General features: G+C 60.4%; 47 protein-coding genes (2 of these 47 running past the window's edge). 27 read left to right on the top strand and 20 right to left on the bottom strand.

The genetic code is table 11. The features are described 5' to 3' along the window. The 4 genes from ACIGDJ_RS02390 to ACIGDJ_RS02375 all read right to left on the bottom strand — a co-directional run. Positions 1–734: the 5' portion of an ATP-binding protein gene (locus ACIGDJ_RS02390; RefSeq protein ID WP_397478246.1), read on the bottom strand. Its footprint begins 460 nt before the window's first position; the window shows 734 of its 1,194 coding nt (coding positions 1–734); its start codon is at positions 732–734; its stop codon lies beyond the left edge, outside the window. Positions 735–860: 126 nt separating this feature from the next. Then, a complete protein-coding gene (locus tag ACIGDJ_RS02385; RefSeq protein ID WP_397478245.1) occupies positions 861–3,029 on the bottom strand; it encodes a TonB-dependent siderophore receptor in 2,169 nt (722 codons plus the stop codon). Positions 3,030–3,315: 286 nt separating this feature from the next. After that, positions 3,316–4,155: a glutathione-dependent disulfide-bond oxidoreductase gene (gene yghU, locus ACIGDJ_RS02380; protein WP_397478244.1), complete on the bottom strand. Its 840-nt coding sequence runs from the start codon at positions 4,153–4,155 to the stop codon at positions 3,316–3,318. Between the two features lie 102 nt (positions 4,156–4,257). Next, positions 4,258–4,758, bottom strand: a complete 501-nt coding sequence (locus ACIGDJ_RS02375) for a cupin domain-containing protein (protein ID WP_397478243.1) — start codon at positions 4,756–4,758, stop codon at positions 4,258–4,260. A gap of 180 nt (positions 4,759–4,938) precedes the next feature. On the opposite strand from ACIGDJ_RS02375, the gene ACIGDJ_RS02370 reads away from it, so the two are divergent. From ACIGDJ_RS02370 to ACIGDJ_RS02280, 19 genes are all read left to right on the top strand, one after another. Continuing rightward, positions 4,939–6,726, top strand: a complete 1,788-nt coding sequence (locus ACIGDJ_RS02370) for a thiamine pyrophosphate-requiring protein (protein WP_397478242.1) — start codon at positions 4,939–4,941, stop codon at positions 6,724–6,726. 10 nt (positions 6,727–6,736) lie between these two features. Next, positions 6,737–7,474 carry a DUF72 domain-containing protein gene (locus tag ACIGDJ_RS02365; protein ID WP_178081240.1) on the top strand — a complete coding sequence of 246 codons (738 nt, stop codon included), beginning with the start codon at positions 6,737–6,739 and terminating at the stop codon, positions 7,472–7,474. 74 nt (positions 7,475–7,548) lie between these two features. After that, positions 7,549–8,436, top strand: coding sequence for a Dyp-type peroxidase (locus ACIGDJ_RS02360; RefSeq protein ID WP_312998875.1), 888 nt, complete (start codon positions 7,549–7,551; stop codon positions 8,434–8,436). Between the two features lie 9 nt (positions 8,437–8,445). Next, positions 8,446–9,411 carry a Gfo/Idh/MocA family protein gene (locus tag ACIGDJ_RS02355; protein WP_397478241.1) on the top strand — a complete coding sequence of 322 codons (966 nt, stop codon included), beginning with the start codon at positions 8,446–8,448 and terminating at the stop codon, positions 9,409–9,411. 185 nt (positions 9,412–9,596) lie between these two features. Continuing rightward, positions 9,597–10,349, top strand: coding sequence for a GntR family transcriptional regulator (locus tag ACIGDJ_RS02350; RefSeq protein ID WP_101162288.1), 753 nt, complete (start codon positions 9,597–9,599; stop codon positions 10,347–10,349). Continuing rightward, positions 10,346–12,076, top strand: coding sequence for a fumarate reductase/succinate dehydrogenase flavoprotein subunit (locus tag ACIGDJ_RS02345; RefSeq protein WP_397478240.1), 1,731 nt, complete (start codon positions 10,346–10,348; stop codon positions 12,074–12,076). The genes ACIGDJ_RS02350 and ACIGDJ_RS02345 overlap by 4 nt, the downstream gene beginning before the upstream one ends. A 28-nt stretch (positions 12,077–12,104) precedes the next feature. Beyond that, entirely contained in the window at positions 12,105–12,350 is a 246-nt protein-coding gene (locus ACIGDJ_RS02340; RefSeq protein ID WP_003225615.1) for a ferredoxin family protein, read from the top strand. Positions 12,351–12,570: 220 nt separating this feature from the next. Beyond that, entirely contained in the window at positions 12,571–13,974 is a 1,404-nt protein-coding gene (locus tag ACIGDJ_RS02335) for an ABC transporter substrate-binding protein (protein WP_397478239.1), read from the top strand. Positions 13,975–14,110: 136 nt separating this feature from the next. After that, positions 14,111–14,893, top strand: a complete 783-nt coding sequence (locus ACIGDJ_RS02330) for an ABC transporter permease (RefSeq protein ID WP_101162282.1) — start codon at positions 14,111–14,113, stop codon at positions 14,891–14,893. Beyond that, on the top strand, positions 14,893–15,741 hold the full coding sequence (locus tag ACIGDJ_RS02325; protein WP_397478238.1) for an ABC transporter ATP-binding protein: 849 nt from the start codon (positions 14,893–14,895) through the stop codon (positions 15,739–15,741). Before ACIGDJ_RS02330 ends, ACIGDJ_RS02325 begins: the two co-directional genes overlap by 1 nt. Next, positions 15,738–16,700 carry a HEAT repeat domain-containing protein gene (locus ACIGDJ_RS02320; RefSeq protein ID WP_397478237.1) on the top strand — a complete coding sequence of 321 codons (963 nt, stop codon included), beginning with the start codon at positions 15,738–15,740 and terminating at the stop codon, positions 16,698–16,700. The genes ACIGDJ_RS02325 and ACIGDJ_RS02320 overlap by 4 nt, the downstream gene beginning before the upstream one ends. Beyond that, entirely contained in the window at positions 16,697–16,975 is a 279-nt protein-coding gene (locus ACIGDJ_RS02315; protein ID WP_101162278.1) for a DUF971 domain-containing protein, read from the top strand. The genes ACIGDJ_RS02320 and ACIGDJ_RS02315 overlap by 4 nt, the downstream gene beginning before the upstream one ends. A gap of 121 nt (positions 16,976–17,096) precedes the next feature. Then, positions 17,097–17,714, top strand: coding sequence for a transcriptional repressor LexA (gene lexA, locus ACIGDJ_RS02310; RefSeq protein ID WP_101162276.1), 618 nt, complete (start codon positions 17,097–17,099; stop codon positions 17,712–17,714). After that, positions 17,714–18,331, top strand: a complete 618-nt coding sequence (gene imuA / locus ACIGDJ_RS02305) for a translesion DNA synthesis-associated protein ImuA (RefSeq protein WP_101162274.1) — start codon at positions 17,714–17,716, stop codon at positions 18,329–18,331. The genes lexA and imuA overlap by 1 nt, the downstream gene beginning before the upstream one ends. Positions 18,332–18,336: 5 nt before the next feature. Continuing rightward, positions 18,337–19,752: a DNA polymerase Y family protein gene (locus ACIGDJ_RS02300; protein WP_101162272.1), complete on the top strand. Its 1,416-nt coding sequence runs from the start codon at positions 18,337–18,339 to the stop codon at positions 19,750–19,752. Beyond that, entirely contained in the window at positions 19,728–22,826 is a 3,099-nt protein-coding gene (locus ACIGDJ_RS02295; RefSeq protein ID WP_397478236.1) for an error-prone DNA polymerase, read from the top strand. Before ACIGDJ_RS02300 ends, ACIGDJ_RS02295 begins: the two co-directional genes overlap by 25 nt. A 317-nt stretch (positions 22,827–23,143) precedes the next feature. Further along, the gene (locus ACIGDJ_RS02290; RefSeq protein ID WP_076563214.1) at positions 23,144–23,833 is read left to right on the top strand and encodes a GntR family transcriptional regulator; all 690 of its coding nucleotides are present in this window, start codon (positions 23,144–23,146) and stop codon (positions 23,831–23,833) included. A 135-nt stretch (positions 23,834–23,968) separates the two neighbouring features. Next, positions 23,969–26,080 carry an ATP-binding protein gene (locus ACIGDJ_RS02285; protein WP_397478235.1) on the top strand — a complete coding sequence of 704 codons (2,112 nt, stop codon included), beginning with the start codon at positions 23,969–23,971 and terminating at the stop codon, positions 26,078–26,080. A 39-nt stretch (positions 26,081–26,119) separates the two neighbouring features. Then, positions 26,120–28,753: an excinuclease ABC subunit A gene (locus ACIGDJ_RS02280; RefSeq protein ID WP_397478234.1), complete on the top strand. Its 2,634-nt coding sequence runs from the start codon at positions 26,120–26,122 to the stop codon at positions 28,751–28,753. Positions 28,754–28,876: 123 nt separating this feature from the next. Here the strand turns inward: ACIGDJ_RS02280 and ACIGDJ_RS02275 are convergent, their stop codons facing one another. From ACIGDJ_RS02275 to ACIGDJ_RS02250, 6 genes are read right to left on the bottom strand one after another with little or no spacing between them, the layout of a single operon-like run. Further along, on the bottom strand, positions 28,877–30,820 hold the full coding sequence (locus ACIGDJ_RS02275) for a response regulator (protein ID WP_397478233.1): 1,944 nt from the start codon (positions 30,818–30,820) through the stop codon (positions 28,877–28,879). Continuing rightward, on the bottom strand, positions 30,810–31,685 hold the full coding sequence (locus tag ACIGDJ_RS02270; RefSeq protein WP_101159392.1) for a sensor histidine kinase KdpD: 876 nt from the start codon (positions 31,683–31,685) through the stop codon (positions 30,810–30,812). Before ACIGDJ_RS02270 ends, ACIGDJ_RS02275 begins: the two co-directional genes overlap by 11 nt. Beyond that, positions 31,678–32,691, bottom strand: a complete 1,014-nt coding sequence (locus ACIGDJ_RS02265; RefSeq protein WP_101159604.1) for an ATP-binding protein — start codon at positions 32,689–32,691, stop codon at positions 31,678–31,680. Before ACIGDJ_RS02265 ends, ACIGDJ_RS02270 begins: the two co-directional genes overlap by 8 nt. Beyond that, entirely contained in the window at positions 32,688–33,092 is a 405-nt protein-coding gene (locus tag ACIGDJ_RS02260) for an anti-sigma regulatory factor (protein ID WP_101159393.1), read from the bottom strand. Before ACIGDJ_RS02260 ends, ACIGDJ_RS02265 begins: the two co-directional genes overlap by 4 nt. Beyond that, positions 33,089–33,451 carry an STAS domain-containing protein gene (locus ACIGDJ_RS02255; protein ID WP_016774466.1) on the bottom strand — a complete coding sequence of 121 codons (363 nt, stop codon included), beginning with the start codon at positions 33,449–33,451 and terminating at the stop codon, positions 33,089–33,091. Before ACIGDJ_RS02255 ends, ACIGDJ_RS02260 begins: the two co-directional genes overlap by 4 nt. Before the next feature lie 4 nt (positions 33,452–33,455). After that, a complete protein-coding gene (locus ACIGDJ_RS02250; RefSeq protein WP_101159394.1) occupies positions 33,456–34,307 on the bottom strand; it encodes an STAS domain-containing protein in 852 nt (283 codons plus the stop codon). A 258-nt stretch (positions 34,308–34,565) separates the two neighbouring features. Here ACIGDJ_RS02250 and ACIGDJ_RS02245 point away from each other — a divergent pair, with 258 nt between their 5' ends. Continuing rightward, positions 34,566–34,829 (top strand): hypothetical protein, encoded by a 264-nt coding sequence (locus ACIGDJ_RS02245; protein ID WP_397478232.1) that lies wholly within the window; start codon positions 34,566–34,568, stop codon positions 34,827–34,829. A 56-nt stretch (positions 34,830–34,885) separates the two neighbouring features. On the opposite strand, the gene ACIGDJ_RS02240 is transcribed toward ACIGDJ_RS02245, so the two are convergent. After that, positions 34,886–35,407, bottom strand: a complete 522-nt coding sequence (locus ACIGDJ_RS02240; protein ID WP_039758662.1) for a DUF4142 domain-containing protein — start codon at positions 35,405–35,407, stop codon at positions 34,886–34,888. Positions 35,408–35,611: 204 nt separating this feature from the next. On the opposite strand from ACIGDJ_RS02240, the gene ACIGDJ_RS02235 reads away from it, so the two are divergent. Next, entirely contained in the window at positions 35,612–35,866 is a 255-nt protein-coding gene (locus ACIGDJ_RS02235) for a DUF465 domain-containing protein (protein ID WP_041478686.1), read from the top strand. Between the two features lie 98 nt (positions 35,867–35,964). Then, positions 35,965–36,129 (top strand): hypothetical protein, encoded by a 165-nt coding sequence (locus ACIGDJ_RS02230; RefSeq protein ID WP_178081204.1) that lies wholly within the window; start codon positions 35,965–35,967, stop codon positions 36,127–36,129. A 63-nt stretch (positions 36,130–36,192) separates the two neighbouring features. Here ACIGDJ_RS02230 and ACIGDJ_RS02225 read toward each other — a convergent pair whose 3' ends face one another. From ACIGDJ_RS02225 to ACIGDJ_RS02215, 3 genes are all read right to left on the bottom strand, one after another. Next, positions 36,193–37,269: an SMP-30/gluconolactonase/LRE family protein gene (locus tag ACIGDJ_RS02225; RefSeq protein ID WP_397478231.1), complete on the bottom strand. Its 1,077-nt coding sequence runs from the start codon at positions 37,267–37,269 to the stop codon at positions 36,193–36,195. After that, positions 37,266–38,411 carry an SRPBCC family protein gene (locus ACIGDJ_RS02220; protein ID WP_397478368.1) on the bottom strand — a complete coding sequence of 382 codons (1,146 nt, stop codon included), beginning with the start codon at positions 38,409–38,411 and terminating at the stop codon, positions 37,266–37,268. The genes ACIGDJ_RS02225 and ACIGDJ_RS02220 overlap by 4 nt, the downstream gene beginning before the upstream one ends. Positions 38,412–38,523: 112 nt before the next feature. Next, on the bottom strand, positions 38,524–39,387 hold the full coding sequence (locus ACIGDJ_RS02215; RefSeq protein WP_024012724.1) for a LysR family transcriptional regulator: 864 nt from the start codon (positions 39,385–39,387) through the stop codon (positions 38,524–38,526). A gap of 524 nt (positions 39,388–39,911) precedes the next feature. On the opposite strand from ACIGDJ_RS02215, the gene ACIGDJ_RS02210 reads away from it, so the two are divergent. The 3 genes from ACIGDJ_RS02210 (at position 39,912) to ACIGDJ_RS02200 (ending at position 42,091) form a co-directional block, all read left to right on the top strand. Beyond that, complete coding sequence (locus tag ACIGDJ_RS02210) at positions 39,912–40,439, top strand: PAAR domain-containing protein (RefSeq protein WP_101159397.1); 528 nt, start codon at positions 39,912–39,914, stop codon at positions 40,437–40,439. Between the two features lie 12 nt (positions 40,440–40,451). Then, the gene (locus ACIGDJ_RS02205) at positions 40,452–41,489 is read left to right on the top strand and encodes a hypothetical protein (protein ID WP_312998950.1); all 1,038 of its coding nucleotides are present in this window, start codon (positions 40,452–40,454) and stop codon (positions 41,487–41,489) included. Between the two features lie 95 nt (positions 41,490–41,584). Next, a complete protein-coding gene (locus ACIGDJ_RS02200) occupies positions 41,585–42,091 on the top strand; it encodes a hypothetical protein (protein WP_397478230.1) in 507 nt (168 codons plus the stop codon). Between the two features lie 78 nt (positions 42,092–42,169). Here ACIGDJ_RS02200 and ACIGDJ_RS02195 read toward each other — a convergent pair whose 3' ends face one another. Beyond that, positions 42,170–42,487, bottom strand: a complete 318-nt coding sequence (locus ACIGDJ_RS02195) for an SCP2 sterol-binding domain-containing protein (RefSeq protein ID WP_016774477.1) — start codon at positions 42,485–42,487, stop codon at positions 42,170–42,172. A gap of 63 nt (positions 42,488–42,550) precedes the next feature. Beyond that, entirely contained in the window at positions 42,551–43,261 is a 711-nt protein-coding gene (locus ACIGDJ_RS02190) for a histidine phosphatase family protein (protein WP_397478229.1), read from the bottom strand. Positions 43,262–43,465: 204 nt separating this feature from the next. Here ACIGDJ_RS02190 and sohB point away from each other — a divergent pair, with 204 nt between their 5' ends. Then, positions 43,466–44,497: a protease SohB gene (gene sohB / locus ACIGDJ_RS02185; RefSeq protein WP_312998957.1), complete on the top strand. Its 1,032-nt coding sequence runs from the start codon at positions 43,466–43,468 to the stop codon at positions 44,495–44,497. 67 nt (positions 44,498–44,564) lie between these two features. On the opposite strand, the gene ACIGDJ_RS02180 is transcribed toward sohB, so the two are convergent. The 3 genes from ACIGDJ_RS02180 to ACIGDJ_RS02170 form a co-directional block, all read right to left on the bottom strand. After that, complete coding sequence (locus ACIGDJ_RS02180; protein WP_397478228.1) at positions 44,565–45,059, bottom strand: DUF934 domain-containing protein; 495 nt, start codon at positions 45,057–45,059, stop codon at positions 44,565–44,567. Further along, the gene (locus ACIGDJ_RS02175; protein ID WP_397504509.1) at positions 45,043–46,701 is read right to left on the bottom strand and encodes a nitrite/sulfite reductase; all 1,659 of its coding nucleotides are present in this window, start codon (positions 46,699–46,701) and stop codon (positions 45,043–45,045) included. The genes ACIGDJ_RS02180 and ACIGDJ_RS02175 overlap by 17 nt, the downstream gene beginning before the upstream one ends. Before the next feature lie 477 nt (positions 46,702–47,178). Further along, a complete protein-coding gene (locus tag ACIGDJ_RS02170) occupies positions 47,179–47,397 on the bottom strand; it encodes a DUF2970 domain-containing protein (protein WP_101159404.1) in 219 nt (72 codons plus the stop codon). 212 nt (positions 47,398–47,609) lie between these two features. Between ACIGDJ_RS02170 and ACIGDJ_RS02165 the strand changes: the two genes are divergently transcribed. Beyond that, on the top strand, positions 47,610–54,935 hold the full coding sequence (locus ACIGDJ_RS02165; RefSeq protein ID WP_397478227.1) for an NEL-type E3 ubiquitin ligase domain-containing protein: 7,326 nt from the start codon (positions 47,610–47,612) through the stop codon (positions 54,933–54,935). Between the two features lie 51 nt (positions 54,936–54,986). On the opposite strand, the gene metH is transcribed toward ACIGDJ_RS02165, so the two are convergent. Further along, positions 54,987–57,671: the 3' portion of a methionine synthase gene (gene metH / locus ACIGDJ_RS02160; RefSeq protein ID WP_397478226.1), read on the bottom strand. It continues 1,026 nt past the right edge of the window; only the last 2,685 of its 3,711 coding nucleotides appear in the window; the start codon falls outside the window, past its right edge; its stop codon occupies positions 54,987–54,989.

Raw genomic sequence — 57,671 nt, 5'->3', positions numbered from 1 at the left:
TGCACCGGAATGCCACTGCCAAGACGACCCCGGGCGAAGTCGAGGATGTTTTCGATCAGCACGCCCATGCGCACCGAGCTGGTGCGGATCGCCGATAGCAGCGTGCGCGAGCGCTTGTCCTCGGCTTTGCTTTGCAGCAGGTCGGCGCTCATGCGAATGGCGCTGAGTGGCGTGCGCAAGTCGTGGCCCAGTACGGCGATGAATTGCTCGCGCAGGCGACCCATTTCATTGGCGTCGGCCAACGCGGTTTTGGTTGCGTGCAAATGGCCCTGGGTATCCAGACTCATCGCAATCAACTGGGCGAAAAGGGTGAGGGTCTTTTCGATGGCTGAGTCATCGAGATTGGCCGGCACCGAATCGATGGCGCACAGCGTGCCGAAGAATTCGCCGTTGGCCTTGATGATGGGAATCGAGATGTAGCTTTCCAGCCCGTAGGTTTTCGGCGTGTGGTGCGAGGAGAACACCGGATGCTGGCTCGCGTGGCCGAAGATCACTGGTTGATGATGCTGGCGGATTTCATGACAAATCGTCGACTCAAGCACCAGTTCTCCGCCGGGCAACAGCCCGAAGTCGATCGAGTCATCCACGGCGCAGGCGATCCACTTGCTCTCGGTGACCCGCGCGACGGCGGCGAAGCGCATGCCGGTCATGTGCTTGACCATGCTCAGAATCACCGGCACAGCGTCAATGCTGCCGATGGCTTGGAGGTCGGAGGAAAAATCTGTCTGGGGCATGGCCGGCGCTTCGCGAAAGTGTCGACAAAGACTATCGGTAATTGCCGGTCGTGCCTAATGAACATGCAAAAAAAGGCGCCGGGAAAACTCCCGGCGCCCTGTGTGTCAAGCGCTGATCGTTATCGATCAGAACTTGTACTTGGCCGTCATCATGTAGCTGCGCGGCGTGCCGTAGTTGTCGGTCGAGCCCCACGTCACATCGCTTCCGATGGAGGAGTAGTACGTGCGATCGAAAATGTTGTTGGCGTTGACCTGCAGGTCGAGGTGCTTGTTGACCTCATAACCGGCCATCAGGTCGGTAACCGCGTAGCCGCCCTGTTCGAGCCGGTAGCTGCCGCCGTTGGCCAGGGCGATGTCGTTGTACATCCGGCTCTGCCAGTAGACGTTGCCGCCCACGCGCAGTTTTTCCAGCGGGCCTTTGAAGCGGTATACGGTGGAAACCTTGAACAGATGCTCCGGCATGTCGGTGTCGAACTTCTGATTATTGTTGGCCGGGTTTTCGTCCTTGATGTAGTGGGCGCGGGTGTAGGTGTAGCCGGCGCCGACTTGCCATTGCTCGGTCAGCGCACCTTGCAGTTCCATGTCCACGCCTTGGGCGCGGACCTTGCCGGAGGTTTCGTAGCAGGTCAGTTCCGGGCAGCCAAGCTGGGTCGCTGCCTGGGTGGCGCGGTTGGTCTGGTCCATCTGGAACACCGCGAGGCTGCCATTCAGCGCACCGTTGAAATACTCGCCCTTGATGCCGACTTCATAGTTTTCACCGACGATCGGCTCGAGCACTTTGCCGCCGAGGTCTTTCTGGGTCTGCGGGGTAAAGATGTCGGTGTAGCTGGCGTAGACCGAGTGATGGTCATCGAGTTTGTAGATAAGGCCAGCGTAACGGGTCAGGTTGCGTGTGACTTTGAAGTCACCGTCGGCACTGCGATCGTCGTAGTCATACCAGTCCAGACGACCGCCGAGGATCAGCGTCAGCGGGTCGGCGAGGCTCAAGCGGGTGGTCAGGTAAACCGCGTCCTGAGTGGTGACGTTGCGCGACTTGCCACTGCGCACGAAGTCAGGCTTGGGCGCGGCGATCGGCAGGCCGGTGTCGTAGGGCGAGTATTCCTTGGTGGTGGCGTCGTGCACGCGATTGCTCGCGCCGACCACCAATTCGTGGGTGCGGCCGAAGGCTTCGAACGGGCCGCTGGCGAAACCGTCAAAGGCGCGTTGCTTGTCGGTGTGATGCGACTGGTAGGCGGTGGTTTCCAGCGGGCCGTCGTAACGTGACAGGTACGTGCCGGAGAATTCACCCTCGAGTGTCGACGTCGAGCCACCGAGGTGCAGTTTCCAGTCGTTGTCGAAACGGTGTTCGACTTCACCGAACACGGTGTCGACCTGCAGCTTGCGGTTTTCCCAATCGGTGCCCGGGTAAGTGGAGCGGGGCAGGTCGAGGTGGTGGCCGTTTTCGCCGATCGGCAGGCCGCCCCAGAAATAGTTGGTCTGATCGTTCTGCCGGGAGAAGCCGAGGGTCGCGGTGGTGCTGTCGCTCAGGTCGGCTTCACCGATGGCGTAGAACAAGCCGTGATCGTTTTCTTCCTTGTCGCGGAAGCTGTCGGCGCCTTGATACGAAGTCACCACGCGGCCACGCAGCGTGCCGCTGTCATTGAGCGGGCTCGAGGCGTCGACTTCACCACGGTAGTCATCCCAACTGCCGGCGGCGCCGGTGAGCGTCACGCGCTGGTCGGCGGTCGGGCGCTTGCGCACCATGTTGATCGCCGCCGACGGGTTGCCGGCACCGGTGACCAGACCGGTCGCACCCCGCACGATTTCCACCCGGTCGAACATCGCCAGGTTCGGTTGCACGGCCAGAGTGAACGGCGAATACGAGCTGGGCAGGCCGTCGTACATGATGTTGTCGATGTCGAAACCGCGCGCCTTGTAAGTCTGTCGGCCCGGACCGCTGGCCTCGCTGAGGAACAGCCCCGGCGTGCCACGCACCACGTCGTTGACGCTGGTCATGTTCTGGTCGTCCATGCGCTGACGGGTGATAACCGTCACCGCCTGCGGCGTTTCGCGCATGGTCAGCGACAGCTTGGTGGCGGTCTGCATCGGCCCGGTGGTGTAGGACTGTGTGTCTTCGGTGGTGCTGCTCATCTGCGTGGCGCCGATTTCGGTCGCCTGCAGTTCAAGCGGGCCGTTCGCGGGTGCAGTGGAGGCAGCTTCCTCGGCCAGCACAGGTGCGATGCTCGCCATGCCGATGGCGATCGCGAGCAGGTTAGGTGAAAGATTTGAACGGCGGTGGAGGGTGTGAAACGACATCTATCTGCTTCCCCAAAATTACCCAAACGAAACTGATGCGAGTGCATGTAAGAATTATTCGCATTAGTATGTAGGAAGTTTCTTGGGGAATAAACCCGTACGGGTCAGTGAGTTAATGATTTTTTCACAATTGAATCGATGCTCTAGTGGAAACGAATGTGGGAGCGGGCTTGCTCGCGAAAGCGTCGTGTCAGCCGACACATTTGTTGAATGACACGACGCTTTCGCGAGCAAGCCCGCTCCCACAGTTTTTGCCTGGTGGTCGGTCAGACAGACCGCGTCTGGTTCAATTCAGATCTTCTGCCCCATGCCGCTCCGGCACCTGGCTGTCTTCATCGCCCCAGGTGCGATTCACTCGCTGCCCACGCATGACCGCCGGCCGCTTGGCGATTTCTTCCGCCCAGCGCTGTACATGGGTGTACTCGTGCGCCGCGAGAAATTCCGCCGCCGAGTAAACGTTGTTGCGCACCAGTTGCCCGTACCAGGGCCATACGGCGATGTCGGCGATGGTGTAATCGTCGCCGGCCAGATAGGCGTTGTCGGCGAGACGGCGGTTGAGTACATCCAGCTGCCGTTTGGCTTCCATGGTGAAGCGGTTGATCGGGTATTCGAGCTTCTCCGGCGCATAAGCATAGAAATGCCCGAAGCCACCACCCAGATACGGCGCCGAGCCCATTTGCCAGAACAGCCAGTTGAGGGTTTCGGTGCGAGCGGCCGGATCCTTGGGCAGCAAGGCGCCGAACTTTTCCGCCAGGTACAGCAGGATCGAGCCGGACTCGAAAACCCGGATCGGTGGCTCGACGCTGCGATCCAGCAGCGCCGGAATCTTCGAATTGGGATTGACCTCGACAAAGCCGCTGGAGAACTGATCGCCCTCGCCAATGCGGATCAGCCAGGCGTCATACTCAGCCTCGCTGTGCCCAAGCGCGAGCAACTCTTCGAGCATGATGGTGACCTTGACACCGTTGGGCGTGGCCAGCGAATACAGCTGCAACGGGTGCTTGCCGACCGGCAGTTCCTTGTCGTGGGTCGGCCCGGCGACCGGGCGGTTGATGCTAGCGAAGTGGCCACCAGAAGGGGCTTCGTGTTTCCAGACCTTGGGCGGAACGTAAGACGCGTTGCTCATGAAACGGACCTCGTCGATGCTGGGAGAGAACAGGTAGACACCGTAGGGAAAATTTCCGGCGGGTGCCAGCCCCCAACCCGAATCCCTTGTAGGAGTGAGCCATCAAATCCAATACTGCCCAACCGCACCCCCGACTCCCTGCACCGGATCTGTCTCAGGAAACGCCAGCCCCGCAATCCGCGCCAACTGCGCATCACTCGGCGCGGCCCGGCAAATATCCGCCTGCTGCCCCGGCGGATAAGCACCCACCACCAGAAAATTCTCACTTGATCCCAGATTGCAGTGCCCGGTCCCGGCCGGCAGCAACAGCACATCCCCGGCACTGACGTCCACCTCCTGCCCATCAGGCCCGCCCAGCATCAACCGCGCCTGACCCGCCGCCACGCCAAGCACTTCGTGGCCTTCGGTGTGGTAGTGGTGATAGTCATAAATGCCGTAGCGCCATTGCGCTGGCCAGCCATTGGCACCGAACGTCTGCTCGAAGCGCGCCGCCGGATCGTCGCCCTCAATGGCCACCGCGCTGCGGTAGATCAGCACCGGCAGACGCGGATTGTTCGGCACCCAGTCATTGCGTTTCAGCAGCAGGGTTTGTACTTCGGTCATGGCCCATCCTCCTTCGATCATTTCTCAATCGACCACAGAGCAGGGAGCTCGCCTCAAAAAAACATTTGCGCGCAAACACGGCGCCTGAGCCCGTGCCCGCGCAATCCAGCGAAACTTCATCGCGCAGAGCACTGTCCAGACCCTTACATGTCCATGCAGCGGTAAATGGCGAGGGTCAAGATGACGATGACAGTAGGGGATTTTCTGGTTGAACGGCTCAGCGAGTGGGGCGTGACGCGGATTTTTGGCTATCCGGGGGATGGCATCAATGGCGTGTTCGGCGCCATGAGCCGAGCCAAAGGCAAGATCGAATTCGTCCAGGCGCGACACGAGGAAATGGCTGCGTTCATGGCCTCGGCCCACGCCAAGTTTACCGGCGAGCTGGGCGTGTGCATCGCTACCTCCGGCCCCGGTGCTTCGCACCTGATCACCGGCCTCTACGATGCGCGTATGGACCACATGCCAGTGCTGGCCATCGTCGGCCAGCAAGCTCGCACGGCGCTGGGCAGTCACTACCAGCAAGAGCTGGATCTGGTGTCGATGTTCAAGGATGTCGCCGGTGCGTTTGTGCAGCAGGCTTCGGCGCCTTCGCAAGTGCGCCATCTGCTTGATCGCGCTGTGCGCACCGCCGTCGGCGAGCGCCGCGTCACTGCGCTGATTCTGCCCAATGACTTGCAGGATCTGCCTTACGAACAACCGGCGCGCGCCCATGGCACTGCGCATTCCGGCGTCGGATACAGCAAGCCGAAAGTCGTTCCGTATGCGGCCGATCTGCAACGCGCCGCCGAGGTACTGAACAGTGGCGAGAAAGTCGCGATTCTGGTCGGTGCCGGCGCGCTGGAGGCGACCGATCTGGTCATCGCGGTAGCGGAAAAACTCGGCGCTGGTGTTGCTAAAGCCCTGTTGGGCAAAGCAGCGTTGCCCGACGATTTGCAGTGGGTCACCGGCAGCATCGGCCTGCTCGGCACCGAGCCCAGCTACAAGCTGATGAGCGAGTGCGACACCTTGCTGATGATCGGCTCGGGCTTCCCGTATTCCGAGTTTCTGCCCAAGGAAGGCCAGGCGCGCGGCGTGCAGATCGACTTGCAGCCGGACATGCTCAGCCTGCGTTATCCGATGGAGGTCAATCTGGTCGGTGATTCAGCGGAAACCCTCGCCGCGTTGCTGCCGCTGCTGGATCAGAAGACCTCAAGCAAATGGCGCAAGAAGATCGAAGGCTGGCGCAGCAGCTGGGAGAAAACCCTGGAAAAACGCGCCATGGCCAAAGCCGATCCGGTCAACCCGCAACGGGTGGTCTACGAGTTGTCACCGCGCTTGCCCGAGCAGGCAATCATCACCAGCGACTCCGGCTCGTGCGCCAACTGGTATGCCCGAGATCTGAAAATCCGTCGCGGCATGAAATGCTCTTTGTCCGGTGGTCTGGCTTCAATGGGCGCGGCGGTGCCGTATGCGATCGCAGCAAAATTCGCTTTTCCCGAGCGACCGGTCATTGCCCTGGTCGGCGACGGCGCGATGCAGATGAACAACATGGCCGAGCTGATCACCGTCGCCAAATACTGGCGGCAATGGCAGAGCCCGAAATGGATCTGCGCGGTGTTCAACAACGAAGATCTCAATCAAGTCACCTGGGAACAGCGGGTGATGGAGGGCGATCCCAAGTTCGAAGCGTCGCAGAGCATTCCCGACGTGCCGTACCACCTGTTTGCGATTTCCATTGGTCTCAAGGGCATTTTCGTGGATCGCGAAGAAGACGTGGCGTCTGCATGGGAGCAGGCGCTCGCCTCGGAAGTGCCGGTGCTGATCGAGTTCAAGACCGACCCGAACGTGCCGCCGCTGCCGCCGCATATCAAGCTTGAGCAAGCGAAGAAATTTGCCACGACGTTGCTCAAAGGCGATCCGGACGAAGCCGGGGTGATCGTGCAGACCGCCAAGCAGGTGCTGGGCGCCGTGTTGCCGGGCAAGAAATGACGGTGTGCGCTTGAACGAACCAGCGATATTCATCGGTTGCGCCGGCTGGAGTCTCGGGCGCGAGCACTGGCCGGCATTCCCTGCCGAAGGCACGCATCTGCAACGCTACGCCGCGCGCTTCAACTGTGTGGAAATCAACAGCTCGTTCTATCGTCCGCATCGACGCCAGACTTATGAGCGCTGGGCCGACTCGGTGGCGCCGGACTTTCGCTTCGCAGTCAAAGTGCCGAAGCTCATTACCCACGAGCAGCGGCTGGCGGACAGCGCGGCCGCGCTCGATGAGTTTCTCGGGCAGTGCCAGGGCTTGGGTGATCGGCTCGGCTGCCTGCTGGTGCAACTGCCACCGAAACTGGCGTTCGATGCGCCGGTGGCCGAGGCGTTTTTTCGTGCCCTGCGCGAGCGCTTCCAGGGCCGCGTGGTGCTGGAACCGCGACACGAATCGTGGACTGGCGCTGAGGCCATGCTGGTGGATCTGCAGATTGCCCAAGCGGTGGTCGATCCATCGAGGATCAGCACCGATACCGCGCCGGGCGGCTGGCAAGGCCTGCACTATTGGCGCCTGCATGGCTCGCCACGGATTTATCACAGCGCCTATGAAGCGGCTTGGCTGCAACAGCTTGCTCAGAACCTGCGGCGCGCGAATGCCGAAGGCAAGGGTATCTGGTGCATCTTCGATAACACCGCCAGCGGTGCCGCCACGGCCGATGCGCTGGCTTTGAAGGCGTTGATCGAAGACCGTTCACCCTGAACGGCAACGCTCGCGCCACCCACACAAACCCTCCGGCTACAGGTAAACTCCGCGCACTTTTTCAAGGAGTTCACATGAGTTACTACCAGCCGGGCATTCTCGCCACCCCTGTTCCAGCGCAAGCACGTCATCTGTTTTTCGCCCTGGCGTCGGTTGAAGCCTTGCCGCAAGCGATCGACAACCTGCTGATGCTGGTAGATGGCAAGTCGGCGGTGGTGGGTTTTGGTGAGTCGTTGACCAAGGCGTTGAATGTCGAAATCGCTGGCCTGCGCAGCTTCCCGGCGCTGACCGGCGTTGGCGTGAATAACCCGTCGACCCAGCATGCCCTGTGGATCTGGCTGCACGGGATTGACCGTGGTGAGCTGCTCAACCGTTGCAGTGCCTTCGAGGCGGCGCTGGCCCCGGCCTTGCGTCTGGTAGAGATGCAGGAAGCTTTCCGCCACATGGACGGCCACGATCTCACCGGTTACGAGGACGGCACGGAAAACCCGCACGATGACGCCGCTGTCGCCGCCGCGCTGCTGAGCACCGGCGCTGACGGGCTGGTCGGCGGCAGCTTCGCCGCGATCCAGCAATGGCAGCATGACCTCAAGGGCTTTCATCGCCTGTCTGCCGGCGCCAAGGACGACATCATGGGGCGTCGCTTGAGCGATAACGAAGAAATCGATGACGCGCCGATCTCCGCCCACGTCAAACGCACCGCACAGGAAAGCTTTGCGCCCGAAGCGTTTGTCGTGCGCCGTTCGATGCCTTGGATCGAAGGCGATCGGGCCGGATTGATGTTCCTTGCTTTCGGTTTCTCGCTGGATGCCTTCGAAGCACAACTGCGGCGCATGAGCGGTCTGGAGGACGGCATTGCCGATGGCTTGTACCAGATCAGCCGACCGATCACCGGCGGCTACTACTGGTGCCCGCCACTCAAGGACGGACGCCTTGATCTGCGCGCGCTGCGCATCGGCTGAGGACTGGAGATGAACGTGGTGCGCTGGGGCATGATCGGTTGCGGCAGTGTCGCGGAACGCAAGAGCGGGCCGGCCTTCTACAAAGCGCCCGGTTCGGCGCTGGTCGCGGTGATGGGCCGACGCTTCGAAGCGGTGACCGACTACGCCGCGCGCCACGGCATCAGTCGCGTCTACACCGATGTCGATGCGCTGATCAACGATCCGCAAGTTGACGCGGTGTATATCGCCACACCGCCTGACAGCCACCACGCCTACAGCCTGAAAGTCGCTGCCGCCGGCAAGCATTGCTGCGTGGAAAAACCCATGGCGCTTAATGCCGGGCAGAGCCGTGAGATGCAGCAAGCGTTTGCCGCTGCCGGTCTGCATTTGTTCGTCTCGTATTATCGCCGCTCGCTGCCGCGCTTTGCGCAGGTGCGGCGATGGCTGGAGGAGGGGCGCATCGGTGATGTCCGCCATCTGAGCTGGACGCTGACGAAAGCGCCGTCGCCGGCTGATCTAGAGGGTCGGGATAATTGGCGCACCGATCCGGCGGTGGCGGGCGGCGGTTACTTTGCCGACCTGGCCAGCCATGGCCTGGACCTGTTTCAGTATCTGCTCGGCGACATCGTTGAAGTCGCCGGCTTCACCGCGCATCAGGCGGGTTTGTACACGGCGGAAGATGCGGTCAGCGCCAGTTGGCGATTCGCCTCCGGGGCGCTGGGCATGGGCTGCTGGAATTTTGTTGCGGACCGGCGTGAGGACCGCGTCGAGATTATCGGCAGCCAGGGACGTATCGGTTTTTCGGTGTTTGATGAGCATCCGGTGCAACTGTTTGCGGACGAGCAGATCAGCCTGGAGATTGCCCACCATGAGCATATTCAGTGGCATCACGTGCTGGGGATGAATGCGCATATTAGGGGTGATTCACCGCATCCCGCCGTGGCCGAGGAAGCCGTCAAGACCGATTGGGTCATGGACCGGGTTCTCAAACGTTAAGATCAAAAGATCGCAGCCTTCGGCAGCTCCTACAGGGAAATCGCATTTCAAACTGTAGGAGCTGCCGAAGGCTGCGATCTTTGCTTTTGAAGGCGCATCTAAGGTTATGCCCAAACAATATTTCTCAACCTCGTCATAACCTCTCTAAGATCACGTCATAACTCGTTATAACAAGTGATCCCGTGATGACCGATAACGTTCTCTCCCTCAGCAGCGTTCCGCTGCACACCCAACTGCGCGATGTGCTGCGTGCGCGGATTCTCGATGGCGAATACCCGCAAGACAGTCAGATGCCTTCCGAAAGCGAGCTGGGTGCGCTGTTCAAAGTCAGCCGCATCACCGTGCGCCAGGCGCTGGGTGATCTGCAAAAGGAAGGGCTGATCTTCAAGATCCACGGCAAAGGGACTTTTGTCGCCAAGCCGAAAACCTTTCAGAACGTCAGCAGCCTGCAAGGCCTCGCCGAGTCGATGACCGGGCGCGGCTACGAGGTGATCAACCGCCTGCGCAGTTTCAAATTCATTCCAGCCGACAAGCGTGTCGCCGAGCGTCTGCAGGTGGCCGAGGGTGAAATCGTCGCGCAGATCAAACGCGTACGGCTGATCAATCGCGAGCCGATCTCGCTGGAAATCACCTACCTGCCTAAAACCGTCGGCGAGCGACTGGAGAAGGCCGACCTGGTCACTCGCGACATCTTTCTGATCCTCGAAAACGACTGCGGCATCGCCCTCGGCCACGCCGATCTGGCCATCGACGCAGTGCTGGCCGATAGCGACCTGACCCAGGCGCTAGACGTCGAAGCCGGCTCGCCGATCATGCGCATCGAGCGCCTGACCCACGACGCCCAAGGCCAGCCGCTGGACTTCGAACACCTTTATTACCGTGGCGACGCGTTCCAGTACCGCCTGCGGATCGATCGGCAAAAAGGGGAGCAGGCATGACGCGCAATACGCTGGAGCAGGAATACGACATTGTCGTGATTGGTGGCGGTACAGCCGGGCCAATGGCGGCGATCAAGGCCAAAGAGAAGAACCCCGATTTGCGCGTGCTGCTGGTCGACAAGGCCAACGTCAAACGCAGCGGGGCGATCAGCATGGGCATGGACGGCCTGAACAACGCGATCATCCCGGGGCATTCGACGCCGGAGCAGTACACCAAGGAAATCACCATCGCCAACGACGGCGTCGTCAATCAGGCAGCGGTGTACGCCTATGCGACCCACAGTTTTGAAACCATCGAACAACTCGACCGCTGGGGCGTGAAGTTCGAGAAGGACGAGACCGGCGACTACGCGGTGAAAAAGGTCCACCACATGGGCGCCTATGTGCTGCCGATGCCGGAAGGGCACGACATCAAGAAAGTCCTGTATCGGCAGCTGAAACGTGCACGGGTAAGTATCACCAATCGTCTGGTCTGCACGCGTTTGCTGACCGACGAGGAAGGTGCGGTCAACGGTGTGATGGGCTTCGATTGCCGCACCGCCGACTTCCATGTCATCAAGGCGAAAGCGGTGATTCTCGCCTGCGGCGCGGCCGGACGCCTCGGTCTGCCGTCGTCGGGCTACTTGATGGGCACCTACGAAAACCCGACCAATGCCGGCGACGGCTATGCGATGGCCTATCACGCCGGCGCTGAACTGGCCAATCTCGAGTGCTTCCAGATCAACCCGCTGATCAAGGATTACAACGGCCCCGCGTGTGCCTACGTCACCGGCCCGCTGGGTGGCTACACCGCCAACAACAAAGGCGAACGCTTCATCGAGTGCGACTACTGGAGCGGGCAGATGATGTGGGAATTTCATCAGGAACTGGAGAGCGGCAACGGTCCGGTGTTCCTCAAGCTCGATCACCTGGCCGAGGAAACCATCCAGAACATCGAGGAAATCCTGCACAGCAACGAGCGCCCGAGCCGTGGTCAGTTCCACGCCAATCGCGGCACCGACTACCGCACGCAGATGGTCGAAATGCACATTTCGGAAATCGGTTTCTGCAGCGGCCATTCGGCGTCCGGCGTGTGGGTCAATGAGCGTGCCGAGACGTCGGTCAAAGGCTTGTACTCGGCCGGCGACATGGCCGCGGTGCCGCACAACTACATGCTCGGCGCGTTCACTTATGGCTGGTTCGCCGGGCACAACGCGGCGGACTTTGTTGCCGGGCGCGATTTTTCTGCACTGGACAGCGAGCAGATCGCCAAGGAAAAAGCCCGGGTCTATGCGCCGCTTGATCGCGAACACGGCCTGCCGCCGGCGCAGGTCGAGTACAAGCTGCGGCGCTTCGTCAACGACTATCTGCAACCGCCGAAAGTGACCAAAAAGATGCAGATCGGCCTGCAGCGCTTCAGCGACATTGAACGCGATCTCGAGCAGATGAAGGCCAACAATGCCCACGAATTGATGCGCGCGATGGAAACCAGCGTGATCCGCGACTGCGCCGAAATGGCCGCCCGCGCCTCGTTGTTCCGCGCCGAAAGCCGCTGGGGCCTGTACCACTATCGCGTCGATCATCCGCAGCGCAACGACGCCGAATGGTTCTGCCATTGCCATTTGATGAAGGGCGAAGACGGGGCCATGACCAGTTTCAGGAAAGCCGTCGAGCCCTACATCATCCCGCTCGACGCCGAAGAAATGCAGGCCTACGACCGCTTGCGCGTGGGCGCCTTCGCCGCTTGATGCACGACTAAACAAGAGAGTCCGAACCATGGCTTATCAAGCTCAGGAAATATTCTTCCGCTCCAACGCCCCGGTCACCGTGGACGAGGACAAATGCATCGCCGAAAAGGGCTGCACCGTGTGTGTCGACGTCTGCCCGATGGACCTGCTGGCGATCAACCCGGCCACGCAAAAGGCCTACATGGCGTTCGATGAATGCTGGTATTGCATGCCGTGCGAGAAGGATTGCCCGACGGGGGCGGTGAAGGTCGACATCCCTTATCTCCTGCGTTGAACCCCGATCCCTGTAGGAGCTGCCGAAAGCTGCGATCTGTTGATCTGAAATGCAAAATCAACAGATCGCAGCCTTCGGCAGCTCCTACAGGGGATTTGTGGCAAGCCATTAGCTACCCGGAAACCCCGGACGCTCGATTCACCGAAAACCCCTCGTTTCCCACCGCGCCCTGATCGCGGCGGAGACGAATTTCAAATAAACGATTCGAGGGGAAACACTCATGTTGCGTGCAGCACTCGCCGGTCTGGTACTGGCTTCATTCACCTTGTCGGCCTCGGCCGAAACCATCCGCATCGCCATCGGCACCCAGGACACTACCATCAACTGCGCCGCCGGCGGGCTGCTGATCCGTGAGCTTGGCTTGCTCGACAAATACCTGCCCCACGACGGCGCTTATAAAGACGCGAAGTACGACGTGCAGTGGAAAAACTTCACCAGTGGCGCACCGCTGACCAACGAGATGGTCGCCGGCAAACTCGATTTCGGTGCGATGGCCGATTTCCCCGGTGCGTTCAACGGTGTGGCGTTCGAAACGGCGGGCAAGCACAGCCTGTTCATCAGCGTGCTGTCGGGCAGCATCAAGGGCAGCGGCAACGGCATCGTCGTGCCTAGCGCTTCGTCGGTGCAAAGCCTCAGCGAACTCAAGGGCAAGACCATTTCGGTGCCTTTCGCCTCGACGGCTCACGGCATGTTGCTGCGTGCCATGGCAGAGCAGGGCTGGGACCCGCTCAAGGATGTCAACATCATCGCCCAGCCACCGGAAGTCGCTGGCTCGGCATTGCAGGCCGGCAAGATCGACGCCCACGCCGATTTCGTGCCCTTCGCCGAACTGTTCCCGAGCCGTGGTTTCGCCCGCAAGATCTATGACGGCGCCCAGGCCAACGCGCCGACTTTCCATGGCGCATTGGTCGATCAGGCCTACGCGAAAAAGTATCCGGAAATCGTCGTCGCCTATCTGCGTGCGAGCATCGAAGCCAACCAACTGCTCGCCGCCGAACCGGAGAAGTACAGCGAACTGATCGCCAAAGTCACTGGGGTCGATGCCGAGGTCAACTACCTGTTCCATGGCCCGCTCGGCGTACAGACCCGTGACCTGAGCTGGAAACCTGAATACCGTCAGGCCGTCGGTACCGCCATCGATACCCTGAAGCTGCTGAAGAAAGCTGATCGCGGGCTCGACCTGAACAGCTTCGTCGACGACCAGTACATCCGCGCCGCGTTCAAGGCTGCGAACCTCGATTACACCGCGCAACTGGCCAACTACGCGCAGACGCCGTTGCCGGGTGTGGATGCGGCGACGGGCAAAGCCTTCACCGACGTCAGCCATGTCGCGGAAATCTGGGTGCGTGGCGAGGAAAAAGTCCGCCGTTATGGCTCGGCTGAAGCGGCATTCACCGCGCTGGCTGAGTTGAAGCAGGAGGGCAAGAACATTCGTGCGGTGTATGCGCAGGCCAGTGACAGCGGGATCAAGTTGCTCGCTGAACAGGCGTGGTTTGCCAGCGACGCCAAGGGCCGCCTGAGCGCCTTTCTGCTCAAGGGCCAGGCCCAGCAATACGCCACGGCGCAGGGCGGCAAGGTGTTCGATTTCAGTGACGCCACTGCGCAAGCCGTTGCCGTGCGCTGATCTTCGGTACGCCCGATTCCCTGTGGGAGCGGGCTTGCTCGCGAAGGCGGTGCATCAGTAAATAAATAATTGCCTGACACACCGCATTCACGAGCAAGCCCGCTCCCACAAAGGATCCCGGTTGAGAGGAATAATTGTGTATCGATCCTGTTTACGTTGGTTCCCGAGAGCCGCTTCACTGTTGCTCTGCCTATTGTTCTGGCAGCTCGCCGCCAGTCACCACTGGAACCTCGGCCTGGTCACCTTCGCGAACGTGCCGACGCCACTGGCCGTCATCGAAGCTGCGCTGGGCCTGGGCGATTCGGGCAAACTCTGGCAGCACTTGAGCAGCAGCCTTGGCCGCGTTTTTGCCGGTTATCTGGCGGCGTTGATCATCGGCATCGCGCTGGGCCTGGCCATCGGCCGTTCGAAATGGGCCGAAGACCTTCTGTTGCCGCCACTGGAAGTCCTGCGCCCGATCCCCGCCGTGGCCTGGATCCCGCTGGCGATCCTGATGTTTCCGTCCTCGGAATTGTCGATGGTTTTCATCACCTTCACCGGCGCGCTGTTCCCGATCCTGCTCAATACCGTGCACGGCGTCGAAGGCGTTGATCCACGCCTGATTGCCTCGGCGAAAAGCCTCGGAGCAGGGCGCCGGGCGATTCTGCTGGAGGTGATCCTGCCGGGCACTGCGCCGAGCATCATCACTGGTCTGGCGATCGGCATGGGCACTTCGTGGTTCTGTCTGGTAACGGCGGAAATGATCTCCGGGCAGTTCGGCATCGGTTACTACACCTGGGAGTCCTACACCATTCAGAACTACGCCGACATTGTCGTCGGCATGCTCTTGATCGGTGTGTTGGGCATGGGCAGCAGTTGGCTGATCAAACGCCTGGGCGGTTTGTTTACGCCCTGGCATCGACCGCGAGGCAAAGCCTGATGAGCGTTATGCAAACCCCGGACGGGCGAATCGACATCCGCCAGTTGTCCATCGTCCTCGGCCAGGGCCGCGAAGCTTTCGAAGCGGTGCAGGGCCTCGATTGCCAGATCGAACCCGGCCAGTTCGTCTGTATTCTCGGCCCGTCCGGTTGTGGCAAGTCGACCTTGCTCGGCGCTCTGGCCGGACACTTGAGCGCCAAGACCGGCAGCCTGAAAGTCGACGGCAACGAGGTGGCCGGACCATCACCACAGCGCGGCATGGTGTTCCAGCATCACACGTTGTTCCCGTGGCGAACGGTGCGCGACAACGTCGCCTTCGGCCTGAAGATGCGCGGCATCGGCAAGGCTGAGCGGCATCGCGCCGCTGATGAAATCCTCAAACTGGTCGGTCTCGAAGACTTTTCCGAACGCTGGCCGGATCAACTCTCCGGTGGCATGCAGCAGCGGGTGGAGATCGCCCGGGTGCTGGTCAATCGCCCGCGCCTGTTGCTGATGGACGAGCCCTTCGGCGCACTGGATGCGTTGACCCGTCTGAACATGCAGGAGTTGCTGCTGGACATCTGGACGCACATCCGCACCACCGTGGTTTTCGTCACTCACGACATCGACGAGGCGCTGTTTCTCGCTGACCGCTTGCTGGTGATGAGCGCGCGACCGGGGCGGATCATCGAAGACTTGCGTCTGGATTTCCCGCGTCCACGCACCCACGAACTGGTGACCAGCCCGGCATTCGCTCGCCTCAAACGCCATTGCCTCGACCTGCTGCGCCACGACAACGAACGCCCGCTGCCGCGCCTCAATCCGCTCGGCCTGCCTCCTGAAAACCCTTTGCCGCGATTTGCCCTATGACCGATATTTTTGCTGTGACCGACAACGAAGACATCCTCGCCCTGCAACCGCGTCTGACGGCTGCAGACGCCGGCGTGCGGCGCATTGCCCTGATTGATCTGGCCGATCTGGAGGAGCCGGATGGCTTGCTCTGGCTGGTCGATCGACTGCGACAGGATCCTGCCGAGGACGTCCGCGCTGAGGCGGCACGTCTGCTCGAAGCGTGGGAGGACGAAGCGGTCGTGCAAGCCCTGTGCGAGGCACTGACGGATCCGGCGCCCGCTGTGCAATCGGCCGCGGCGCAGAGTCTGAGCCTGCTCAAGACGGCAGCGGCGGGGCGGGTGATTCTGCCGTGGACCACTCATGCCGATGTCAGTGTGCGCATAGCCGCCTTTCGGGCGTTACGAGAATTGCGCTTCGCCGAAGCCGCGCCGGCGGCCTCCGCCGCCTTGGAGGATGCTGACGCCAGTGTTCGTCGCGAAGCGGTCGGCGTGCTCGGCTGGCTCAAACAGCTCGACGCGCTGCCAGCCCTGGCGCAACTGGCCAGCGACGATCCGGACACCGAAGTGCGCCGCGCCGCCACCGGCGCGCTCGGTCTGGCCAGCGATGCCGAGGTGTTGCCGGCGCTGCGCCAAGCCTTGCACGATCCTGCCTGGCAAGTGCGCGAAGAGGCTGCGACTACCCTGGGCAAGGTCGGCCACAGCGACGCCGGCCCGGCTCTGGTCGAAGCACTGAACGATGACTATTGGCAAGTGCGCCTGCGCGCCACTCGCAGCCTCGGCCGCTTGCGCTTCGCCCCGGCGCGGGACGCGCTGATCGACACCCTCGGCCACCGCATCAGCAACTTGCGCAAGGAAGCTGCGCTGGCCCTCGGTGAATTGAACGATCGCGGCGCCGTGGCCGCGTTGCAGGCGGCGCAGGACGATGGCGACCCGGAAGTGCGCAAAGCCGTGCGCATCGCGTTGAGTCAGTTGCAGTGAACCCGCTGTCGGTGGGCAATTCGCAAAGTGCGCGCACGTTACGCCTGAGGTGGCCGGACGGGCGTGAATCGCTGCTCAAGCATGCCGATCTGCGCCGACAATGCCCGTGCTCGCAATGCCGCGCGTTTCGCCTGCGCGGCGTTACACCGCTGGTTGATGATCGTGTACGCCTGATAGAGGTCAACCCGCAGGGTTATGGCGTGCAACTGGTGTTCAGCGACGGCCATCAGCGCGGGATTTACCCGTGGGAGTACCTGGCGCAACTGGATTCCTGACCTTATCCGATGATCGTTCCCACGCAGAGCGTGGGAACGATCAGATCGCAGCCTTCGGCAGCTCCTACGTCGGCTTGCGCCGACTGGCGGTTCTTGTCAGGAAATTCCCACAGGAGTACAAATGTACTCCATGACAAACCTGACTCCCCGCCGTACCGCCATTCTGACCTTTATCCGCGATCGCATCGCCGAACACGGTCAACCCCCCAGCCTCGCTGAAATCAGCGAGGCTTTTGGTTTTGCCTCGCGCAGCGTGGCGCGCAAGCATGTGCTGGCGCTCACTGAAGCCGGTTTCATCGAGGTCAATCCGCACCAGGCCAGAGGCATTCGCCTGCTCGGCCAGCCGCCGCGCCCTGAGCTGCTGGAGATTGCGGTGCTGGGCCGCGTGGCCGCCGGTGCGCCAATAGGCGCCGATGCCGACATCCATAACCGTTTGCTGCTCGACCCTGCACTGTTCTCCCGCGCCCCGGATTACCTGCTGCGGGTGCAGGGCGACTCGATGATCGAAGACGGCATTCTCGATGGCGATCTGGTCGGTGTGCGGCGCAATCCCGAGGCGCTGAACGGCCAGATCGTCGTTGCGCGTCTGGACGGTGAAGTCACCATCAAACGCTTCGAGCGGGTGGGGGAAGAGGTGCGCCTGCTGCCGCGCAACCCGGCGTACAAGCCGATTGTCGTGCGTGACGATCAGGATCTGGCCATCGAGGGCGTGTTCTGTGGTCTGGTGAGGCAAGGCTGATGGGCGCCGTCGTTGCACTGGATACGCTGTTCAATGGCGGCCAGGTCTGGCGCGGCCGGCCTGCGCCACCGGCGGCGAGTCCGCAGCCGACCGGGCATGCGGCATTGGACGCGGCCCTGCCCAGCGGTGGCTGGCCGGAATCGGCATTGAGCGAAATCCTCCTCGCTGGCCCCGGTGTCGGCGAGTTGCAACTGGTCTGGCCAACCCTGGCGCGATTGTCGGCGGCCGGTGAACGCATCGTGCTGGTGGCGCCGCCGTTCGTGCCGTACCCGCAGGCCTGGGCCAATGCCGGAGTCGATCTGCGCCAGCTGTCAGTGATTCAGGCCAGCGAACGCGATGCCTTGTGGGCGGCGGAGCAATGCCTGCGCTCGGGCAGCTGCGGCGCGGTACTGTGCTGGCCAAACAAGGCTGATGACCGAGCCTTGCGGCGTTTGCAGGTGGCGGCGGAAACCGGCCAGACCCTGGCATTTGCCTGGCGCCCGTTGAGCGAAGCGGTTAACCCGTCACCGGCAGCGTTACGCATTGCCATCGATGCCAAGCCGGCGCAGCTACGCGTGCTCAAGTGCCGTGGCGGGCTGGCCCGTGCGACGCCGATTGCCTTTGCTTTGGGGCACTGATCGTCATGCGCTGGGTATGTATCCTGTTTCCGCAATTGGCGCTCGACGCCGTGCTGCGTCAGCGTCCTGATCCCGACGAGCCGCTGATCCTGCTCAGCGGCCCGGCCCAGCGCCGGATGCTGCAAGCGGTGAATCCGGCGGCGCGCAAACTCGGCCTGCGCCCCGGCATGTCGATGCCTGCCGCGCAAGCCATGAGCAAAGGCTTTGCCACCGCCGATTACGAGCTGGCCGAGGTCGAGCACTGGCAGCAGTTTCTGGCCGCTTGGGCCTATCGTTTCAGTGCTCAGGTCAGCGTGCATTACCCGCGCACTGTGGTGTTCGAGATCGAATCCAGTCTCGGTCTGTTTGGTACCTGGCCGCAATTCGAAGCCCGTCTGCGCCAGGAGTTGAAAGACCTGGGCTTTCGTCACCGCATCGTCGCCGCGCCGAACCCGGTGGCCGCGCGGGTGTTGGCCAATGCCTACGATGGCTTGGTGGTGCCGGACGGCGAAGCCTTGCAGCATCACCTCGGGCAATTGCCGGTTGATCGTGTCGGGCTGGAGCCGAATGTCGCTACGGCGTTATCGCGCATGGGTCTGCGCAACCTCAGTCAGGTGCAAAGTCTGCCACGCCAGGCACTGGCCCGACGTTTCGAAGCTCAAATGCTCAAACACCTCGACACGCTGTTCGGCGCACGCCCCCTGGCGCTAGCGTTCTATCTACCGCCGGACCGTTTCGATAGCCGCATCGAACTCAATTTCGATGTGCAGTCCCATCAGGCCTTGCTGTTCCCGTTACGACGCTTGACCGGCGATCTGTCGGCGTTTCTCTGTGGACGCGACAGCGGAGTGCAGCGCTTCGACCTGCATCTGGAACATGCCGGGCTGCCGGACACGGTGATCAAGGTCGGCCTGCTCAGTGCCGAACGTGACGCGGCGATGCTCTTCGAACTGGCCCGTGGGCGACTGGAACAAGTGCAGGTCGAGGCGCCGGTACGTGGTTTTCGCTTGCGCGCCGAGGATCTGCCGACTTTTGTCCCGCAATATCAGGAACTGTTCGACGACCGCCCGCAGCAGACTTTGCCCTGGGAGCAATTGCGCGAGCGCCTGCGCGCACGGTTGGGTGATGACGCGGTGCAAGGGCTGCGTTTTCAGGCCGATCACCGCCCCGAGTGTGCATGGCAGAACGCCGTCGATAAACAGCCTTGTCCAGGCTTGCCCAACCTGCAGCGCCCGGGCTGGTTGCTCAACGAACCTCAAAGCGTGCCGGAAGGTTCAGCGCGGATTCTCATGGGGCCGGAGCGCATCGAGTCCGGTTGGTGGGACGGTGGCGACGTGCGGCGTGATTATTACCTGATCCAGAACCGCACCGGTCAGCAGGGCTGGGCCTGGCGCGCGGTGGGTGAGGGCGGTCCGCTATGGCTGCAGGGCTGGTTCGCATGAATGCCGGATATGCCGAACTGCATTGCCTGTCGAACTTCAGTTTCCAGCGCGGAGCCTCGAGCGCGCTGGAGCTGTTTCAGCGGGCGAAAAAGCATGGTTATCAAGCGCTGGCGATTACCGATGAATGCACCCTGGCCGGGATCGTCCGTGCTTGGCAAGCAGCAAAATCCGTTGAGTTGCCGCTGATCATCGGTAGCGAAATTCGCATCGATAACGGCCCGAAACTGGTGCTGCTGGTGGAAAACCTTGCCGGTTATCAAGCCCTGTGCGGCTTGATCACCCAGGCCCGGCGCCGGACGCAGAAAGGCCAGTATCAGGTTTTGCGCGAAGACTTCGCCCAAGCGCTGCCCGGTTTGCTGGTGTTGTGGGTGCCGGATTCAGTGAACGACCAGAACGAAGGGCGCTGGCTGAAACAGACATTCGGTGAACGTTTGTGGCTCTCGGTGCAACTGCATCGAGGGCAGAATGACCAGCAGCGGTTGGCGGCATTGCTGACGCTCGCAGCTGAGTTGCAAATCCCGGCAGTAGCCAGCGGTGATGTGCACATGCATGCACGGGGGCGCCGCGCCCTGCAGGACACCATGACCGCGATCCGTCATCACGTACCCGTGGCCGAAGCGGGTCTGCGCCTGCATCCCAATGGTGAGCGGCATTTACGCAGTCTTGAAGTGCTGCGCGAGTTGTATCCGCCGGCCTTGCTCGAGGAGTCGGTCAAATTGGCCAGGCGTTGCACCTTCGAGCTGAGCGAGCTGCGTTATCAGTACCCGAAAGAGCTGGTGCCCGAGGGCCAGAGTGCCAGTTCCTGGTTGCGGCACCTGACCAAACAAGGCATCGCCTGGCGCTGGGAAAAAGGCGCGCCCTTCAAGGTGCTCAGACAGATCAATAAAGAACTGAAGCTGATCGCCGAGCTCGGCTACGAAAGCTACTTCCTCACCGTGCACGACGTGGTGTGTTTCGCCCGCATGCAGAACATCCTCTGTCAGGGGCGCGGTTCGGCCGCCAACTCGGCGGTGTGTTATGCCTTGGGCATCACCGAGATCGACCCCGACCGCACCACGCTGCTGTTTGAGCGCTTCATGTCGAAAGAGCGCAACGAACCGCCGGACATCGATGTCGATTTCGAGCACGAGCGCCGTGAAGAAGTCCTGCAATACGTGTTCAACCGTTACGGTCGGCGGCGTGCGGCGTTGACGGCGGTGGTCAGCACCTATCACGCCACCGGCGCCGTGCGCGATGTGGCCAAGGCGCTCGGACTGCCGCCGGATCAGATCAACGCGCTGGCCGATTGCTGCGGCCGCTGGAGCGATGAAACGCCGCCGCTGGAACGCTTGCGTGAAGGTGGCTTCGACCCCGACAGCCCGGTGCTGCGTCGGGTGCTGAGCCTGACCGGGCAACTGATCGGCTTCCCCCGGCACTTGTCCCAGCATCCCGGCGGTTTCGTGATTTCCGAACAGCCGCTGGACACCCTGGTGCCGGTCGAAAATGCAGCCATGGCCGACCGTACGATCATTCAGTGGGACAAGGACGATCTCGATGCCGTCGGCCTGCTCAAGGTCGACATTCTGGCGTTGGGCATGCTCAGTGCGATTCGCCGCTGCTTTGACTTGCTGCGTCGTCATCGTGATCTGAACCTGACGCTCGCAACGATCCCGCCAGAAGACAAACCGACCTACGCCATGATCAGCCGTGCCGATACGGTCGGTGTGTTTCAAATCGAATCGCGGGCGCAGATGTCGATGCTGCCGCGTCTGAAGCCGCAGACGTTCTACGATCTGGTCATTGAGGTGGCGATCGTCCGGCCCGGGCCAATTCAGGGCGGCATGGTTCATCCGTACTTGCGCCGACGTAATAATGAAGAAGCGGAAACCTATCCGTCGCCGGCGCTCAAAGTCGTGCTGGAAAGAACCCTGGGCGTGCCGCTGTTTCAGGAGCAGGTCATGCAGATCGCCATCGTGGCTGCCGACTACAGTCCCGGCGAGGCCGATCAGTTGCGCCGCTCCATGGCTGCGTGGAAACGCCATGGTGGACTGGAGCCGCACAAGGCGCGTCTCGCCGCCGGCATGGAAAAAAACGGCTACACACCGGAATTCGCCGCGCAGATCTTCGAGCAGATCAAGGGATTCGGCAGTTACGGTTTTCCCGAATCCCACGCTGCCAGTTTTGCTTTGCTGACTTACGCCAGTTGCTGGCTCAAGTGCCACGAGCCGGCGGCGTTCGCCTGTGCGCTGATCAACAGTTGGCCGATGGGCTTCTACAGCCCTGACCAGATTCTGCAGGACGCGCGCCGACACCAGTTGCAGATCCGTCCGGTGGACGTGCGCGCCAGCGACTGGGATTGCAGCCTTGAGCCGCTGAGTGCCGGGCAGCCGGCGATTCGCATGGGCCTGCGCATGATCAAGGGGTTTCGCGAAGAAGATGCCCGGCGTATCGAAGCCGCGCGCCGACACGGAGCCTTTGCCAATGTCGCTGACCTGGGTGAGCGCGCCGCCCTCGACAGTCGTGCGCAGGCCTTGCTTGCAGACTCCGGCGCTCTGCGCGGCCTGGCCGGGCATCGTCATCGCGCGCGTTGGGAAGTGGCCGGGGTACAGAAACAACTCGGCCTCTTCGCCGGCCTGCCCAACGAGGAAGAAATCAAAATCGTCCTGCCCAAACCCAGCGTTGGCGAAGACCTGCACGCCGATTACGCGACGGTGGGCACCACACTCGGGCCGCATCCGTTGGCATTGTTGCGTGGTGAGTTGCAGGCCCGGCGTTGCCGCAGCTCGCGGGAATTGATGGATATTGAACACGGCCGGCCGGTCAGCGTGGCAGGCCTGGTCACTGGCCGACAGCGCCCCGGTACGGCCAGCGGGGTGACGTTCGTGACGTTGGAAGACGAGTTTGGCAACGTCAATGTGGTGGTCTGGCGTGACTTGGCTGAGCGGCAGCGACAGGTACTGGTCGGTTCGCAATTGCTCAAGGTCGACGGCCGCTGGGAACGCGAAGGCGATGTGCGCCACTTGATCGCCGGGCGCCTGAGCGACCTCAGTCCACTGCTTAATGGCATTCACGTGCAAAGCCGGGACTTTCACTGACCCCTTCACGGGCAAGCCCACTCCCACAGGGATTCGGGTTGCGCTGAAGATGGTCGATTTACCTCCGAACCAATGTGGAAGCGGGCTTGCTCGCGAAAGCGGTGCATCAGGCGATGCCGATGTTGAATGTGCCAACCCCTTCGCGGGCAAGCCCGCCTCACAGGTTTTGGTCTGCGTTCAAAACAGATACAAATCAAAAGGCTGCACCTTTCGGCCGATCGCAGATATTCTGCGCTTCACACGGGTACGGGAACCCGACGAATCTCCATGGCCAGCCACTGCCAGGAGGAGTTGCCCGATGCCAAAGGAGTGTTCGAATGAGCGAAAAAAAGCTGGAAACCACGGTCGACCGCGTCTACCAAGGGGTTTATGCGGCGATCAGCAAGCGTTCGTTGCGCCCCGGCATGAAGCTGGGCGAGGCTTCGCTGGCCGAATTGTTCAATGTCAGCCGCACGTCGGTGCGTGCTGCGCTCAAGCAATTGGAGGCTGATGGCCTGGTGACGACCGAGCCCAACAAAGGCGCGTCGGTATCATTGCCCAGTGACGCAGAGCTGCGTTCGCTGTTCGAAACCCGACGACTGATCGAAATCGGCATTGTCACCGAGCTGTGCCGGCGCAAAGACACCGTTGCCATGCAGGACCTGCGCGAGCACTTGTTGCTCGAAGACGCCGCCCATGCGGCCGGCGACCACGAACGTCTGATCCACTTGCTTGGCGAATTCCACCTCAAACTGGCGCGCAGCCTGAACAATCCGGTGCTGCTCGACTGGTTCCAGAAGTTGATCTCGCGCGCCTCGCTGTATGCCGCCGCGCTCGACGACGACAGTCACCAGGCTTGCCGCGACGACGAACACCTGCGCTTGCTCGAGTACATCGAGGCTGGCAATCAAAGCGCTGCGATCGAGCTGACCTGCACGCACCTCAACGGGATCGAGAAGGCGATTCTCGACGTCGCTGCAAAAATGAAAACCGGCTATCACCCGCTAAAACACCTGATTGGCGTCTGAATGGCCCGGTGTCGCAAATCGGCTACACCTGCGATGAAACCAATACGCTTTCAGAGCCTCGAAACACACGGGCGTCGCGTCGTTGTAGCGTTGCGATAGATCGGAAAACCGCAAAAAAGGACACTGAGTCAGGCGATGCAGTTTTTATCCGAAAGCCACGGCTGTGACGGCTGGAAGGGCGAAATGGCCGAACGCATCCGAGCGTTCGACTGGAGCCATACCGAACTGGGTCCGCTCGCCGACTGGCCGGCCAGCCTGTGCAACACCGTGCAACTGATGCTGGCTTCGCCGCTGCCGATGGTGATGCTCTGGGGCCACGCCGGTTACATGATCTACAACGACGCCTATTCCGAATTCGCGGGGGGGCGCCATCCCTATCTACTCGGCGTCCCGGTTGAGCTGGGCTGGCCGGAAGTCGCCGAATTCAACCGTCACGTCGTCGACACCTGCCTGGCCGGCGGCACCTTGTCCTATCGCAACAAAGAGCTGGTATTGCTGCGCGACGGCGTCCCCGAAGATGTCTGGATGGATTTGTATTACAGCCCGGTGGCCAACGATGAAGGCGTGCCCGGCGGCGTCATGGCGATGGTCGTCGAGACCACCGAACTGGTGCATTCCGAGCGTCTGCGCCAGGCGGCGGAAGATGCTTATCGCGCCGACAACGAACGCGTGCGTCTGGCCTTGAATGCCGGCGCACTGCTGGGCTCGTTTGTCTGGGACATCAAGAACAATCGCTTCTCCGCTGACGAACGTTTCGCCCGCACCTTTTCCTATCCGTCGGATCAGGACCTGAGCGATCTGCAACAAGAGATCGCCGAATCGCGCATCCATCCCGAGGATCATCGATGGGTGCAGGAGCGGGTTGCCCATTGCGTGCGCACTGGCGAACCGTACAACGCCGAATACCGCGTGCAGCGTGGCGACGGCCAGTATCTGTGGGTCTTGGCCAGTGGTGCCTGCGAGTTCGATGAAGACGGCAAGCCGTTTCGTTTCCCCGGCGTGCTGATCGATATTCATGAGCGCAAGAACGCCGAAGAATCCCTGCTCAAATTCACCCGCAACCTCGAACAGCGCGTGGCCGCCGAAGTGGATGCGCGACTGGCTGCGGAAGAGCAATTGCGTCAATCGCAGAAACTCGAAGCCATCGGCGGCCTCACCGGCGGCGTCGCCCACGACTTCAACAATCTGCTGCAAGTGATCGCCGGCAACCTGCATCTGCTCGCTCGGCATGAGCCGAACAATGCCAATGTGCAACGCCGGGTCGGGGCTTCGCTGGCGGCGGTCGAGCGCGGTGCCAAATTATCTTCGCAACTGCTGGCGTTTGCCCGTCGGCAACCGCTGTCACCGGCCGTGTGCAACCCTGAGCAGATTTTCGAAGGCGTTGGCGAATTGCTGCAACGCGCCCTGGGCGAAACCATTCAGATCGACGTGCAGTTGCCGTCGCAGCCGTGGCACATCAACGTCGACCGCAACCAGCTGGAAAACGCGATTCTCAATCTGGCGATCAACGCCCGCGACGCGATGAAGGGCGAAGGGGTTATCGGCCTCAGCGCCGCTAATGTCTGCCTGGACAGCGACTACTGCGCCGGCAAGGGCATCGCGGCCGGGGAGTATGTTCGTGTGGCGGTCAGCGACACCGGCGTGGGTATTGCCCCACAAATGCTTGAGCAAGTCTTCGAACCGTTCTTTACCACCAAGGCCGACGGGCAGGGCACCGGGCTCGGTTTGAGCATGGTCTTCGGCTTCGTCAAACAGAGCGGCGGCCACGTCGAGATCGACAGCCAGCTGGGCGACGGTACCCGAGTGCAACTGTATTTCCCACGCAGTCTGCGTCCGGTCCGTGAAGAGGCCACGAGCGTCGGCGAACGCAAGAGCGGTGGCCACGAAACCATGCTGGTGGTCGAAGATAACGACGCAGTGCGCGCCTCGGTGGTGGAATTGCTGCGCGAAGAGGGCTATCGCGTGCTGACGGCCTGCAATGGTGACGTCGCCATGCAGATGCTGCTGGAAGGCATCGAGATCGACCTGATTTTCACCGACGTGGTCATGCCCGGCCTGATCAAAAGTTCGGATCTTGCTGCCTGGGCCAAGGTGCAGACGCCGCCGGTGCCGGTGTTGTTCACCTCCGGGCACACCCGCGACATCATTTCCCGCGACTATCAGCTCAGTCCCGATACACATCTGCTCGGCAAGCCGTACAGCCCGCAAGCGTTGCTGCAGATGATTAGCGAGGTGCTCGGCACCTGAACCCGAGCGCCACCCCCATATTCCAATCAAGGCAGGTCAATGACTTCCAAGCGCAATTGCAAAGCACCCGCCGGCATGGTTCGTGTGCGCGGCGCCCGCGAACATAACCTGAAAAACGTTGACGTCGATATTCCCCGCGATGCGCTGGTAGTGTTCACCGGCGTCTCGGGTTCGGGCAAGTCGTCGCTGGCGTTTTCGACGTTGTACGCCGAGGCCCAGCGGCGCTATTTCGAATCGGTGGCGCCGTATGCGCGGCGGCTGATTGATCAGGTTGGCGTGCCGGATGTCGATTCCATCGAAGGTTTGCCGCCCGCCGTGGCCCTGCAACAGCAGCGCGGCACGCCGAGCGCGCGTTCCTCGGTGGGCAGCGTGACGACGCTGTCGAGCCTGATCCGCATGCTGTATTCCCGTGCTGGCAGTTACCCGCCGGGACAGCCGATGCTGTATGCCGAGGACTTTTCACCGAACACGCCGCAGGGCGCGTGCCCGGAATGCCATGGCCTTGGCCGCGTCTATGAGGTGACCGAAGGGCTGATGGTGCCGGATCCGAGCCTGACCATCCGCCAGCGCGCCGTGGCGTCCTGGCCCTTGGCCTGGCAGGGGCAGAACCTGCGCGACATCCTCGTGACCATGGGCATCGATGTCGATATCCCGTGGAACAAACTGCCCAAAAAGCAGCGCGACTGGATCCTTTTCACAGAAGAAACGCCGACGGTGCCGGTGTACGCGGGGCTGACCCCGGAAGAAACCCGCGTCGCCCTCAAGCGCAAGATGGAACCGAGCTACCAAGGTACTTTCACCGGCGCCCGGCGCTACATCCTGCACACCTTTACCCACTCGCAAAGTGCGCTGATGAAGAAGCGTGTCTCGCAGTTCATGCGCGGCAGTCCGTGCCCGTTGTGCGAGGGCAAGCGGCTCAAGCGCGAGGCGTTGTCGGTGACCTTTGCGGGCTACGACATTGGCCAGCTGGCACAAATGCCGTTGCTGCAAGTGGCCGAAGTACTGAGGCCGGTGGCGGCGATCAGTTACCTGGAACAGGCTGAGGGAAGCGGCGACACCCTCAGCCATGCGCAGACTCGCGAGGCCCGTAAACAGCGGGTCGCCCATGGCGCCAGTGGCCACGCCAGCGCGCCGGATGTGCGCCACACGCCGAACCTGTCGCTGGAAAAACGCCTGGCAGCGCAGCGTATTGCTGAAGATCTGCTGGAGCGCGTCAGCACCCTGACCGATCTCGGCCTGGGTTACCTGGCGCTGGAACGCAGTACACCGACCTTGTCGTCGGGCGAGTTGCAGCGTTTGCGTCTGGCCACGCAATTGGGTTCGCAGTTGTTCGGGGTGATTTATGTGCTGGATGAGCCGTCCGCCGGCCTGCATCCGGCGGATGGCGAAGCGCTGTTCGAGGCGCTGCAGCGGTTGAAGGCGGACGGCAACACGCTGTTTGTGGTCGAGCACGATGTCGAAACCATGCGCCGTGCCGACTGGCTGATCGACGTCGGTCCGGCAGCGGGGGAAAAGGGCGGGCAAGTGCTGTACAGCGGCCCGCCTGAGGGGCTTGCCGAGATTGCGGATTCGCAGACCCGCGCTTATCTGTTCGCCGAAAACCAACGACCTGAACGCACCGCGCGCAAGCCGAGCGGCTGGCTGAAGCTGGACGGCGTCACGCGGAACAATCTGAATAATCTGAACGCCGAATTCCCCCTGGGCTGTTTCACCTCGGTGACCGGGGTGTCTGGCTCCGGCAAATCGAGTCTGGTCAGTCAGGCATTGCTGGAACTGGTCGGCGCGCAGTTGGGGCGGCCGGTGGCCGAGGTCGAGTCGCAAGAACCGAGCCTGGAAGATGACATACAGCCGCCCAGTTCCGGCCAGATCACCGCCGGCCTGGAGTCGATCAAGCGGCTGGTGCAGGTTGATCAGAAACCGATTGGCCGTACACCGCGTTCCAATCTGGCGACCTACACCGGACTGTTCGATAACGTGCGCAAGCTGTTCGCCGCGACCCCCGAAGCGCAAGCGGCGGGCTATGACGCCGGGCAGTTTTCCTTCAACGTCGCCAAGGGCCGTTGCGCCACGTGCGAGGGTGAGGGCTTTGTCAGCGTCGAATTGCTGTTCATGCCCAGCGTGTATGCGCCGTGCCCCACCTGTCATGGCGCGCGCTACAACCCGCAGACCCTGGCAGTTCTCTGGCAGGGCTTGAGCATCGCGCAGGTGCTGCAATTGACCGTCGATGAAGCGGTAGCGGTGTTCGCCGAGCAGGCGGGGATTCGTCGTTCGCTGGAGGTGTTGCGCGATATCGGCCTGGGGTATCTGCGCCTGGGGCAACCGGCCACCGAACTGTCCGGCGGCGAGGCGCAGCGGATCAAACTGGCGACCGAATTGCAGCGCAGTCAGCGTGGCGCGACCTTGTATGTGCTGGATGAGCCGACCACGGGATTGCACCCGAGGGATGTCGACAGGTTACTGGAGCAGCTCGATACATTGGTGACGGCAGGGCACACGGTGATCGTCGTCGAACACGAAATGCGTGTAGTCGCGCAGAGCGACTGGGTGATTGACATCGGCCCCGGCGCGGGCGATCAGGGCGGCAGGATTGTCGCTGCCGGCACACCGCAAAAAGTCGCGGCGAGCAGAAAGAGCAAGACTGCGCCGTTTCTCGCTCGGGCGTTAAGCCGATGATGGCGGCGCCCTCGCTAGCGCCTTCGCGAGCAAGCCCGCTCCCACAGTTTTGTGGGTTTACCCGGAAAACTGGTCGCACACCAGATCCCTTGTGGGAGCGGGCTTGCTCGCGAACGCGGAGTGTCAGGCGCCATCAATCGTGCGGCGGATCTTGTCGAGCAATTCGCTGATCTGGAATGGTTTGACCAGCATGTCCATCCCTGTACCGAGAAAGACCTGGCGGTTGAGCGCGGTTTCGGCGTAGCCGGTCATGAACAGGATCGGCAGCCCTTCATTCCAGCCGCGGGCGACATCCGCCAGCTCACGGCCACTCATGCGCGGCAAGCCTACGTCGGTCAGCAGCAGGTCGATCGACGGGTCATTCTGCAAGCGCTCCAGCGCCGATTCGATATCCGCCACTTGCGTACAGCGATAGCCGGCGTCTTCCAGCACTTCGGTAACGAACAATCGCACCGTGGCCATGTCCTCGACGATCAGCACATGCTCACCACTGCCTTTGGCATCAGGCACGGGCACAGGCGCGTCGGCCCCGGTCGGGTCGTTGGTACCGGGGAGCATGATGGTCACTTCTGTGCCACGCCGAGCGACACTGCGGATGTGCGCGTCACCGCCGGACTGACGGGCGAAGCCGTAAATCGTCGACAGGCCGAGCCCGGTGCCCTGGCCCAGCGGCTTGGTGGTGAAGAACGGCTCGAACACCTTGTCGATCACGTTGTGTTCGATGCCGGTGCCGTCGTCGCGTACCGACAACGCCACGTACGCGCCATCGGCCAGATTCGGATCGCCGTGGGAATAAGCGGCGTAAGTATTGACCCAGATATTGCCGCCGGAGGGCAGGGCATCGCGGGCGTTGATCACCAGGTTGAGCACGGCGCTTTCCAGCTGCACCGGATCGACCAGCGCAATCGCCGGTTTGTTGGTCAGTTCCAGCTTGAGGGTGATGCGCTCGCCGATGGTGCGCACCAGCAATTCTTCCAGCGAGCGAACATGCTCGTTGATGTCCACCGGCCGTGTATCCAGCGGCTGCTGACGGGCGAACGCGAGCAGACGATGGGTCAGCGAGGCCGCGCTCATCGCTGAGTTCAGCGCCGCTTCGGTATAGAACTGCACCTTGTCCAGACGCTCATCGGCCACGCGTTTCTGGATCAGTTCCAGACTGGTGATGATCCCGGTCAGCAGGTTGTTGAAGTCGTGAGCGATGCCGCCGGTGAGCTTGCCCAGTGCATCCATTTTCTGCACTTGCAGCAATTGCGCTTCAGCGTGCACACGTTCGGCGACTTCCTTGGCCAGTTGGGTGGTGGTGTCGTCCAGTTGCGCCAGGTGCGAGCGCTCACGGTGGCGGTGTTCGGTGATGTCCTCGACGAACACCAGGCTGAGCTCTGGCGTGCGATACGGCGAAATCTGCCATTCGGTTTCGCGAATTTCACCCTGCACGCGCATGTTCAGCGTGCCTTTCCAGCGCTCGCCGTCGACCAGACGCAGGCGCAGTTCGTCGAGGATGGAGCATTGATCTTCGGCGAAGCATTCACGCAGCGCCTGCGGATCGCGGGTATCGACGATCAGCTGGGCAAAGGCGTGATTGCATTCATGCACTTTCAGATTGGCATCGAGTACTGCGATCGGCGCCGAGACGTTAGCGAAGATCTCGCGGAAACGCGCCTCGCTTTCGCGCAGGGCATTTTCCGTGTCGCGCACCCGCAGCAGGGTACGCAGCGTCGCCAAGAGCACATCCGGGTCGACCGGGTGAATCAGATAGGCATCGGCGCCCGCGTTGAGGCCGGTGATGATGTCGCCGGTCTGGATCGACGCCGCTGACACATGAATCACCGGCAGCAGCGCGGTGCCCGGGTCGGCGCGCAGCAGGCGAACGATATCGAAACCGCTCATGTCCGGCAGGTTGACGTCGAGGATCAACGCATCGAGGGCTTCGCTCTCGATCAGAGCCAGGCCGTCGCTGCCGGTGCCGGCCTCAAGCACCGTGTAGCCGTGGCGCTCCAGGCGCCGGCGCAAGGCGTAGCGGGTGGCGACGTTGTCATCGACGATCAGCAGGCGGATGTCACGATTCATCGACGTTCTCCAGAGCGATTGCCAGCGGGATGATGACGAAGAATGTCGAGCCGACGCCCGGCGTGCTTTCAACCCCGACTTCACCGCCGAGCAGGGCGGCGAAACGCTTGCACAGTGACAGGCCCAGGCCGGTGCCGCGCAGACGCTTCTGCAATGGCGAATCGACTTGGGAAAAGTCCTCGAACAGCGTGTCATGCAACTCGGCAGCGATGCCGATGCCGGTGTCGCTGACGGCAAAGCGCACCTTGTCTTCACCTTCCAGTCGCGCCGACACGCGCACTTCGCCACGGGTGGTGAATTTCAGCGAGTTGGAAATGAAGTTGCGCAGGATCTGCCCGAGCTTCTTGTCATCGGTATACAGGCGCGGCAGGCCCAGCGGCTCTTCGAAGATCAGATCCACCGCCGAAGCATCGACGATTGGCCGGAACATCCCGCGCAGGGCCGAAAACAGGTCGAACATGTCGAACCAGGCCGGCGAGATGCTGATGCGCCCGGCTTCGATCTTCGCCAGATCCAGCAGGTCATCGACCATGTCGCTGAGCTCACGTGCGGCAGTGCTGACGAATGTCACCTGCTTGTGCTGTTCAGGGCTGAGCGGGCCGTCAAGCTCGTCGGCGAGCAAACTGGTGATGCTCAGAATCGAGCCCAGCGGCGTACGGAATTCATGACTCATGTACGACAGGAAACGGCTTTTCAGATCCGATGCCTGACGCAGTTCTTCAGCCTGAGTGTCGAGCTCGGCGTACAGCGCCAGCACGCCCTGGTTGGTTTCATCGAGCTCTTCGCGCAGGGCAGTGGTTTCGCGCTGCAACTGAGCGATGAGCGCCGCCTGTTCGGCAGGGCTCAGGGTTGTCGATTCAGCCATGGGCGGCCTCCAGAGCAACGACCAGCACCGTCACGTCATCGCGACCACGACAGAAGTCGCGGTGCAGGACGCTGGCTATCACGGACGGATGGCGATGCACCAGGCCGGGGTAGTCTTTGAGGTTCCAACGGGACTGTAAGCCGTCGCTGTACATGATCAATAAATGTCCGTTCACGTGAGCATAGTCAAAGGGTTTGGCTTTACGGTACTGGCCGCCAACGATGCCAGGGTGCGAGGCCAGGCCGCGTGACTTTTCGGGGTCGAGCAAGCTGGCGCCGATATTGCCCACACCGGCGAATGTCAGGCTATCGCGCTGGCTGTCGAACTGCGCGAAGGCCACAGCGCCGCCGCGGGTACCGAGCATTTCCTGATGCAAGTCTTCCATCAATGGCACGGGATCGGCAAAGGGTGCCCGGGCGAATGCGTGAGCACCGGCCAGACCTGCGCGCTCGGCATCTTCGCCGTGACCGAGGCCGTCGACGACCAGCGCGCTGATCCGCGCGCCCTCATACGCCAGGTGCCAGACGTCGCCGCAGGCGGGATCGGCATGCAACGAATGCTGGCTTACCCCGAAACGGATATCGGCCTGCCGATCACCGCGTGGAAATATCCGCGCCAGCAACACAGCGCCACGGTGGTCAGCGTAAACATCAAACACATCAGTCTGTCGCGACACCGCGCCAAGACCAATGCCCTGCGTACCGCCAGTGGAGAAACCGTCCGCCAGACAGGCATCCAGATCAAAGCCTTGCGCGCGATCCACCGTCTGCATTTCGAGGCCGAAACCGTTGCCCGGCCTCGTCAGTACACGCAGGTGAAATTCACCGCGCTGGGCATGCTTGAGTACGTTGCTGGCCAATTCCGTCGCGACCAGCGCCACCCGCCCGGCATCGTTTTCGTCGAAGCCATGCTGTTCGGCGAGTTTCTGCGCGGTGCGCCGCGCGTGACCGATCTGGCTGCTGTCCTCGATCGGCAGAACCTGGGTCAACGACCCGGTGATATTCATGTCCATCGTGTGATCGTAATGCGCGTGCCTTTGCCCGGCTCAGTGTCGAGTTCGAATTCGTTGACCAGGCGCTTGGCGCCGGTCAGGCCGAGGCCTAGTCCGCTGCCGGAGGTCCAACCGTCGGTCATCGCCAGTTTGATGTCGGGGATGCCCGGGCCTTCGTCGCGGAACGTGATGCGCAAACCGACCCGGCCGTTTTCCTCGATGATCTGCCAGTCCATGTCGCCGCCGCCGCCATAGACCATGGTGTTACGCGCCAGCTCGCTGACGGCGGTGACCAGTTTGGTCAGGTCGATCAGGCGCATGCCGCATTCGGTGGCGAGCTTGCGCGTGGTCTGGCGGGCGAACACCACGTCCTGTTCAATGGAGATGGGTTGAGTACCGCTGCTGCGTACGGTCATTGCAGGCGTACTCGATCCTGCAGCAGTTTCATTCCGCGTTCGACGTTGAGGGCGGTGCTGACGCCCGGCAAAGTCATGCCCAGCTCAACGAGCGTGATCGCCACGGCCGGCTGCATGCCGACCAGCACGGTTTCGGCGTCCATGATTTTCGATAACCCGGAAATGGTGCCGATCATGCGCCCGATGAACGAGTCGACCATGTCCAGCGCGGAAATGTCGATCAACACGCCGCGCGCCGAAGTCCGGCTGATGCGCTCGGACAGGTCGTCCTGCAGGGTCATGGCGAGTTGGTCGTGCATGTCGACCTGAATGGTCACCAGCAGCAAATCGCCCATCTGAAGAATCGGAATACGTTCCATCGGCTCAGACCGCTTTGCCGAGGCTGATGCCCAGGCGAGTCAGAGCCAGCTTCAACGCGTCGGCCAGGTTGGCTTTGGTCACGACACCTTGCAGATCAAGACCCAGGTGGACGATGGTTTGTGCAATCTGCGGACGCACGCCGCTGATGATGCAGTCGGCGCCCATCAGGCGAATCGCGGTGACGGTTTTCAACAAGTGCTGGGCGACCAGGGTGTCGACAGTCGGCACGCCGGTGATGTCGATGATGGCGATTTCCGAACCGGTGTCGACGATGCGCTGCAGCAGCGACTCCATCACCACTTGTGTGCGCTGCGAGTCGAGGGTGCCGATCATCGGCAGGGCGAGGACGCCGTCCCACAACTTGACCACCGGGGTCGACAGTTCCAGCAGTTCTTCCTGCTGACGCTTGATCACCGCTTCGCGGGATTTCTGGAAGGTGCCGATGGTGTGCATGCCGACGGTGTCGAGCAGCTCGGACACTTCCAGCAATTGCTCGGCAAGCAGCGCAGGCTGATCTTGATAGTGGTTTTGCAGCAGGGCGAACAACGGCCCCTTCAGCGCGAAGATGAAGTTGGCGGTTTGCTGGGAATCCTGGCCGAGCAGGGCGCGGCTCTGCGACAGCTTCTCAAGGAACTGACGGGTGTCTTCCCAGCCTGCGGCGGCGACTTTGCTGCCGTTGCCATTTTCCAGGCCGGCCAGCAGCAGGCTGAGCAAATCGCGGGTTTGCTGAGTGACGTCATGTTCTTTGAGGTTGCGCGTCGCGCCGCTGGCTTCGAGGCGTTTGGTCCATTCGCTCAACAGCTGAGTCTGGTTGTTCTTGATTGCTTCAACTGTGCTGTTCTGCAGTGCTGCCATGTGCGTGTCGCTCCGTTTCATAAGGGGCCGGCCTGGCGAAATGGCCGGCGCGAATTGACTGACATTTGCCGCTGGAAATAGTTGTTCATCCTGCGGTGAATTTTCTGCCTGCCGCGTCGATCGCCCCGATAACTCTAGTCGGCGAGGCAACAGGCAACGATCTTTTGAACGAATCTACGGCGTCAGGCTTCGAATCTGCATGCCCGACGTTTTCCAGTCGTGCTGGAAGAGTGAGGCAGGACTATGAATGAGGTGGATATGAACGAGCAAGTGCCGCAACAGCAAAATCAGTCCTCAGCGTCGATTAACCGCAACGATCCAGCGATCGACCCGCAAATACCGGGGCAAACTCAGCCTGCGCCGGCGGAAAAAGGACAGGCGGACAGCGCCGCTGCCGAGGTCGATCAGAAGCAGCATCACAGTGACAACAGCAACGACTTCAGCCCTGGTTTCAAGCCTGATCCGGATCGCCCTGCACCGGGCGAAAGCACCGATGCCGATATCGATACCGATGGCGGTTGATCGCTGAAACGCAAAAAGGCCGCATCAATAGATGCGGCCTTTTTATTGCCCGAAGGTTACTTGCTCGGGTGTTTGGCCTGCAGCTCTTTGGCATGGGCCAAGTGTTTTTCCAGCGCTGGCAGCATTTTCTGCGCGAACGCTTTCAGCTCCGTAGCGCCTTTGGTCTTGTCATCGGTCACGGTGTTCGCCTGTTTCTTGAACAGCTCGATTGTTTCCTGGTGAGCCATGACCTGGTTGTTGGCGTAGGCCGCATCGAAGGATTCATCGCGCATGTCGAGAATCTTTTCCTTGGCCTGCTTGACCAGGGTAGTGGTGTCCGGGACTTCGATGTCGTTGGCTTTGGCAATCGCCGCCAGCTCATCGTTGGCTTTGCTGTGATCAGTGATCATCTGGTTGGCAAAGGCCTTGATGTCAGCAGACTGGCTTTTTTCGAGGGCCAAGCGACTGGTTTCGATCTCGGCGATGCCACCGGCGGCGGCGTTATCGACAAAATCGTTGTCGGTCGCGGCAAAGGCGCTGCCCATGCCGGCAGACAGTGCAACAGCCAGAGCGAGATGACGCAGGTTGAATCCGTCCATTGGGTGTCTCCACGCAGGTTTTTGTGAGCGTTATCCAATGGAGCGAGCGCCTGTGCCAAAGGTTTTATCGCATTTACGACAGGGCGACGAACGGCAACCGCTGGTCTGACAGGGAGTCGACAGATGCCATTGTGCAAGGCCATGCTGACCATGAGTCAGCGCATCGGTCGCGCTGGTTATCGATCAAATTGATGGAGGTGTTTCATGCCGGTTTCACATGATCTGTATCAGGACCTGGGCTGCAAGAAGGAAGAGATCGAGCAAAAACGCTCCGAGGATCCGAAGCTGGATTCGTTGCTCAACAAGTATTTCGATGTTGATAAAGCGGTTGTCGAGGCCGAGAACGCCCAGTCAGATGCCCCTACCGACGACGAGCTGAAAAAGCTCAAAGAGAAGCGCGTGATCGTCAAGGAACAGATCGTCGCCCAACTGGCCGGGCAGCCGCTGACGGGACAGTAATCAACCGACCCGTGGTCGCCCTTTGAGGGGAACGGCGGGGCCAATGGCACCTCCAATGTGCAGAGTCCGCAAACCATCGACTCGTTGCGAGGTGCCACATGAACGATCCCAAATTCCCCAGTGAAGAGCAGGGCGGCTTCGACCCGATTCCGACCCGTCCTGAACCGAACAGCCCGGCGCATACCACTGCGCATCCGGAAAAAACCGTAAAAGAACGGCCAGAGGATGAAGATCCGGAGAAATTTGACCGGTCCAGCAACTGACAGATCGCTATCGTTGGCTTGCCAGCGATAGCGTCGGTTCAGACGGTGAAAATTTTTACCGTTTTACTTCAGGGCCGAATCCAACCCCATGCGCCCCATATGCGTAGCCTTCAACGAGCCGAAATACAGCCACTGTCCGTATTCGCGAACGGTGGTAATCGGCGAATAATTGCCATCGCTCGCATCCTGCAGATTGGCAATCACCTTGGCGTCCAGATCGAGCCCGAGGACAAAGCCACGCTTCTCTACAGGCTTGGGCAAAACCGTCAACGCCCGCACGATCATCTTGCGCAAAAACGGATGTTCAGCCGTGCCGTCGAGCAAGGCATTGCGTGGCGCATACAGCGCTACCCAAAAGCGATTGCTGCCATTGAACGAGAGGTTGTCCGGCAGCCCGGGCAGGTTGTCGATGAACACATCATGTGTGCCAGCCTTCGGCCCGCTCAGCCAGTAGCGGCTGATGCGATACGCGCCGGTCTCGTTGACCAACACATAGGTTTCGTCCGGGCCAAGCGTTACGCCATTGGCAAATTGCAGCTTGTCGAGCAGCACGCTGGTCTTGCCGGTTTGAAAGTCGTAACGCAGCAAGCGTCCGTCGGCGCCATGTTCGATGATTGCCTCGCCGTCCTGCCCATAGCCCCAGCGGGTCGAGGCATCGCTGAAGTAAGCGAAATGGCCCGACTTGTCGACCGCCACATCATCCGTGAAGCCAAATGGAACACCGTTGGCCTCGGTCGTCAGGGGAATCACGCGTCCCTGCGCATCCAGTGACAGCAAACCTTTGACCGCATCGGCAATCACCAGCATGCCATTCGGATGACGTGCCAGACCCAAGGGGCGGCCACCGGTGTCGGCCAGAACCTTGCGCTGCGTGCCGTCGAGACTGCTGCGAATCAGCCTGCCGTCATGCAAACCGGTGATGAGGAATTCGTCTTCCAGCAGCAACGCTTCCGGCCCTTCGATGTCGCTCGGCCCGATCTTGACCACGCCTTTGAGGCGCTGGTTGTCCGCGTAAACTCCGTCCTTCAACGAGGGCGCCGGTGGCGGTGTCCAGGCCACCGGTTCGACTTTGGTCGGCAGCAATAACAGCCATGCGATGGCGAAGACGACCAACAGGATCAGTCCAAAACGTAATTTCACGCGCGGGCCCTCGCTGAACCGATGTGCGCAACAGCCTTGTCGCGCAGGGCGAGCATCGACGCGGTAGATTCGCGTTCGATGCGCCGCTTGAGCAACAGGTGATTGGCCAGACGCATGAGCAAGCCGTCAAAGCGATATTCCAACGTGCGTGCGAAGCGCGTGCCGCCAGCCTGCGCCGAGCATTCATAAGTCAGCTGTAGCGACAGGTCCTGATCACTTTGCGCACGTGCGCACCAGCGCCGGCCCGGCAGGTATTCAGTGACTTCCCAGCGCAAGTGACCGGCACGTCCGCCGGCATGGATGTCCTCTTCGAAACGCGCACCGGCATGCAGTGGACCTTGCGGGCCGTCAATTTTCAATGAGGAGGGGTGCCAGTCCGGCCAGTGACTGACGCTGGCGGCATAGGCCAGCACGGCAACCGGTTCACCGGCGATAGCGATTTCGTGCTGCATGCGCGTCATGGGCATTTTCGGATAACTCAAAGGGGCGGGTTCCGGCTCGTGATACAGCGTGCCGAACAGATAGTCCATCAGGGGCAGAACGATGTTGAAATTGCGCGTCTGCATGCGCTCGCGGCGGTGATGCAGTTCATGCAGGCGGCGCATCTGGCGAATCCACGGTAACCGCGCCAGCGGATTTTGCGGCGGCAGATGTTCGCAGGCATGGAACGCTTCATAGAGCAGATAGCCAAGCACCATGCTTGCGCCGAACAGCCCGGCGACATTGGCGTTGAGCTGCGCGAGCAGCCACCACAGGGGCAGGGCGATGACCAGCGTATGAATGACGATGAGCCAGGCTGGAAACAGAATCACCCGCCAGTCCCGCGCGCTGTCGTAGGCCATATGGCCGGGCGTGAAAAAGCTGTGATGGTCGCCGGCATGTCGGGCGTAGAACATCTTCGCGAAGGGCTTTTTGTGGTGGCCGAGGTGGCGGTGAACCATGTACACGCCGAAGTTGAACAGCAGCAGGGTCAGCGGCACGGTCAGCCACTGCAGCCAACTCACCGAATGCACTGAGCGCCAGAACAAAGCGATCGCAAGCATGCCGAACGCCAGCACAAAGAAGCCGTGCAGCCATGGGTTGTACAAAGGATGAATGGCCGCGCGGTAGCGGCTGCGGAATGCCTCGGTGGTCTGCCTCAACGCTTTCACCTGCGGGGATCGTTGTCATACCCGGCAGATTAGCCGATCCGCTGACTCGTGCAGGGTCAACCTTGAGGTCACAAGCGCCATGCTCTGGACTGGAGCTGTCGGGTCAGCTCAACGGATTCCAACGTTGCGACCAGTCGTCATCGGTGCGGATTACTTCTCGCAACAGATCGAAGGCCTGTTGCAAAACTGCCGAGTCGCGATCACGCGAATACACCAAGTAAGTCGGGTAGCCGAATTCCGGCGCTTTGGTGACGGCTTCCAGTGCGCCGGTTTCCAGATACGTACGCACGACTCGGGTGCGGAAATAGCCGCTACCGCCATGTTCGAGGATGTATTGCAGGGCCAACGGTCCAAGGTTGAAACTCAGCGCGGCTTTGGCTTTTTCCGGCAGGGCGGCGTCGTGCTGGCGGCGAAAGTCAGGACCCCAATCGATGTAGACATACGGTTCGGGGCGCTCGGGTGCGCGGACCAGAATCAGCTTTTCTTCCAGCACCTGCTCGACCTGCAGCCCAGGCCAGTATTCCGGTTGATAGACCAGTGCTGCATCGAGCACACCGAGTTCGAGCTGACGTAGCAGATTTTCGCCGTCGCGAATCTCCATGCGCAGAGCATGCCCGGGGATTTTCTCGCGCAGTTCCGCCGCCCAACTGAGCATCAATGGGTTGCACAGGCTGACCTCGCCACCGATGTGCAAAACGTTGTGATAACCCTCGGGCAGCGGCAAGTCGCGGCGTGCAGCCTCCCAGGTCTGCACCAGTTGATTGGCGTAGATCACGAATGCTTCGCCATTGGCCGTCAACTTCGCCCCGGCGCGATTGCGCACGAACAGTGTGCTGCCCAACTGGCTCTCGAGCTTCTGCACCCGCGCGGTAATCGCGGTTTGCGTGACGAACAGCTTCTGCGCGGCGGCGGCAAGGCTGCCGTGACGGACGATTTCGAGGAAGGTGCGAGCGAGGTCGATGTCCATAGGGCGGGGCCGGTATCTGGAGGTGGGCGCATTGTAAGTCAAAAGTTCCTCTCCCCAACTTGAAAGCAACAACGAATTGAACCGCTGAAAATTGCGTTTCAGTCCTACGGCAACAGGAGCGTTTTGATCAGATGACCATTGAGGTGTTCGGGCGACAAGCCAAGGCCGAGTCATGGCTGAAGCAACGCGCGAATGACTGCTACGGTTATGTGCCGATCGATCTGAGCGGACATGCGTATGGTTGAGGAGTATCTGAACCAGATCAAATACGGGGCTTATCAAAAAACCCCTTTCCCTGGGACAGCGGCATGGGGCCGAACGGGGCGGTGGCCGCTGCTTGATCGTATTCGTGAGCATCTGCGAATCCGAGGCGACAACTTCCAGATTCCGGGAGCGATGAAGGGCCGATGAGTCGCTGCCAGCTACATCCGCGGCGGCTCGCACGCTACATCTGGATTGTGGCTTTCAACCAATATAAAGATCCGGTACATTTCGCGCCCACGCTTACAACAAGGAAGTTAACGATGGCAAAGCCTGCCGCTCGACTCAGCGATCTTAATGCATGCCCGATCACAGGCCATGGCACCAATCCCAGCAACAGCGGTTCCGGTGATGTAAACATCAATGGAATGCCGGTTTTGCGTGTCGGAGACACCACGGCTTGCGGAGACACTGTCACCGAAGGCATCAGCAATATTTTGATCAATGGCAAGCCTATTGCTTTCTTGGGCAGTGCGACGGCCCATGGAGGCATGGTAATCACGGGCTCTGGCGACGTTTTTGTCGGCACCCAGGTCGGTTCCGCACCTTTCGCCCCGATTATCACTGTTCCTAAACACAGCGAGCGCTTCCAACTGGTTGATGAGACCACCGGCGAAGCGATTCCCGACATGCTCTATTGCATCGAAACGGGTGACGGTCAGCGTCTCGTAGGCCATACCGATAGTCACGGTAACGCCGCGCGGGTGTTTACCGCCAACGCGACTTCGATAGTTGTGCAGTGGGGTAAGGAAGCCGCCGCCCATCTCGACGCGCTCGGCCTAGACTACTAAGGGAGGTGGCAGGTGGCAGCCCCCAAAACGAATCAAGCTCAAACGAGCGATCAACATACAACGACTCAAGTGAAAGGTACGCTGGCACAGGATTACGTAACGGTTGTGGGTGCGTCTTACATGTCTCTTTATGAAGAGATTCGTGGGCAGAAGGGCAACAAGATGCGCTTTATCAATCAGGGTATCCGCCAACTCACAAAGTATCCAACCGGCACTCCAAACTTCACGATTCAGCGTGTATTTCTGATTTTCAAAAACGACTATCCCGCGAACTTGCTGGCGGCTTTGAAGGACGTTGTCGAAAATCAGCACGGAGCACAGTACCGGGAGATGGACTCCATCTCCGGTCTTGTGGATTTCATCGCAGCTCGGCAACGCCGCGGGCGCGAGATCAAACAGCTCGATTTTTTTTCCCACGGAGTGGTGGGCAGCATCGAGTTGGGCTACGAGCTGGATAAAAACGATAGCTATCGTCTGCGTGATGCCCAAGCGAATATGTTCAAGCCCGAAGCGTTTGCCTATGGTGCGAAAATTCACTCCTACGCTTGTCGCACAGGTTTGGGTATCGATGCCGACTTCAAGGTCAATGAAACAGAAGATCCTCATTACGAGCGCAGCCTGGCGCAGATTCTTGCTAATGCGACCCGGACCACCGTATGGGCATTCCCAAGGCGCAGCAACTACGACACAACTTACGGTACTGCGGCGGAACGGGGATCTGTCCCGGGCATTCGTGAAAGAGACGCAACTGATGGGCAAGCGATGCGGAACTATTTGAGTCGAAAAACCGCTTATGAACGAAAGCTGATCGAACATCGCAAGACCCTCAAAGACCCAACGGCGCAACTACCTGATGAACAGGCGCCGCAGGCGCCAACGCCAACAGTCTCTGAGGAAGAGCGCAATTTGTTGGCGCACGATGACAGCCGAGCATTGTATGAACGGAAGATTGGATTTCCGCTGGATGCCTTAGGCGCACATCGTGACGTTCGATCAGGTGATACACCGGACGGCGTACCCAAACACCTGCTTGCCTATAAGCCGCTATGACGATCCCGAAGTTTATAGGTAGACGTCACGTCTTATGTGTCCTGTTGATTGCGGTCAGCTTTGCAGGACTATTTATTTACGCCAAGGAAGTCCAGATGCCAGCGAAAGTAATGATGTATTACGGCCCGTGGAGTCCGGAAGAAAACCGTTTCGATGCCACCCGGTGGTTCAGTTCAGGTATGTATCGCCCGCGTCTCATGGGTACTCCGCCTGAACAGAGCCCAGTGACCATGCTGCGCAATAAGCCTGAAGATTTGCGACATATTGAGAATGATGTTCTCTTGACCGAAGCGTTGTTCGCTATAGGGCGACAGTTTCCAAAGTTGGACACCGAACACCTCATTCTGAATACGCCGGACCTGCATCGCCAGATACGGTATGCCTATAGTTCATTTGCCGAGCCCGACAGGCCGGTGGATACCTATTGGCTTTTCATCAGGTTTGAAAACAGGATCGTGGTCGTTACGATCGATTGGGACGTGACAGAAAAGAAACTCTTGGCCCGCTCGATGGCTTCGAATCTGATGGAAAACAGTGATGAAGAGGCGGCATACCTTCAGGTAAGAAAAGAGCTTGATGGGGCCGCTTCAGCCAAGCGTTAACTCACGTTGCCATGACTTCAATGGTTGAAACGACAAATCCCGCCAATAAGCGGGATTTGGGTGTTACCAAGCTGCTTCTTACGAAGGGAACAGCTCGGACAATTTCATCGACAGCATCATATCGCCTTCAACGCGCAGCTTGCCGCCCATGAAGGCCTGCATGCCGTCGGTTTCGCCGCTGACGATGTCTTTCAGAGTCTGGCTGTCCAGCACCAGCGTGCAGTTGGCGTCAGGGTTTTCACCTTCCTGGATGTCGCAGGTGCCGTCTTTGACGATCAGTGCGTATTGCTTGTCTTCGTCGGTGATGTTGAAACCGAAGACCAGGTCCAGACCGGCAGCGGCGGCTGGGTTGAACTTGGCTTGCATTGCTTTTACGGCATCAGCTACGGAGGTCATGGTTCGATCCTTTCTTGGTCATGGGAGCTGGGTGGTTACAGCCAGGGTCACAGTAAGCCGGACTCAGCGAAAAGTGATGAGTTCCGGGGCCTTCAGCAGTTGCAAATGTGCGTGACTGTTGAAGGAAGCCAGAGCCACCTCGCGACCGCGAAACTTCAGTTGGTTTAGCGAGGTGTTGACGATTTGCCAGTTCAATTCAAAGGCCTGTCTGGCAGGCATTTGCGTAATCAGATGAAGCAGGGCTGTGATAGTGCCGCCGGACGTGAACACGGCGATTTTCTGGTTTTTTTCTGCCAGGTCGAGAATGCGATGCAAACCGGCATGAACCCGTTCGACGAAACCCAGCCAGCTTTCCAGCCCCGGGGTGTCATGAGTGCCGGCGAGCCAGCGCTCGACGATCAGGGCAAAGATGCGTTGGAACTCACCGCGGTTTTGCGCGGCGTTGCGCAGGATGTCGAGGGCTTCCGGCTCTTGCGGCAGCATGGCCGGGAGCAGGGCGCGGATCACCGCGTCGGCGTCAAATTCATTAAAAGCGGAGTCGGTTTCGAGGGCTGGAACAGGCAGGCCTCGGTCGCTGAATTGCGCCAGCGCGCTGGTGGCGGTGTGCTGTTGACGGCGCAGGTCACCGGCAATGCAACGATCAAAACTGATGCCAAGGTCGGCGAGGTGCTGGCCGAGGATTTCTGCCTGACGCACGCCGGTCGGTGACAGGACGTCATAATCGTCTGCACCAAAGGAGGCCTGGCCATGTCGTATCAAGTAGATGCTGCCCACGTCCGCGTCGTCCCGGTACGTTGAAGGTCAGGCGAGGTTATGAGGATGGCGGAGAGCTGTCAATGAAAAAACATACGCTTGTTTGAAATGCCCGTTACAGGCGTGTTGCGAGAGGTTTCACGGCTGGTCGACGAGCCGGCGCATGGGTATGCTGGAGCCATTCCGCGTGTGTCTCACCTTCACGCACTGCTTTGAGGAGTCTCTGTGGATTTTTTCACCGAATACGCCAGCTTTCTGGCCAAGACCGTCACCTTGGTGATCGCCATTCTGGTGGTGCTCACCAGTTTCGCCGCATTGCGCAGCAAGGGGCGGCGCAAGTCGGCGGGCCAGTTGCAGGTCAGCAAACTCAACGATTTCTATAAAGGCCTGCGTGAACGTCTGGAGCAAACTTTGCTCGACAAGGATCAGCTCAAGGCATTACGCAAGGGCGAAGCGAAAACCGAGAAAAGCGCGAAGAAGCAAAAGAACAAACCTGGGACCAGATCCCGGGTGTTCGTACTCGACTTCGATGGCGACATCAAAGCTTCCGCCACCGAAAGCCTGCGCCATGAGATCACCGCGCTGTTGACCCTGGCCACACCGAAAGATGAAGTGGTTCTGCGTCTGGAAAGTGGCGGCGGCATGGTGCACAGCTACGGTCTGGCGTCTTCGCAACTGGCCCGAATCCGCGACGCCGGCGTGCCACTGACCGTGTGCATCGACAAGGTCGCAGCCAGCGGCGGCTACATGATGGCGTGTATCGGCGACAAGATCATCAGCGCTCCGTTCGCGATTCTGGGTTCGATCGGGGTAGTCGCCCAGTTGCCTAACGTCAATCGCCTGCTCAAAAAGCACGATATCGACTTCGAAGTGCTGACCGCCGGGGAGTACAAGCGCACCCTGACCGTGTTTGGCGAAAACACCGAAAAGGGTCGCGAGAAGTTTCAGGAAGACCTCGACATCACGCATCAATTGTTCAAAAACTTTGTAGCGCGTTATCGCCCGCAACTGGCGATCGACGAAGTGGCCACCGGTGAAATCTGGCTCGGTATCGCTGCGCTGGAAAACCAACTGGTGGATGAACTGAAGACCAGCGATGAATACCTGGCGCAGAAAGCCAAACAGGCCGAGGTCTACCATCTGCACTACGCCGAACGCAAAAGCCTGCAGGAACGCATCGGCATGGCCGCAAGCGGTTCGGTGGATCGTGTGCTGTTGAGCTGGTGGAGCCGCCTGACCCAACAACGCTTCTGGTAAAACCGCAGGCAAAAAAAACGCCGGTCAATGACCGGCGTTTTGGTGTTCGCAGCAAATGTGCGCAGGCTTACCGCCGACGGAACAGCGGCAGCGGTTCGTCAGCAGCGGCCTGATAAGTCACCGAAAAGTCCTTGAGGCCTTCCAGTGCTTCGTAGGGATCTTTGTCGGGACGTACAGCGAACGCATCGAAACCGCAGCGACGCATGTAGAACAGCTGATCACGCAGAACATCGCCAATCGCCCGCAGCTCACCGTTGAAGCCATAACGATCGCGCAGCAGGCGGGCGTTGGAGTAGTTGCGGCCGTCTGTGAACGCCGGGAAGTTCAGCGCGATAACCTGGAAGCAATCGACGTCTTCACCAATCTCCTCGGCTTCTTCGTCAGCGTCCAGCCACACGCCCAGACCGCCGTCGCGGGCCTTGAGCGCGTGACCATGATCACGCCACAGCGACAGCGGCACGATCAGGTCGTCGCAATTGGAAATGCCATCAAACGTCGCGTCCTTGGGCAGCAAGTGCCAGGTCTCGTCGACGACTTCGTTGTTCTTAATGATTCGCTGCATAGACGCGTTCCTTGAAGAGGTCGATGCCAATACGCTGATAGGTGTCGATGAAGCGCTCGTCTTCGGTGCGCTGTTCAACGTACACATCGATCAGTTTAGAGATCACGTCAGGCATGGCGTCCTGTGCGAAGGACGGGCCGAGGATCTTGCCCAGGCTCGCATCACGGCTGGCGCTGCCACCGAGGGAGACCTGATAGAACTCTTCGCCTTTCTTGTCCACACCGAGAATGCCGATATGACCGACGTGGTGGTGACCGCAGGCGTTCATGCAACCGGAGATGTTCAGATCCAGCTCGCCGATATCGAACAGGTAGTCCAGATCGTCGAAACGACGCTGGATCGATTCGGCAATCGGAATCGACTTGGCATTGGCCAGCGAGCAGAAGTCACCGCCCGGGCAGCAGATGATGTCGGTGAGCAGGCCGATGTTTGGTGTGGCGAAACCTTGCTCGCGCAACTCGCCCCACAGGGTGAACAACTGGCTCTGCTCGACGTCGGCGAGAATGATGTTCTGCTCGTGGGAGGTGCGCAATTGACCGAAGCTGTAACGGTCGGCCAGATCGGCGACGGCGTCGAGCTGCTTGTCGGTAATATCGCCCGGCGCCACGCCAGTCGGCTTCAGCGACAGGGTCACGGCGACATAGCCCGGCTTCTTGTGCGCCAGGGTGTTGCGGCTGCGCCAGCGGGCGAAACCTGGATGCTCTTTGTCCAGATCGGCCAGCTGTGCGGTCTGGTTGTCCAGTGCCTTGTAGTCCGGATCGACGAAGTGCTTGGCGACACGCTGCAGTTCAGCTTCGGTCAGCGTGGTCTGGCCACCGCGCAGGTGTTCCATTTCCGCATCGACTTTCTGCGCGAACACTTCAGGGGTGAGCGCCTTGACGAGGATCTTGATCCGCGCCTTGTATTTGTTGTCACGACGGCCGTAGCGGTTGTAGACCCGCAGGATGGCGTCGAGATAGCTCAACAGGTCCTGCCACGGCAGGAACTCGTTGATGAAGGCGCCAACAACCGGCGTACGACCAAGGCCACCGCCAACCAGCACACGGAAGCCTAGTTCGCCAGCGGCGTTATAAACAGGTTCCAGACCGATATCGTGAACTTCAATGGCCGCGCGGTCGCTGGTCGAACCGTTGACGGCGATCTTGAATTTGCGCGGCAGGTAAGCGAATTCAGGGTGGAACGTGGTCCACTGGCGAACGATTTCGCACCAGGGGCGCGGGTCGATCACTTCATCTGCGGCGACACCGGCGAACTGGTCGGTGGTGACGTTGCGCAGGCAGTTGCCGCTGGTCTGGATGGCGTGCATCTGCACGGTGGCCAGTTCAGCCAGAATGTCCGGGATGTCTTCCACCGCCGGCCAGTTGAATTGCACGTTCTGCCGCGTACTGATGTGGGCGTAGCCCTTGTCGTAGTCGCGGGCAATTTTGGCCATCATGCGCACCTGGCGCGACGTCAGCTGGCCGTAAGGCACCGCCACGCGCAACATCGGCGCGAAGCGCTGAATATACAGGCCATTTTGCAGGCGCAGCGGGCGGAATTCTTCTTCGCTCAGCTCACCTGCCAGATAGCGTCGGGTCTGATCACGGAACTGCTTGACGCGGTCCTCGATGATCCGCTGATCGTACTCGTCGTATACGTACATATAAGTCCTGTTCTCAGGCTTGGGCTACTCGGAAAACGCTGCGTTTTCGCTTGCTGGAGTCCGATGTTGCCTCTGCAATTCTGCGCGCACGGCCGCGCACTCCTGAAGGAGCCGGGGCAATATACCCGTTTGCAGTTATGCGCAAAAGTGATGTTTGAGTATATGTAAAGAACCAAATCGCCTAACTGCGGTGGCTTGCAGCTAATCCACATTTGTCGTGCGGACAATCATCGTCTTTACTCTGATCGAGTGTTTGTGCAATCACCGATAAAACCGACAAGAGGCGATGCAATGAGCAACCCGACCAAAGCCAGGAAAAGCGACAGCAGCGTTGATGCATGGGCGATTTTGTTTCTGATCATTCTCGTTGTAGGGACAGCGGTCTTCTGGGTCAGCCATCAGTAAGCAAACTTCCGGGCCCGTCTCCCGGCCCGGATTACTGTCTGCACGCCCGTGCCTGGCTATTGTCTGGCGGCTTCATACGCCGGCGAGATGGAGCACCAGTTTGACGATGGCAAATAGCGTCACGCCAAACACTGCCGTGAACAAAACCCCCAGAATGACGAAGTGGCTGGGCTTGCCGTGGGTAAAATCCCTTTCCCGATTCTTTCCGCTCTGCACACCGAACGCCGCTGCCATGACGCTGTGCAGCATCTGCCATAAGGTCGGCGGTTTGTTATCGTTTGGATCGTCCATAAATCCCTCCGCTTGAAGTCGTGCCTCACAAGCATAGTCAAACAACGCTCGGCTGCCGCACGCCTTTACCCCGAGCCCTCCCAAGGTTTGAGAAGAGGAACGGCACGAGTTGACTACATATCCGGTTACGCACTCCCGGCGAGCGATATCCGGATACCGCAGATGCACCAATTTGAAATGATCTGCTGATCGCTCCATTGAAAGGAGCAATCATGACCGCTATCTCCACAAGCCAGCCAGCGCGACAACCTGCCTCGCTGGCTCAACCGGTAAAACCCAAAGCTACCCAGAGCCTGCACGGCGCCTTTCTTGAACAGTCGATCCCGCCTTGGTTGACCAGCGCTTCGGCGCAAAGGCGTGAGGCTTTCAAGGGGGTCCCGAGCACGCTGCCGGCGTGGTACCAGGCTGCGACATCGGCTCAGCGCCGCGCACTGGACCAAAGTTTTCAGGCCAGCATCATCGCGCAGAATGCGTTGGACAAAAGTATGTCCACGTTCCAGCAGGTCGAGGCGTTTGCCAGGCCATTGCTGATCAAGGCGCTCAAAGACGAGTATCAGCTGACAGTGGACGTCGACAAGACCCTGCTATGTCTCCGTCGGCCGTTGCAGGTGAGCGTTTTTTCGATTGAGCTGGACTCTTTCGAAGTGCTCAAACTGTCGATGCTCGAGGCTGCGCTGCATAACTTCGAAAGCCACGAATGCAAAGACGGGGCTTACCACAAGACTTCAGGGTTTGTTGTCGCCACTGACGCAAACACTTTTGAGTCGGTGAAGATCGAGTTGACAGTCAGCCAACTGCTTGGGCTGTATCGGCGCCTGGATATCGGCAAGCAGTATCAGGACTACCTGCGGGGGTTTTTCTATCCCACCGATGGGGTAGCGGAGGCAGTGCTTCGCCAGCGTTTCATTGCCAGTCAGAAAGCGACAATGCGCGCCGCTGCCGAGCAGGCATTGTTGACGAAGGACATTGAAGCTGCGCATTACGCCATGATCGTTTCGGTCATTGAGGGCGAACTGAACCCCAGGGTCGGCAACAAGCCAGTGTGGTTTCGCGACTTCAGCCTGATGAAAAAAAGAATGACCGGCTGTGTGGTATTTGTCGTCAGCGAGAAGTACCGCTACAGCAGCGAATGGATTGTCTATATTCCTCATGATCCTGAGCATCCGTTCAAATGCTATCGCGGCGATGAAGACAAGCAAGAGTTCAAACGGCTGCTCACGGCTCGAAGCAGTCCATCGGCGACAGGCGCAGAGCCGACTGAATATCAGCGCTTTCTCAGCCAGTTTCTGGCTTACGACCAACATCCCTACTATTTCAGTCAATTCACCCGCAAGGCAGCAGATTCACCGAGCGATTTCTGGCGCTCCCCGTGGCGTATCGTCACCTCTTTTGGTCCGGGCGCGCCATTCACTCAAATCAAGCAGTTGCCCCCGCCACCGGTGGCGAAACTCGTGCCTGAACCTGATCCTTACATTGCTCCCGACACGTTTTTGCAAAGGCAGCGGGGGCTGTGGGAAAAGAACCAGGATCTTTGGCAGTACCTCTACGACGAGAGCCGCACCAAGGCATTGGCGGATGCTCGAAGCCACGCCGTGCCAACCGAGGCTGTCGATATCAAGGCTCGCGAGGCCAAGCTGGCGCACCTGATGCAGATCGGCCTGCTCGGACTGAACGTGGTGTCGATGTTCGTACCGGTGCTGGGCGAAGTGATGATGGTGGTAATGGCCGGGCAACTGCTCTATGAAACCCTTGAAGGTGCGATTGAATGGGGTGAGGGCGATCGTCGTGCCGCCAAGGATCATCTGATCGATGTGGCGGAGAATCTGGCGCAGATTGCGCTGATGGCAGGGGTAGGGGCAGGGGTGCGGAAAATCTCCAGCGCCAAAGCTGTGCCGGTGATCGAGCAGCTACAGCCAGTGAAGTTGCCCAACGGCGAAACCCGCCTGTGGAGATCAGACCTACAAGCTTACGAGTCCGCTGTTGCGCTGCCCGACAGCCCCGGCCCGAATGATGCCGGGCAGCATGTGTTTGAAGGAAAAACCTACATTCGCCAGGGCGGCAAGGTCTATGAGCAGTTTTTCGATGACTCGATCGGCAAATGGCGCATCAGGCATCCGAGCGATACCAACGCCTGGCAGCCGATACTCGACAGCAATGGCCGCGGCGCCTGGCGGCATACGCTGGAGCGTGTACAGAGCTGGGATCGTCTGACCCTGCTGCGGCGGATCGGCCATGCAACCGAAGCCTTATCCGATGCACAACTGATCAAGGCTGCCGATATCAGTGGTGTCAGTGAGGGCGCACTGCGCAAGATGCACATTGATCATGCGTTGCCACCACCGCAGCTGACCCAGGCCATGCGCGTGATGCAGGCCGATAGCAGTGCGGCACGGGTTGTTGAGCAGTTGCGCGGGACGAAACCGATCGACGAACTGTATCTCTACGCGTTGCCGCTGATCACCGAAATGCCACGCTGGCCGGCAAACCGGGTGCTGGAAGTTTTTGACGGCGAGCCAGTGTCCGGCAAGTCCGTCAGGTACGGTTCAGAGCGGCGATTCCGCGACGTTGGTGTCAAGGCGCCGATTCAGATATCGCGGGCCGATGTCCTCAGCGGTGACCTGCCAGCAAATATCCTTGCGGCTCTGGACGAGTCCGAAGTCACCCGGCTGCTGGGAGAACAAGGTGCACGCGTGCGCGATGCCCGGCCGGTAGAATTCGGGAAGCAGATCGCCGACTACGCCAACAGCCGTCAGCCGGCGATCTACGACAGCCTCTCTCTGGGGACAGACCCTGTCGATCCACAGGTTGCGCGCTTGCAGAAGGCCTGCCCCGGACTCAGCGAGCCGGCGGCACAAACGGTGCTGGCACACGGGCGCCCCGATGAGCTGGAGCAACTCGGCGCGGGTCAGCGGGTGCCGCTGCGCCTGCTGGAAGAAGCACGCTGGTATGCGCGCCAAAGCCGACAAGTGGCGGCGTATGCCGGTCTGCGCAGCGAAAACATCGTTTCCGCGGACAGCCGACGCCTGGCGTTGCACACGCTGGAACAATTGCCGGGTTGGGCGAACAACGTTCGAATTGAAGTTCGTGAGGGCCATGACGCTGGCACGTTGCTTGACAGCATCGGCAGTGAAACAGGCGTTGAGAAAAAATACCTGATCAAGAAAGGCGTCCAGTTCCAGGCGTTCAACGAACGCGGTGAGGCACTCAACAGCCTGCCTCGCAACGGCGACAATTTTTACGCATCGATCATGCACGCCTTACCTGACGAAGCGCGACGCAGCCTCGGTGTGCCTGAGGTCGGACAGTCGGCCGAGCTGCAAACCAGGATCATTGATTACGCCGATCAGCATCAAGCTGAGGCATCAGCGCTGCTGGCACCCCAGGTCAGGTGGATCAAGCCGCCCGTGCGGGTGAGCGCTACGCAGATCGGTTACCCCGCCAGCGGACGCGGCGCGGAATGGCAAACGCACCTGATCGAACATGTGCGCGACGTCTATCCGCAACTGACCGACGAACAGGTTCAAGGCTTCATTCTCGAACAATATCGGGCCGGAAGAGACGACAGCGCTATCTTCGAACTGTTGCAATCCCGTCGGCGTGAGTGGGAGCAACTGAACGCGACGCTGGATGAATGGGCAGGGACATCGACGCTGGCACCTTGGGAACGTTCCGGTACAGATCACAAGTTTCGCGCCGCGCAAGCGTTGAAAACCTCTTGGCGCAACGCGTTGTCCACCGGCGTCGCGGGTGCTGATCAACTTTCGATTCTCACCTACGACCCTCTGCCGGTGCTGACCGCCGACTTTGCTCATGTACGTGAGCTGTCGATTGGCGGCAACGGTTTGACCGACGCCAATGCAGACGCATTCCTGGCGCGGTTTGCCAATGTGCAAAAGCTGTCGCTGGGGGAGCGGGGCAGCCTGTTTGGCACCTACATGGCGCATGAGCAGGCACTGACGACCCTACCGTTGACGGTGACGCGAATGTCCGCGCTGACGAAGCTCAAGTTTAGAAGCCAGGCCACGGTCATGGCTGCAGATCTGTCGACACGATTGCGTACGTTGACCGCTGTTGAGGAGCTTCATCTCGACCTTCGCAGCGGCGCGGGCATGCCGCCTGGCCTCGATCTGGCTCCCCTCAGACGCCTGAAAAAACTCAAGATCGAAGCACCAGGCCTTAGGCAGTGGCCGGCTTATGTCGAGCAACTGCCTGAACTGGAACGTTTGGATCTGACGCAGACGTCTATCGCGTCGCTGCCACAGACGCTTTATGTGGGGCACGAGAAACTCTGGGCGGGCTTGTCGCTGGACTGGTCGAAGTTTTCTCACGACGCGTTCAAGCCTGCTTACGACTATGTGAAAAACTACTTGGGGCAGTGGCAACATCTGGTTGATCTGGACTCGATGGTTCGCCGCTACTGCGCCGGAGAGCTGCAGTTCCTCACGGGCGAGGCGGGCCGTATCAACCCGTTGCCTGAGCGCATCATGAGCCTATGGAACACCCCGGAAACCCGACTCAAGGCTGTGGAGATTCTGCTGGTGGAGCACAACGCAATTTTCCGCCAGTTCTACGAGGCCACTGCATCCGGAGAATTACGTACAGCGATGCCGGCAGCGCGCTGGCAAGCGCCGGCCAATGCCCGGGTGGTGCGTGCACTTGAACAGAACTGGCGCGCAGCCATACGCAGGCGTTATCGCCTGAACGACGACGTGCGTTCCTTCAATGCCACGGACTGGACAGCCGGCGCGGATATCGGCGATGCCGGTGTGTTTGAGCTGGTTGACAATGCACGGGTAGTGGGCGAGGCGTCAGTCAGTGAACTGCCGCAATTGCCAGCCGGTACGTTTGCTCACGTGTCAAGCGTTCGGCTGGATCGGCTGAATGTGCCGATCGAACAGATTCGCGGTTTCCTCCAGGCATTCAGTGGCGCTACAAGCCTGGAAGTCACCGCCTGCGGGTTGACAGAAGTGCCGGTCCGGTCAGCCGATGTGACCCGACTGACGCAGCTGGACTTGTCGCTCAACCGTATCGCCGTTACCCCTGACGTTCAGGCCCAATTCGATGCGCTGAATAAACTAGAGCATCTCAATGCCCGGCTCAATCGGCTGGACACACTCGACGTTTCTCGCCTGACAGGGCTCAAGACGCTGAACCTCAGTTCAAATGGACTGAACCAATGGCCGACAGGCGCGCAAAGCCTGCCGCGTTTACAAGTGCTGGATTTGCGTCATAACACCATCGGGTCGCTTCCCGAAGATGTCCTTGCCAACGACACGGTGCTGCTCAAGACCCGCTTGCTCAACAACCGCTTCAGCGTCGCAGGCGAGGCAGACCTTCAAGCCGCGCAGCGCCGGATTGAAATGTCCATCGGTTTGCCCGAGGGCGCTTTGCAACAGTTCGATGCGCAGTCGGCGTCACTGCCGGGCATTTCAAGCGCGACCTTGCCGGAAAGCGCGCTGAATCGCGCCGGTCAGCTGTTACCACTCCGGCCGGTCTCCGAAATCAGCGGTGCCTCTGACATGAGCGCCAGTGTGCTGGAGATATTTCCTTCGCTGACGCTTGACCAAGCGCAAGCCAGCGTTGCGCGCTTACGCAGCGAAGGGCTGCTTCCCGAGCAAATGGCGGACAGGCTGAACCAGTGGCGAGCGACTAACGAGACGCTGACGCGTGAGTTGAACGGCTGGATTTTCAATCCGGCGCCAGGGCCTGGTGAAGGGGTGTCGTCGTCCACGAGACTGTTCGACGCGACGAGGATCCGCACTTGCTGGCGCGACGGGGTTACCGCTCTTACCGGGTCGGCCGGACAGACGCTGAGCCTTTCAGCGGGACTCATCGGGGATTTGCCTGCGTTGTCTACCGTGTTTTCCCATGTACGAACACTGGACCTGACAGGGGTCAAGTTTACCGTTGAAGGTTTCAACCGCTTTTGCCCGGCGTTCCCTGAGCTGACCACCCTGAGACTCAACGGCAATGCACTGGATCGGCTACCGGACGCTGTCGGTCGGCTGAACCGTCTGGAGCGGCTGGAATTGAGCGGTAATCGCCTGGCCGCGGCGCAGACGGTGTATCAGCACGCGGGCGGAGCGCAGCTGCGCTGGCTCGACCTCAGCCACAATCAGCTGGAAGAATTCAGCGCCGCAAGCTTCAGCCGTCTGGAAACACTCAATCTCAGCCACAACGGTCTGGATTTCTGGCCGGGCGGCGTGCTCGATCTGGCGCATCTGCAAAGACTGGACCTCTCGGGCAACAACATCCTGGTCTTTCCGGACCGGCTGTTGGGCGGCAACCACGAGAGGCTTGTGGCGGGTGCTGACTTGTCGGAGAACTCGCTGTCGCTTAACGCGCTGGAGCAGCTCAGGGATTACAGCGTCGCACATGGCGGCAGTGATGTGATGGGGTACTCGACAGCGTTTCTGCAGCGTCAAATTGAAGAACGCATTCTTGAGTCTGATAGCGATTCCGACTCCGGGACAGACTCTGGCTCGGACTCCGATAGCGACGACAGTGATGATCCACGTGGTTCAGGCGGTGGCGCTGGCAGGCGCGTCGACACGCATGCCGGTGTGGAGGCCGCGGAGGTGATTGCCGACCCCGCGCAGGATGTAGCGCTGTCGGCGATGGAAACCTGGATGACCCGTACGCGTGCCGATGTGCGGGCCGCGCGGCAAGCGCTATGGTTGCAATTGGCCCGACAGGCGAACCATGAGTCGTTCTTTCATTTGCTATCGACCTTGCCCGACACCCTCGAATACAAGCTGTCCGGCGCCGATCTGACTCACCGGGTGTGGCTGGTCATCGAGGCTGCCACGGAAAATACCGAGCTGCGCGAGCTGTTGTTTCTCAACGCCGAGACGCACGGCACCTGCGGCGATGGCCGGATTCTGTCGTTCAGCGAACTGGAAACCCGTGTCTATGAATACAACGCCCTGCGCGACGTTCCGCGGCATCGCCCAGAGCAGCGCGGCAGAGCCTTGCTCGATCTGACCCGCCGCCTGTTTCGCCTGGAAAGGGTGGACCGGCTGGCCGAAGCCGCGGCCAAAAACAAGGACCGCGCCGAAGTCCGCCTGCAATACCGCATCGGCATGACTCGCGGCTGGCCGGATGGCCTGGAACTGCCAGCGCAACCCGAGCACATGCTATACGCCACACCGATTCGCGGGCAGCGATTGCTCGACGCGCAAGCAGCCGTTCTCGCCGATGAAGCGTCGGACAGGTTTCTGGAGGATCTGATCGGTCGCGATTACTGGATTCGCTATTTGCGCGAGCGCAACCCTGAGGTGTTCGAAACACTTGAAAGCAACGCGAGCCGGCGTCTGGAGGAGGTTGAGGACGCTCATCCGGACAAGGACGCCAACGAGCTGACTCGTAAAAGCTACCTTGACGCGATGGCAGCACTGGAGATCGAACTGGCGGAAGCGCGCGTTGAGAAGTTGAAAGAGCTGTCTCGCGCGCAAATGCAGAGTCTGGCGCCGGTGGTTGAAGGCGCGGCACAACCCGCTCCTTCTTCACCGCAGCCCGGCCCATCATGGCGACCGTGAGTGGATGAGTGATGAGGCCCGGGAGCAGGGTGCTTCCGGGCCTGGAGCATGTCAGCTGTCGTAACCCAGATTCGGTGCCAGCCAACGTTCAGTGACGCTCAAGTCCTGACCCTTGCGCGCGGTGTAGCTCTGCACTTGATCCTTGTCGATCTTGCCCACGGCAAAGTACTGCGCCTGCGGATGGGCGAAGTACCAGCCACTGACCGCTGCGGCCGGGAACATCGCGTAATGCTCGGTCAGGAACACGCCACTGCGCCCGGCACGCATTTCGGCAGCCTCTGGATCGAGCAGAGTGAACAGTGCGGCTTTCTCGGTGTGATCCGGGCAGGCCGGGTAGCCGGGAGCGGGGCGGATGCCTCGGTATTGCTCTTTGATCAGCGCATCGTTATCCAGCGTTTCGTCCTTGGCATAACCCCAGTGCTCCTTGCGCACTTGCTGGTGCAGCCATTCCGCGCAGGCTTCGGCCAGACGGTCGGCAAGGGCCTTGACCATGATCGAGTTGTAGTCATCGCCGGCGTCTTGATAAGCCTTGGCCACTTCTTCGGCACCGATGCCGGCGGTGGTGATGAATCCGCCGACGTAATCGGTGACTTCGCTGTCTTTCGGCGCCACGAAGTCGGCGAGGCAGAAGTTCGGTTTGCCGTCGGTCTTGATGATCTGCTGACGCAGATGATGCAGCTTGGCCAACGGCTTGCCGTTATCGTCGTACAGCTCGATGTCGTCTTCGTTGACCTGATTGGCTGGCCAGAAACCGAACACCGCGCGGGCGCTGATCAGCTTCTCGTCGATCAGTTTGGCCAGCATCTCCTGCGCGTCCTTGTACAGCGCGGTGGCGGCTTCACCGACCACTTCGTCTTCGAGGATGCGCGGGAACTTGCCGGCCAGATCCCAGGAAATGAAGAACGGCGTCCAGTCGATGTATTCGGCCAGCACCTTCAAATCGATGTTGTCGAGCACTTTGCTGCCAGTGAACGTCGGTTTCACTGGCTGGTAATTGGCCCAGTCAAATTGCGGCTTCTTGGCGATGGCGGCGGCGTAGCTCAGGCGTTCGGTGCGGGCGCTGCGGTTGGAGGTACGCTCGCGCACGTCGATGTATTCCAGACGGATCTTCTCGACGAACCCGGCCTTGAGCTCCTTGGACAACAACTGGGTTGCCACGCCGACGGCGCGCGAGGCGTCGGTCACGTAGACCACGGCATCGTTGCTGTACTTGGGCTCGATCTTCACCGCCGTGTGCGCTTTGGAGGTGGTCGCGCCACCGATCATCAGTGGCAGGTGGAAGTCCTGACGCTGCATTTCACGGGCGACGTGAACCATTTCATCCAGCGACGGCGTGATCAGGCCGGAGAGGCCAATGATGTCGCATTTCTCTTCCTTGGCGACTTGCAGGATCTTCTCCGCCGGGACCATCACGCCGAGGTCGACGATGTCGTAGCCATTGCAACCGAGTACGACGCCAACGATGTTCTTGCCGATGTCGTGCACGTCACCTTTGACGGTGGCCATGAGAATCTTGCCCTTGGCTTCCGGTTTGTCGCCTTTTTCCAGTTCGATGAACGGAATCAGGTGCGCCACGGCCTGCTTCATCACCCGGGCGGATTTCACCACTTGCGGAAGGAACATTTTGCCCGCGCCGAACAGGTCCCCGACGATGTTCATGCCGGACATCAGCGGGCCTTCGATCACTTCGATCGGCCGGGCGAATGACTGCCGTGACTCTTCGGTGTCTTCGACAATGTGGGTGGTGATGCCTTTGACCAGCGCGTGTTCCAGACGCTTGTTGACGTCCCAGTTGCGCCACTCTTCGGTCTCGGCTTCCTTGACGCTGCCATCGCCCTTGTACTTGTCGGCGATGGCGAGCAGGGCATCGGTGCCGTCCGGGGTGCGATTGAGGATCACGTCCTCGACGGCGTCGCGCAGCTCGACCGGGATCTGGTCGTAGATCTCCAGTTGACCCGCGTTGACGATGCCCATGGTCAGCCCGGCGCGGATGGCGTAGAGCAGGAACACCGAGTGGATCGCTTCGCGCACCGGATTGTTGCCACGGAACGAGAACGACACGTTCGAAACACCGCCGGAACTCAGTGCATACGGCAGCTCGTCGCGGATGTAAGCGCAGGCGTTGATGAAGTCGACGGCGTAGTTGTTGTGTTCTTCGATGCCGGTGGCCACAGCGAAAATGTTCGGGTCGAAGATGATGTCTTCCGGCGGGAAGCCGACTTCGTTGACCAGAATGTCGTAGGAGCGTTTGCAGATCTCTTTCTTGCGCGCTTCGGTGTCGGCCTGGCCGGCTTCGTCGAAGGCCATCACCACCACCGCAGCGCCGTAGCGCTTGCACAGCTTGGCGTGATGGATGAACTGCTCGACGCCTTCTTTCATGCTGATCGAGTTGACGATGCCCTTGCCCTGGATGCACTTGAGGCCGGCTTCGATGACTTCCCATTTCGACGAGTCGATCATGATCGGCACGCGCGAGATGTCCGGTTCGCCAGCGATCAGATTGAGGAAGGTGACCATGGCCTTCTTCGAATCAAGCATGCCCTCGTCCATGTTGATGTCGATGATCTGCGCGCCGGCCTCGACCTGCTGCAAAGCGACTTCAAGGGCTTCGGTGTAGTTGTCTTCACGAATCAGGCGGGCGAATTTCGCCGAACCGGTGATGTTGGTCCGCTCGCCGACATTGACGAACAGCGAACTGCGATCGATGGTGAACGGCTCCAGACCCGAAAGGCGGCA

This window comes from Pseudomonas sp. NPDC079367 (assembly GCF_044542195.1).
Classification (GTDB): domain Bacteria; phylum Pseudomonadota; class Gammaproteobacteria; order Pseudomonadales; family Pseudomonadaceae; genus Aquipseudomonas.
Note: the sequence above shows the minus strand (reverse complement) of the source record. Positions and strands in the feature narration are given on the sequence as shown.

Coding starts and splice junctions, on each gene's coding strand:
- ACIGDJ_RS02385 (WP_397478245.1), bottom strand. CDS start 3,029: ATGTCGTTTCACACCCTCCACCGCCGTTCAAATCTTTCACCTAACCTG.
- yghU (WP_397478244.1), bottom strand. CDS start 4,155: ATGAGCAACGCGTCTTACGTTCCGCCCAAGGTCTGGAAACACGAAGCC.
- ACIGDJ_RS02375 (WP_397478243.1), bottom strand. CDS start 4,758: ATGACCGAAGTACAAACCCTGCTGCTGAAACGCAATGACTGGGTGCCG.
- ACIGDJ_RS02370 (WP_397478242.1), top strand. CDS start 4,939: ATGACGATGACAGTAGGGGATTTTCTGGTTGAACGGCTCAGCGAGTGG.
- ACIGDJ_RS02360 (WP_312998875.1), top strand. CDS start 7,549: ATGAGTTACTACCAGCCGGGCATTCTCGCCACCCCTGTTCCAGCGCAA.
- ACIGDJ_RS02355 (WP_397478241.1), top strand. CDS start 8,446: ATGAACGTGGTGCGCTGGGGCATGATCGGTTGCGGCAGTGTCGCGGAA.
- ACIGDJ_RS02350 (WP_101162288.1), top strand. CDS start 9,597: ATGACCGATAACGTTCTCTCCCTCAGCAGCGTTCCGCTGCACACCCAA.
- ACIGDJ_RS02345 (WP_397478240.1), top strand. CDS start 10,346: ATGACGCGCAATACGCTGGAGCAGGAATACGACATTGTCGTGATTGGT.
- ACIGDJ_RS02340 (WP_003225615.1), top strand. CDS start 12,105: ATGGCTTATCAAGCTCAGGAAATATTCTTCCGCTCCAACGCCCCGGTC.
- ACIGDJ_RS02335 (WP_397478239.1), top strand. CDS start 12,571: ATGTTGCGTGCAGCACTCGCCGGTCTGGTACTGGCTTCATTCACCTTG.
- ACIGDJ_RS02325 (WP_397478238.1), top strand. CDS start 14,893: ATGAGCGTTATGCAAACCCCGGACGGGCGAATCGACATCCGCCAGTTG.
- ACIGDJ_RS02320 (WP_397478237.1), top strand. CDS start 15,738: ATGACCGATATTTTTGCTGTGACCGACAACGAAGACATCCTCGCCCTG.
- lexA (WP_101162276.1), top strand. CDS start 17,097: ATGTACTCCATGACAAACCTGACTCCCCGCCGTACCGCCATTCTGACC.
- imuA (WP_101162274.1), top strand. CDS start 17,714: ATGGGCGCCGTCGTTGCACTGGATACGCTGTTCAATGGCGGCCAGGTC.
- ACIGDJ_RS02300 (WP_101162272.1), top strand. CDS start 18,337: ATGCGCTGGGTATGTATCCTGTTTCCGCAATTGGCGCTCGACGCCGTG.
- ACIGDJ_RS02295 (WP_397478236.1), top strand. CDS start 19,728: ATGGCTGCAGGGCTGGTTCGCATGAATGCCGGATATGCCGAACTGCAT.
- ACIGDJ_RS02290 (WP_076563214.1), top strand. CDS start 23,144: ATGAGCGAAAAAAAGCTGGAAACCACGGTCGACCGCGTCTACCAAGGG.
- ACIGDJ_RS02285 (WP_397478235.1), top strand. CDS start 23,969: ATGCAGTTTTTATCCGAAAGCCACGGCTGTGACGGCTGGAAGGGCGAA.
- ACIGDJ_RS02280 (WP_397478234.1), top strand. CDS start 26,120: ATGACTTCCAAGCGCAATTGCAAAGCACCCGCCGGCATGGTTCGTGTG.
- ACIGDJ_RS02275 (WP_397478233.1), bottom strand. CDS start 30,820: ATGAATCGTGACATCCGCCTGCTGATCGTCGATGACAACGTCGCCACC.
- ACIGDJ_RS02270 (WP_101159392.1), bottom strand. CDS start 31,685: ATGGCTGAATCGACAACCCTGAGCCCTGCCGAACAGGCGGCGCTCATC.
- ACIGDJ_RS02265 (WP_101159604.1), bottom strand. CDS start 32,691: ATGAATATCACCGGGTCGTTGACCCAGGTTCTGCCGATCGAGGACAGC.
- ACIGDJ_RS02260 (WP_101159393.1), bottom strand. CDS start 33,092: ATGACCGTACGCAGCAGCGGTACTCAACCCATCTCCATTGAACAGGAC.
- ACIGDJ_RS02255 (WP_016774466.1), bottom strand. CDS start 33,451: ATGGAACGTATTCCGATTCTTCAGATGGGCGATTTGCTGCTGGTGACC.
- ACIGDJ_RS02250 (WP_101159394.1), bottom strand. CDS start 34,307: ATGGCAGCACTGCAGAACAGCACAGTTGAAGCAATCAAGAACAACCAG.
- ACIGDJ_RS02245 (WP_397478232.1), top strand. CDS start 34,566: ATGAACGAGCAAGTGCCGCAACAGCAAAATCAGTCCTCAGCGTCGATT.
- ACIGDJ_RS02240 (WP_039758662.1), bottom strand. CDS start 35,407: ATGGACGGATTCAACCTGCGTCATCTCGCTCTGGCTGTTGCACTGTCT.
- ACIGDJ_RS02235 (WP_041478686.1), top strand. CDS start 35,612: ATGCCGGTTTCACATGATCTGTATCAGGACCTGGGCTGCAAGAAGGAA.
- ACIGDJ_RS02230 (WP_178081204.1), top strand. CDS start 35,965: ATGAACGATCCCAAATTCCCCAGTGAAGAGCAGGGCGGCTTCGACCCG.
- ACIGDJ_RS02215 (WP_024012724.1), bottom strand. CDS start 39,387: ATGGACATCGACCTCGCTCGCACCTTCCTCGAAATCGTCCGTCACGGC.
- ACIGDJ_RS02210 (WP_101159397.1), top strand. CDS start 39,912: ATGGCAAAGCCTGCCGCTCGACTCAGCGATCTTAATGCATGCCCGATC.
- ACIGDJ_RS02200 (WP_397478230.1), top strand. CDS start 41,585: ATGCCAGCGAAAGTAATGATGTATTACGGCCCGTGGAGTCCGGAAGAA.
- ACIGDJ_RS02195 (WP_016774477.1), bottom strand. CDS start 42,487: ATGACCTCCGTAGCTGATGCCGTAAAAGCAATGCAAGCCAAGTTCAAC.
- ACIGDJ_RS02180 (WP_397478228.1), bottom strand. CDS start 45,059: ATGCAGCGAATCATTAAGAACAACGAAGTCGTCGACGAGACCTGGCAC.
- ACIGDJ_RS02175 (WP_397504509.1), bottom strand. CDS start 46,701: ATGTACGTATACGACGAGTACGATCAGCGGATCATCGAGGACCGCGTC.
- ACIGDJ_RS02170 (WP_101159404.1), bottom strand. CDS start 47,397: ATGGACGATCCAAACGATAACAAACCGCCGACCTTATGGCAGATGCTG.
- ACIGDJ_RS02165 (WP_397478227.1), top strand. CDS start 47,610: ATGACCGCTATCTCCACAAGCCAGCCAGCGCGACAACCTGCCTCGCTG.